Raw genomic sequence first — 54,135 nt, 5'->3', positions numbered from 1 at the left:
ACGAAGGCTTTTCCGAGCGACGCGGGCGTGTTGATCAACGTCGTGCGTCGATTATGAGAAATGATGATGAGAACCACAATAGTCGCGGCATAGGGCAGCATTGAAAGGAACTGCGCGGGAATGCCGAGGCCGAAGGCCTGGGCGTGCAACTGCAGGATGGTGACTGCGCCGAAGAGATAACCGCCGGCAAAGACCCGCCACGGCCGCCAGGAGGCGAAAACGACGAGCGCCAGCGTGATCCAGCCACGGCCGGCCGACATGTTCTCCGCCCATTGCGGCGTGTAGACGAGCGAAAGCTGCGCCCCGGCAAGACCGGCGCAGGCGCCGCCGAACATCACCGCCAGGTAGCGCGTGCGGATGACGTGAATGCCGAGCGCGTGCGCCGAGCCGTGATTGTCGCCGATCGCTCTCAGCTTCAGTCCGCTCCGGCTGCGGAACAGGAACCAGCTGACGCCTACGACAAGCGCAATCGACAGGTAGAAGATCAGATCCTGCCTGAAGAGCACGTGGCCGATCACGGGAATGTCCGACAGCAAGGGAATGACGATCTCTTCCAGCCGGATGCCGGGAACGCTGACATAGGCTTCGCCGAGCATGCCCGACACACCGAGGCCGAGAAGGGTGAGCGCCAGCCCGGTCGCCACCTGGTTCGCCACCAGCGTCAACGTCAGGAAGGCAAACAGCAGCGAGAAAAGCGCGCCTGAGGCAATGCCGCAGACGATGCCGACATAGGGCGAACCCGACATCTGCGCGCCGGCAAAGGCGGCAACCGCGCCCATGATCATCATGCCTTCGACACCCAGGTTGAGAACACCCGAGCGCTCGGTCACGAGTTCGCCCAGGGCGGCGATGACGAGCGGCGTCGAAGCGGTGATGACAGTCAGCAGAATGGCTTCGAAGATGCTCATGCGGCCCCACCTCTCAGCCGCGACCAGACAATGCGGATTTTGTAATAGATCAGCGTGTCGCAGGAGAGCACGAAAAAGAGCAGCAGGCCCTGGAAAACGCGGGTGACCTTGTCGGAAACGCCGAGCGACAGCTGTGCCGCCTCACCGCCGAGATAGGTGAGCGCCAGCACCAGGCCCGATGCAATGATGCCGAGCGGATTGAGGCGGCCGAGAAAGGCGACGATGATGGCGGTGAAGCCATAGCCCGGCGAGATCGCCGGCTGCAGGTGGCCGATCGAGCCGGAAACCTCCGATATCCCGGCAAGGCCGGCAAGCGCGCCCGAAAACAGAAAGCTGAACCAGATCATCTTCTTCGACGAGAAGCCGGCAAAGCGCCCTGCCCGCTCCGACTGGCCGAGCACGACGATCTCGAAGCCCTTCAGCGTATAGCGCAGCATGAACCAGACGCCGATCGCCGCGACAATGGCGAAGATGAAGGCCCAATGGGCGCGGCCCGACTCTTCCCAGATCGCCGGCAGCACCGCTTCCGGCGCGAAATCACGCGAAACCGGAAAGTTGAAGCCTTTCGGGTCACGCCAGGCGCCGCGAATCAGCCAGTCGAGGAAGAGCTGGGCGATATAGACCAGCATCAGCGATGTCAGGATTTCGTTGGTGTTGAAATGTGCCTTCAACAGCGCCGGAATGGCCGCGAACAGCGCACCGCCGAGCGCCCCGAGGAGCAGCATCAGCGGCAGCACCAGCGGCGAATGCCAGTCGTAAAAGACGATCGGGATATAGGAGCCGGTGATGGCGCCGATTGTGAACTGGCCTTCAGCGCCGATATTCCAGTTGTTCGAGCGATAACAAACGGCCAGACCGACGGCGATCAGGATCAGGGGCGCCGCCTTGATCGCCAGCTCATGCAGTGACCAGACCTCGAGCAGCGGCTCGACAAAGAAGGCATCGAGCGCCTCTACCGGGTCCTTGCCGAGCATGGCGAACATGATGGCGCCGAAGGCGAGCGTCAGGACGAGGGCCAGGAGCGGCGAGACGAAAGCGTAGAGCTTCGAGACGTCGGGGCGTTTTTCGAGTTCAATGCGCATGGGGCGCCTCTTCAATGCGCATGGGGCGCCTCTTCAATGCGCATGGGGCGCCTCCGGGGCAGAGCCCTCATGGAGGCCGCCCATCAGCAGGCCGATCTTCTCCCGTGTCAGTTCGCCTGATGGGAACGGGCGGGAAAGGCGGCCTTCGGAGATCACGGCAATATCGGTCGCCACTTCGAAGATCTCATCGAGATCCTGGCTAATGACGACGACGGCCGAACCGTTTCTGGCAAGATCGACGAGAGCCTGGCGGATGCGGCTTGCAGCCCCGGCATCGACACCCCAGGTCGGCTGGTTGACGACGAGCACCGCCGGCTGGCGATCCAGCTCGCGGCCGACGATGAATTTCTGCAGGTTACCGCCTGACAGGGAGCCGGCGGCCGGATCCTCGCCGCTCTTGCGCACATCCATCGCCTCGGAGATACGCCGCGCGGCCGATCTCACCGCGCCATGGCGGATAATGCCGAGCAGGCCGAGAAAGGCCTTGCGGTCGGACTGGCTGCGGGCCAGCACCAGATTGTCGGACAGTTTCATGGCGGAGACGGCGGCATGGCCGTGCCGTTCCTCCGGCACGAAACCGGCGCCGAGCAGACGGCGGGCGGTGATGCCTTCGGTGCCCACGGGCTTCTTGCGGATGACGATCGCCTCGGCCGAAGCAACGGGATATTCGCCGGACAGAGCATCGAAAAGTTCGCTCTGGCCGTTGCCGGCAACGCCGGCGATGGCGAGGATCTCGCCGGAGCGCACGGTCATCGAGACATCGCGCAGCGGCATGGCGAAGGGAGTGCGGGCGGCGACGGAAAGATTGGCGACGGCAAGCTGCACGTCGCCCTTGTCACTGCGCTCGGGATGGGTGACGGCCGCCACCTCGCTGCCGACCATCATGCGGGCGAGCGAAGCCGGCGTTTCCCGTTTCGGATCGCAGGCGCCGGTGACGCGGCCATGGCGCAGCACCGTGGCGCGATCGCAGATGCGCTGCACCTCCTCCAGGCGGTGACTGATATAGAGAACCGAACGCCCTTCGGCGCGCAGCTTGAACAGCGTGTCGAACAACCTGTCGGCCTCCTGCGGCGTCAGCACCGAGGTCGGCTCGTCGAGAATGATCAGCTTCGGGTTCTGCAGCAGGGCGCGGACGATTTCGATGCGCTGGCGCTCGCCGACTGAGAGATCGGCAACATGGGCATGCGGATCGAGCGGCAGGCCGTAGGCTTGCGACAGCGCCCTCGCCTCTTCGGCGATCCTGTCGATCGGGATGGCGTCATCGAGCGACAATGCGATGTTTTCGGCAACCGTCAGCGCCTCGAACAGCGAAAAATGCTGGAAGACCATGCCGATGCCGTGCTTGCGCGCTTCCCCCGGCGAGGTAATCGCAACCGGCTGGCCCTGCCAGAGGATATGTCCGTTGGTCGGCTCCAGAACGCCGAACAGCATCTTCACCAGTGTGGATTTGCCTGCGCCGTTTTCGCCGAGAAGCGCATGAATTTCGCCCGGCGCAATATCGAGATCGATTTCATTGCAGGCGGCAAAGCCACCGAAAAACTTCGTCAGCTTCTGGACGGATAATAACGCACCGGAATCCGGCACATTCAATGGCGACACGTTCCCCTCATTTCTTCTGCCAACCGGTCCATTCGGATCTCATGGAATCAGCAGCGTCGTTCCTGTTGTTTTTCTTGTTTCCAGATCCGCGTGAGCCTGCCCAACCTCACGTAACGGATAGGTTTGATTGATATTGATACGCACTTTGTTGCTTTGCACAATATCAAATAGCGCTTTGGCGCTGTCGATCAGTTCCTGACGCGCGGCGATATAGGTGAAGAGCGTCGGCCGTGTCGCAAACAGCGACCCCTTCTGGGCCAGCGCCGCAAGGGTGAAGTTCTCGATCGGCCCGGAAGATTGACCGAAGGAGGCAAAAAGGCCGCGCGGCTTCAGGCAGTCGAGCGACTGTGGAAAAGTATCGCGGCCGATCGAATCATAGACGACATCGACGCCCTTGCCGGCGGTTATCTCGCGGACACGCTGAACAAAATCATCGCTCTTGTAATTGATCACATGGTCATAGCCATGGGCGAGCGCCAGTTCGACCTTATCCTCAGAGCCCGCCGTGCCGATGACGGTGGCGCCGAGTGCCTTTGCCCATTGGCCGGCAATCAACCCGACACCGCCGGCAGCCGCATGGAACAGCAGAACCGTCTCAGGGCCGACCGTGAAAGTGCGGTTGAGCAGATATTCGGCGGTCATGCCTTTCAGCATCATCGCCGCTGCCGTTTCGAGCGCGATGCCATCGGGCACATGCACGAGATGCCGGACCTCGATATTGCGCTCAGCGCTATAGGCGCCGTCGGCGCTGGCATAGGCCACGCGATCGCCGAGCTTAAAATCCGTAACGCCGGGACCGACTGCCGTGACGGTGCCGGCCCCCTCCTTGCCGGTGACGAAGGGCAGATGCGGCACCTTGTAAGAGCCGTTGCGGAAATAGACGTCGATGAAATTCAGGCCCACCGCCGCCTGGCGGATCTGCACTTCACCGTTCGAGGGCTCGGGGAGATCGACGTCGACACAGTCGAAAACCTCAGGCCCGCCCGTCCTCGAAAATGAAACCGCCTGCGTCTTCGTCATCTCAACCGTCCTTTGTTTCGCGTCCGAGAGCGGGGAAGAATTGCAGCACCGCGCCGATGACGTAAAGATAGAGCCCGGTCACGATAAAGAGAATGAGCGCCCATTCCGGCGTGTCGAAATGCATCAGCAGCGAAAGAATGCCGAGCGCCGACCACAGCAGGAAGACGCCGAGATTGAGCGGGCGCAGCCTCTTGACCCGGACCGGGTGCAGGAAATTGATCGGCAGGAAGGTCAGCACCACCGAGACGATGACGACGGCAAGCGCCGTCGTGGCGCTGGCATCGATGACGAACAGGGTGAAGACGATCATGTTCCAGACGACCGGGAAGCCGGAGAAGAAATACTCGTCGGTCTTCATGCCCATATCGGCATAATAGATGGCGCTGGAAACGACGATCAAGCCGGCGGCGACGAAGGACCAGGGCTCGCCGATCATGCCGCTCTGATACAGCGCGAAAGCCGGCAGCAGCACATAGGTGACGTAATCGATGATGTTGTCGAGCGTATCGCCCGACCAGTTCGGCAGCACTTCCTTGACGCGCACCTTGCGGGCGATCGGCCCGTCTATTCCGTCGACGAGAAGGGCAAGGCCAAGCCACCAGAACATGTCGATGAAGCGTTGCTCGGCGGCGGCAACGACGCCGAGAAAGGCAAGGAAGGAGCCGGAGGCCGTCAGGACATGGACTGAGAAAGCGCGCATCTCCGCGTAAGGAACGCGCTTGTAGTTGAAAATCTTCATATTCCCCCGACCGCCCTATCGCGCTCGCCCCGGCAAGCATCATTATTCGCCACATATCGCCGGACACTGATCCTGAATCGGGTCCCGACGCCGTAGGTCTTTGTTGTCGCACCGTTTTTGCCGAAAACCGGTCTCCAGGTCAGGCGCGCCGCTCTAATATGCATCCTTTGCCGGGCTTCGCCAGCGGGAAATACGACATTCCACGCCTGCCCCCTGCTCCCCATTGAATCCTGACAATGGCATGCATATTTCCCTTCTGAACCGTCGCGTGGAATGGAATGCCTTTAATTCCGGCCGGATTTGTAATATCTCGCTCACAATCCGACAGTTCATCCGACGAATACGGGATCCGCTACCGAAATGAACGCGCCTGCAAAGACCGAAGACTTCGCCTCGTCCATCCCCGCCGGCGTCTACGCCGAGACGGTGCTTGCCGTGACGCATTATACAGATCGGCTCTTCCGCTTCACGATGACCCGGCCGCAGGGCTTCCGTTTCCGTTCCGGCGAATTCGCGATGATCGGCCTGATGGTCGAAGGCAAGCCGGTCTTCCGCGCCTATTCTATCGCCAGCCCCGCCTGGGCCGAAGAGCTCGAATTCTTCTCGATCAAGGTGCCGGACGGCCCGCTGACCTCGCATCTGCAGGCGATCAAGCCGGGCGACCAGGTGCTGATGCGCAAGAAGCCGACGGGCACGCTGGTGCTCGACGCACTGACGCCGGGCCGTCGTCTCTACATGTTCTCGACGGGGACGGGCGTTGCACCTTTCGCCAGCCTGATCCGCGATCCCGAGACCTATGAGAAGTTCGAGGAAGTCATCCTCACCCATACGACCCGCGATGTCGCCGAACTGCAATACGGCTTCGACCTCGTCAACGAGATCCAGAACGACGAGCTGCTGAAGGAAGTGGTCGGCGACAAGCTGCGCCATTATGCGACCGTCACGCGCGAGGATTTCGAATATCGCGGCCGCATCACCGACCTGATCTCGTCGGGCAAGCTGTTTACCGATCTCGGCGTACCGCCGCTCGACCCGGCGATCGACCGCGGCATGATCTGCGGCTCCTCGGCCATGCTGAAGGACACCAAGGAACTGCTCGAAAAGGCCGGCCTCAATGAAGGCGCCAACAGCAAACCCGCCGAATTCGTCATCGAGCGCGCTTTCGTCGGCTGAGGTTTTTCCGCCAATCAGACCTGACAACGGCTCCGGAAACGGGGCCGTTTTTATGTCTGGGCGAGATAGTCGATCAGCATCGCCATCGCGGCGCGCGCCGCATCCGGCTTGCCTCGGTGGATGGCCTGGATGACAGCGACATGCAATGCAATGGCGCGATCCAGTCGCTCGGGGTTTGCGGTGGAGTACCAGAGGCGACGCGAATGTGTCTGCACCGGGCCGAGCGCCGCGGTGATAAAACCATTCGGGCAAGCCTCTTCGAGGATTTCGTCGAAGGCCTTGTCGGCGGCAAAGAAGCCGGCGAGATCGCCCGCAGCGGCGCATTCGTCCATGGCCTGGGCGCAGTCGCCGAGGCGCCCGCGCTGTTCGTCGGTAGCATGTTCGGCAACGAGGCTTGCCGCGATCGGCTCCAACTCACGGCGCACCTGCATGACATTGCCATGATCCTCCGGCGCGATCTCGGCAATCTGCAGCCCGACGCGCGGTTTCACCAGGATCAGCCCCTGCCAGGCGAGCTTCTGAATCGCCTCCCGCACCGGCGTCCGCCCATGACCAGCCATATCGATCAGCTGCTTTTCGGTAACGAGCGCCCCGGGCTTCAGCGCCAGCGTGACGATCAGGTGCTCCAGCGCGAGATAGGCAAGATGGCTCTGTGAGGTCTGCATGCTGAAAATCCGCGGCCGATCTGATATATCACCTTGTGGCACGCTCGAAAACTGAACGCAACTGATGCGGGGCGTTCTGATTGGGCATTTCGGCGAACCTTTATTTTTGCTAGCATCAAGCTCCGTTGCGATTGATACTGAAAAATGATACTACATGTTTGTTAGTGGAAAACACCGTACGACCCTTGAAGCCATATTCACCGATCCCGTTCGTGCCAGTATCGCCTGGCGTGACATCGAGGCGCTTTTTATCGCTTGCGGCGGAGAGATCAGCGAAGGCAACGGCTCACGCGTCCGCGTGGCGCTAAACGGCATTCGCGCGGTTTTCCATCGGCCGCATCCGCAAAAGGAAACGGATAAGGGCGCGGTGCGGTCGGTGAGGCGCTTTCTGCTCGAAGCGGAGATAAGACCATGAATATCATGCATCATAGGGGCTACGAGGCCGTCATAGAATTCGATGAAGAGGCCGAGATTTTCCACGGCGAAGTCGTCAACATGCGAGATGTCATTACCTTTCAGGGAGCGTCTGCCGCCGAGCTCAAACAGGCTTTTGCGGAGTCTCTGGATGACTATCTGGTTTTCTGTGCGGAGCGCGGCGAACAGCCGGAAAGGCCGTTTTCCGGGCAGTTCGTCGTCCGTGCCGACCCGAAACTTCACAAAGCGCTATCAAGCGCGGCGCAACGCGACGGTGTCAGTCTCAACAAATGGGTGACATCAGCGCTCGAACGAGCGGTCGGCTGAGAATCGCATTCCCTCACTCATGCCGCAGTGCCTCGATCGGGTTGAGCTGGGCTGCCCGTCTTGCCGGGAAATAACCGAAGATCATGCCGATTGCGGCGGAGAAGAGGAAGGCGACGGCGACCATCAGGGGGCTGAAGACGAAGGGGACCTTCATCAGGGTCACCGCGCCGAAGCCGAGGCTGAGGCCGAGGATGATGCCGGTTATGCCGCCGAAGAGCGACAGGGCCACCGCCTCGACCAAGAACTGGGTGAGCACCTGGTTCTCAAGCGCGCCGATCGCCAGGCGGATGCCGATTTCGCGGGTGCGCTCGGTGACGGAGACCAGCATGATATTCATGATGCCGATGCCGCCGACGAGCAGGCTGATGGCGGCCACCGCGCCGAGCAGGCCGGTCAGGAGGGTCGTCGTGCCGGTCATCGCTTCGGCGATCTGCGTCATGTCGTTGACGTTGAAATCGTCCTGGCGGCCGGGGATGATCTTGCGGCGCTCGCGCAGCAGGTTTTCGACATCGGACTGGATCTTGGCGGTGGAGACACCGTCGCGGGCGGAAATGATGATCTGCGGCACGTTGCTGCTGCCGCTGATGCGGCGCTGAAACACCTTGACCGGCATGATGACGACATCGTCCTGATCGGTGCCCATGCCGGACTGGCCGCGCTTGGCAAGCACGCCGATCACAGGGCATGAGACCTTGCCGACGCGGATCTGCTGGCCTGTGGGGTCGGCGGCGCCGAAGAGCTGCGAACGCACCGTCTCGCCAATGATGCAGCGGGACTGGCCGCGTTCCTCGGCGGGTGTGAAAATGCGGCCGAGCGCCAGGTTCCAGTCCTGGGCGATGAAATAGTCGTTGGTGGTGCCGGAGACGCTGGTCGAGTGGTTCTGGCCACCCGATATCACGGTTGCCGTGGACTGGTTGAGCGGGGCAACGGCCCTCAAGCCGCCGATCTGGTCGCGGATGGCGGCGACATCCTTGATGCTGAAGCGTTTGGCCTCGGAGCTCGCCCGGCCGGGGCCGAACTGGCCGGGGCGGACGAACAGCATGTTGGTGCCGAGCCGCGACAGCTCGGTCGAGACCTGGGCGGTGGTGCCGTTGCCAATCGTTACCAGGGCGATGACGGCGGCAACGCCGATGACGACGCCGAGCACGGTGAGGAAGGAGCGCAGCATGTTGCGGCTGATGGCGCGCAAGGCGAGCTTCAGCGTCTCAAAGAACATGATCCGCCCTCCTGCGATGCTCGACCTCGGTCTCCAGCTTGCCATCGACGAAACGCAGCAGCCGCTGGGCATAGGCGGCGATATCGGGTTCATGCGTCACCATGACGATGGTGATGCCCTGCTCGCGGTTCAGCCGCGTCATCAGATCCATGATCTCGACGCTGGTCTTGGTGTCGAGATTGCCGGTGGGCTCGTCTGCCAAAAGCAAGGCCGGCTCGGTGACGATGGCGCGGGCGATGGCGACGCGCTGCTGCTGGCCGCCGGACAGTTCCTGCGTCTTGTGGTGTTCGCGGCCGGAGAGGCCGACCAGCGCCAGAGCTTCGCGCGCCCGTTCGCGCCGCTCGCGCACCGCCATGCCGCGATAGATCAGCGGTAGTTCGACATTTTCGACCGCCGAGGTGCGTGACAAAAGGTTGAAACCCTGGAAGACGAAGCCGAGCATGTGGCGGCGCAACAGCGTCAGCTGGCTGCGGTCGAAGCCGCTGGTCGGGATGCCCTGGAAGATGTAGTCGCCTGCCGTCGGCACATCGAGGCAGCCGAGGATGTTCATCGCCGTCGACTTGCCGGAGCCGGACGGACCCATGATGGCGACGAATTCATGGGCGTTGATCGCCAGATCGACGCGGTCGAGCGCGCGGATCGCCGCCTCGCCCTCGCCGTAGATTTTCGAGACCTGCCTGAATTCGATGAGCGGCGGGCTTGCCATCCGTCTCTCCGCCTAGTTTGCGCGCGTCGTGGCGTCGGTCACCAGTGCGTCGTTTTCCCTAATGTCGCCGGAGACGACCTGGGTAAACTGGCCGTCGGACGAACCGACCTGGATGACGACAGGCGCCGGGCGGCCATTGCGCAGCACCCAGACGCGGCGCTCAGTGCCCGTCAACGTCGAGCCGGCATTACCGCCGCGCTGGCGTGGCGGGCCGAAGATGCCGAAAATACCGCGGCCGCGCCTTTCGCCCTGTGCCGGCGCGTAACGCAGCGCGGCATTCGGCACCATCAGCGTATCCTTGACGGCCTCGACAGTGACGTCGGCCGTTGCCGTCATGCCGGGGCGCAGCAGAAGGTCGGCATTGTCGACCGAGAGCACCGCCTTATAGGTCACGACATTGTTGACCACTTCGGAAGCGAAGCGGATCTGCTCGATCTCGGCCGGAAAGGCCCGGTCGGGATAGGCGTCGACCGTGAATTTCGCCTTCTGGCCGACGGCGATCTGGCCGACATCGGCTTCGTCGACATCGACCTGCAGCTCCATTTTTTTCAGGTCACCGGCGATGGTAAAAAGGATCGGCGCCGACAGCGAGGCGGCGACCGTCGCACCCGGATTGACCGAGCGGGTGAGGATGACACCGTCGATCGGCGAGACGATCTTCGCCTTGGCGAGATTGACTTCGGCCAGTTGCAGGTCGGCCTCCGAGGCCAGCACCTCTGCCTCGTTGATCTGTTTGGCGGCGACGGCCGAATCATATTTGTAGGTGGCGTCGTCGAGGCTCTGCTGCGTGGAGACGTTGCTCTTGACCAGGCTCTTCAGCCGCTCGAGCGAGGTGCCCGCCGATTGCATATCGGCATCAGCCTTGACGACGTTCGCCTTGGCCGAATTGAGCTTGGCGCGCGAACTCTTCACATCCGCCTCGAGCTTGTTGGTGTCGAGAAGAGCCAGCACCTCGCCTGCCTTGACCGTGCTGTTGTAATCGACATTGACGTCGCGGACCGTGCCGGAAAGTTCGCTCGATATATCCACCTGTTCGGTCGGCTGCACCGAGCCGGTGGCGGTGACGAGCACCGTCAGGCCGCCGCGCTTGACCGGCTGGGTGGCGTAGCTCACTTCGCTTTGCCCGCGCCCCATATAGACATAGGCGGCGCCGGCCGCGGCGGCGATGAGGATCAGCAGGATGAGCAGACGTCCGCGCCAGCGGCTGCGCTTGCCCTGCCTGCCCGAAGCGGCAAGGACGGCTGCGAGGTCGGACGCGCCGTTTGTCTGCGCCCCGGTCTTCTTGCCGGTTCCGGTATCGTTCATGTCATCCTCGATCAGTCAGCGGCCGTCTCGGCCGCAGCGAAATAAGCACAGCGCAGATGAACCGGGCATTAGCGTTGCTGCCGAACTGGCACGGAATTGCGGATGGGGGAAATGAAAAATTGGTAATGAAAGTCAAGTTTTGGTGCGCTTGGGCATGGCGCGCACAAGTGGTCTCGATCGCGACACGCCTAGCGTCCTCAATGCGCATCCTCGGCATATTGGCCGGCGTCGGGCAGCGGATGCAGCCAGGTTTCACGCCGCTTGATCCACACTTCATAGTTCGGCGCAAGATCGGTCGGCGCATTGTCGAGCGAGCCGACACGGATTTCCGCCTCATCGTCCCTGAGGCAGAAAAGCCTGCCGCCGCAGGCGGGGCAGAAGCTGCGGCCGGCGAAGGTCGTAATCTCGCCGCTGTGGGAAAAAGCCGGCCGCGGCCAGACCGCGAAGAAAACGAAGGCGGAGCCGCTCGATTTGCGGCAATCGGCACAGTGGCAAAGGCCGACGCGAAGCGGCTCGCCCTCCACGCGATAGGCGACCGCCCCGCAAAGGCAGCGTCCCGTTCGAATTTTCATGGCGGGCCGTCAGGCATCGAGATTGGTGGGCAGCCCCGGCGGGCGCCGCTTTGCCGCCATCAACAGGTCGAGTTCGGTGGCAGACGGGCCGAACTTCTCGTAGAGGCGCTTCGCCTCCTTGTCATCAAGCCGGTATTTCCTGGCGAATTCGCCGATGCTGTAGGGGCGGCCCCGCAACACTCTTCGCGCCGGGGTCGCCGTATTCGGTGCGTTGGTCATGGTTTTCTCCTTTCTTTCCATACCTTTTAAGCTAGAGCGATGGCTTGAATAGGAAAGAGCCGATGGGGCTGCACCGGCTCTTCCCGCGTGGCGGGGCGGATTATTGCGGGAACATTCCAACCACCAGACGCATTGTCGAATCGAGGTTGCGGGCCGCGCCAAGCGGACGCGGCGGTGCCGGAGAACATCGGGATTTTTCCGCTTTCTCCCGATGGCCAACGAAACGGCAGGCGAGCTCCCTACCCGCCCGGTCCGCTTCCTCATCCCTTCCTCTTCGAGCCGTGATCACGAAATATTAAAATGGGGAACGCATGCGCCGGGGCGAGGTTCTCCCAATCGAGGTCGACGTGGCCTCGTTCAAACCCAAGGAGAACCGAATGGCAAACCAAGGTGGAACCCATGAACAGCACGTCAAGGCCGGTCAGCAGAGTCACAAGAACGACTCCAAGGACCGCAGCGCCTCTTCAGGCGGTCGCGACGCGCAGTCCAGCGGAACCCGCGGCGGCAGCCATGAACAGCATGTAAAGGCTGGTCAACAAAGCCACAAGAACAGCCACTAAGGCTGTCTATGTAAGAGATTTCGGCTCGCGCTTCGGCGCGGGCTTTCTTTTTGCGCCTCAGGTCAAGCGCCGGCCATCCTTGCCGAAGAGGTGCAGCACCGCGGGGTCGAGACGGAGCGGCAGGCTGTCGTCCGGTTTCATCCGTTGCTGGCCGGCAAAGACAGCAATCAGCTTCTTTCCGCCCGCGTCGGCGTGGACGACCGTCTCCGAGCCCAGTTCCTCGACGAGAGTGATCCGCGTGTCCAGCCGAGTGGCAGCGCTCGCATCGGCAAGGGTGATGTGTTGCGGGCGGATGCCGATGCTGATCCTTTCGCCGATCGGACAGGCCTCCCGGGCAATGACGGAAAGACGGTGGCCGCCCACGGTTTCGACCTCAGTGAAACCGCCGTCGTGGCCGACGATCGATCCTTCCAGAAAATTCATGTGCGGCGCGCCGATGAAGCCAGCGACGAAGCGGTTGGCCGGCTTGTTGTAGAGTTCCAGCGGTGTTCCCATCTGTTCGATCCTGCCGCCCCTCAGCACGACGATGCGGTTCGCCAGCGTCATCGCCTCGACCTGATCGTGGGTGACGTAGATCATCGTCGCTTTCAGGCGGCCGTGGAGGGCGGCGAGCTCGGCACGCATGGTAACCCTGAGTTCGGCGTCAAGATTGGAGAGCGGCTCGTCAAGCAGGAAGGCATCCGGCCGACGGACGATGGCGCGGCCGATTGCGACGCGCTGGCGCTGGCCGCCGGAGAGCTGGCCCGGGCGACGCTTCAGGAAAGGCTCGATCTCCAGCATGCGGGCGGCGTCGGCGATGCGCGCTTCGATTTCGGCCTTCGCCACCTTGGTATTCTCCAAGCCGAAGGCCAAATTCTCGCGCACGCTCATATGCGGGTAGAGCGCATAGGACTGGAAGACCATGGCGAGGCCGCGGTCGGCGGCGCCGATTGCGGTGACATCCTTGCCGTCGATGGCGATACTGCCGCCTGTCGGCTTGTCGAGGCCGGCGATCAGGCGCAGCAGCGTCGATTTCCCGCAACCGGACGGGCCGACGAAAGCGACGAACTCGCCGTCATTGACCTCAAGCGAGACGTCGCGGATGACCTCGACGGCGCCGAAATTCTTGACGATGTTCCTGAGCTCGAGCCCGCTCATGCATTCTCCTGTTCCATATTATTTCAGCCCCGAGCCGGCGATACCCGTCGTGATGAAGCGCTGCAGGAAGACGAAAATCAGCACGACCGGGATCATCGAGACGACGGTCATGGCAAGGATGTAGTGCCATTGCACGTTGAGCTCGCCGGCATAAACGTTGAGGCCGACCTGCAGCGTGTAGAGTTCCTTGCGCGACAGCACGATCAGCGGCCAGAGGAAGTCGTTCCAGCGCCAGACGACCGAAAAGATCGCCAGCACCGCGAGCGCCGGCGCCGACAGCGGCAGGATGATGCGCCAGTAGATCTGCCATTCGCTGGCCTTGTCCATGCGCGCGGCATCGATCAGCTCGTCGGGAATGGTCAGCATATATTGGCGCAGCAGGAACACGCCTGTCGGCGTGGCGACCGTCGGCAGGATGACGCCCCAGAGGCTGTCTAAGAGGTTCAGCGTGCCGATGACGGAATAGAGTGGCACGACGATGACCGAGAGCGGCACCATCAGCGTCGCCAGGATCATCAGCATCACGGCGGTGCGGCCGGGGAACTGGTATTTCGACAGCGCGAAGGCCGCCATGGAATTGACGAGGAGGGTAATGACCGTCGCCATCACCGTCACGAAAACCGAGTTGCGCAGGAACAGGAAGAAATCGAAGCGCTGGAACGGTTCGGTGTAGTTGTTTCCGGCGAATTCGACCTGGCGCACCGGCGTGCGGTCCTTGATGTTGACCTTGACGATATCGCCCGGCTGCTTCGGATCGACCATCTGCCCCATGATGCCGATGCGGCGGACTTCGGCGAGCACATGGGTACGGCCATCCGGCATCGTCACATTATAGAGCGGCAATGGCTTGTCGTAGCCCGGCACCACAGCCTGTTTGGTGACATAAGGCAGGAAGGACGGCGGGAACTCGGCGAGCGCCGCCGGCGTCTTGAAGGAGGAGAAGACCAGCCAGACGGCCGGGCCGAACATCAGGAAGACGCCCGAGATCAGCCACATCCAGGTGACGACATCGGTCCAGTGCCAGCCGCGGCCGCGGCGGCGCAAGAGGAAGGCGCCGACAGCGCTCATCGGCGTGTTCCCTTCTTCTCGTTACGGCTGCTGACGCCAAGCTGAACCAGCGTCAGGATGACGAGCACGATGCCCATCAGGATCGAGGCGGCCGAGGCAAGCCCGGGGTTGCGCAGCGAACTCGCAAAGCCGGTCTCGTAAATATACTGGGTGATGTACATGGTGCTGGTGCCTGGCCCGCCGCCGGTGAGCACGAAGACCTCGTCGAAGATCTGTACAGCGCGGATCAGCGCCAGCACCAGGACGACGATGAGGTTCGGCATCAGGAGCGGCAGGGTGATGCGCCGGAAGATGCGGGTGGGGCTCGCCTTGTCCATTGCCGCCGCCTCATAGAGATCCCTCGGGATCGCCTGCAGGCCGGCGAGCAGGATCAGCGCATAAAAGCCCATATGCGCCCAGACCGAGACGAAAACGGCGAAGAAAAAGGCCCAGAAGCGATCGCTGAGCCAGGAGAAGGGTTCGAAGCCGAAGGGGCTCAGCGCATAGTTCAACAGGCCCTGGCGCTGGAGGATCCATTTCCAGATCAGGCCGACGACGACGGGCGACAGCAGCACCGGAAAGAAGAAGACGGCGCGCCAGAAGCCGCGATTGGAAAGCTCGCGGTTGAGGATCAAAGCCGTCGCCAGTGCCGCGACCAGCATGGCCGAGACCTGGAAGACGACGAAGACGGCGGTGTTGCGCACGGCCGCCCAGAAAGTGTCGGCAGCACAGGTCGAGGGGTCGAGATAAGAACCGCAATCGAACAGGATGCGATATTGCTCGGCACCGACATAGGTCCGGTTCTGCAGGAAAATCGCGCCGCCGCTCGTCGTCGAATAGATGAAGTTGATGACCAGCGGCAGCAGCACGAAGACGGAAAAGATCAGCATGTTGGGCGCCAGGAAGACCCCCGCCATGCCGTTCAGCCCCGTCAGCTTCTGCCAGGCGCGCATGGGAATGTCGATCATCCCCATGAGGAGCCGGACAGGCGCATTGAGCGCCTGCCGCAGGCCGGCTCTCGCCGGCGGTTCGGAAGAAACCGTCCTGTCCGCCATCCGCTCTTCCGTCAGTTGCCGCCGACCTTGGCCTTGATGTCCTCGTCGATGCGGGCATAGGCGTCGTCGAGCTTCATTTCGCCGGCGATCACCTGGCTGATGCGGGCGACGATGGCGCTATAATAAGCGTCGGACCACTTCCAGCCCGGCAGCTTCATCGCCGGTGCTGCCGTCTGTCCGGCCGATTCGACGAAGGCCTTCAGCGCCGTCTGCACATGCGGATTATCCGTCTTGAAGTCCACCTGGCCGGCGGCCACACCCTTATGCGCCGGAATGAACAGGCTGCGCTCGGCAAATTCCTTCTGCACGTCGGCACTCGCCAGGTAATCCATCACCTTGGCGACGTCCTTCGGGTTCTTGGTGTATTTGACGGCGACGAGACCGGCGCCGCCCTGCATGCCGCTGCAGGCGACCGTGCCGCAGGGGCTTCCAGCCATGACCCAATCGAAATTATCGCCGATCTTCTGGGCGAAGCCGGAAACCTGCCAACTGCCCGAGTAATAATAGGCAAGACCGCCATTGATGAAGTCTTCGGCGGCAGAGCGATAGGTAGTGCCGGCGGCACTGACCCAGACGTCCTTGTTGACGGTGCCGTCCTCGTTCCATTTGACGAAGCGGCTGAGGAAATCCTTGGCGCCCTGATCGAGCGGCGCCGGCTTGCCGTCAGCGGCGATATAGTTGGCGCCGTAGGAAATGTTCGGGCCGGAGACGCGGTGGCCGGAGCGGTCGACCGCCATGGCGAAGACCTTCTGGCTGTCGGCGACCTTCCTGGTCGCTGCCGCCCAGTCGTCCCAGGTGGCCTTCGGGCCGGGAATTTCGACGCCGGCCTGCTCGAACAGCGTCTTGTTGACGAAGCCGCCGGTCAGCGTCAGCTGCGTCATGAAGCCGGTGATGGCGTTCGAGCCGTCCGGACGCATCCAATCGGCCTGGGCGCCGAAATTGTCGTCCCAGTATTTGGCATCGGTGAGGTAGGGACGAAGATCGAGCCAGTGTGGCGCCAGCGCCTTCAGATTGGTGAGCCGGGCAATATCCGGCCCCTTCCCGGCTTCGAGCTGCACCGGCAGCTGCTCCTTGACGACGTCGTAAGACACTTCGTCGAGGATGACATTGACATCGGGATTGGCCTTCGAGAAGCGCGCCAGCAGATCCTTGACGACAGCACCTTCGCCGCCGTCGGAATACCACATGATGCGCACGTCGCCGGCATGGGCGGCAACGGAACTCAAGAGAACCGCCGCCAAAGCCGCGCCGATCGATTTCATTCTGGTCATTTTCTTCTCCTCCTGACCGATGAATTCTTGCCCGGCCGGGTCCTCCACCTGCCGGACATGCCGTCTACGAGGCGGCGCGCCGAGGCTGCCTGCCCAATTTCTCCAGATGTACCGCTTCTCCCTGCACCGACCAGTCCGAAGGTCGGAGAATGCGGCCCTCGGCGCGCACGGTGCCGTCCTGCTCGAAGACGACCTGGCCATAATCCGGATCGATAGTGATCAATGCGCCCTGCCCGTCCCGGCGGGCTTCGAGCGCGGCGAAACGTGCCCGCATACCGTCGAGCCCGTCTTCGCGGCCGAGATCGGAGAGACGGACGATCCAGCGGCTCTTGCGGCCGGCAAGGCGCAGCTCGACATCCGTCGTCGGCCCCTGTTTCACCGGTTCGAGCGTGCCGTTGCCGATCAGCATCGCAAGGCCATCGCCGGAGCGGGCGAGCGCCAGTCTGCCGTCGATCAGCGTGTCGTCGAAGGCTTCGAGCGGGAACCAGGCATGGGTGAAATCCGGCTGGCCCTCATGGATGTCGAAATCGAGGATCGCCAGATCGCGATATTGATGCACGCGCGGCAGCGTTCCGCAGCCGCCCCAGAAGCTTGGCCGGCCGTAACCGAACTGGATGGTTTCGCCGGGATGGTTGATCCAGATCTGCGCTTCCGGCCGCTGACCCAGGCGCAGATGCAACACCGTCTCCTGATAACCCCAGGCGCCGGGGCGATAATGAGCGATGGTGCCGAGCGCGGTGTCGCGCGTCTTGTAGTGATAGAGGGCGGCAAAACGGTTCTCGCCCTGAGAAAAGGTCCATTCCTGCGCGTCGTCGGCGTCATGGGCGGCAATCGTCGCGAGCCTCTCGGGAAAACGCAGGCCGTGATCGCGGATGCAGACGGCCAGCTGCGGCAGAGCGTGGACGCGGCGGCCGTACCAGCCGCGGCCCCAGAGCAATCGGGCGATGGCGGAGAGTTCGACCGAGCGGCCGGGGCGCAGCGTATGTTCGTAGGAGCGGCCCTGGCTGCCGGTCAGCATGCCGTGATGGGCCGAACGGGCGACGATCTCCATCAGGCGAACGATGCTGGCATTTGCCCGGGCGCGGATCGTCTCATCCGGCGCACAGGCGGCGAGCGCAGTCAAGCCTTTGAGGTCGATCGGGAAATAGGGAACGGAATTCCACTCGGCCATTTCCCAGCGCTCGAAATGATCGAGCCAGGCGCGGACGCGCTCTTCGCCGACCCTCATCTGCTCGGCGCCGGTGCGGCCGGACCTGATGAAGACGGCATCGGGGAAAAGCCTGCCGCCGAGATAGGCAGCCGTGTGGAAGAGAAGCGCGTGGTTCTCCGAAAAATACCACTGAACGTCGTTGCCCGGCTCGTCCATCCAGTAGCGGTAATTGAGGACGGCGCGCTCGATCCTCTGCCGCAGCCCCTCCGATAGTAGATCGCTCCAGCGCGTATAGGCAAAGAGCAGCGGCACCAGCACGAAATCGGCGCAGTCGTGACAATCCTCGATAACAGGCAGCATCGCCGAGATCATCGCCTCGGCTTCCTCGCCACCCTGCCCCAAAGCCAGGCGCGCGAAGGCGCAGACCGTATCGGGCTCGGAATGGGCGGCGACCTCGGCAAGCGCCTCGGCGACGCGGTCATCGAGGGCGGCGGGCGCCTGGCCCTGGCGCTCGGGATGACAGATCTCGACGCCGAGCGTGCGGCCGAGCGAAAGCTCGCCTGTTTTGAAGGCGATGCGGAAATGACGAAAATCAGCGGGCATATCGGCCGAGGTGCCGAGTTCCAGCCTGGTTGCGCCTTTTTCCAGTGCAAAATCATAATCGAAGCGCTCGACCGACATGAAGTCGCCTTCGATCTCGACATGGCAGGTCAACGCCACCGGCAGCGGCGCGGGAAACAGGATCGTCACGTCTTCGCCAAGATAGGCGGCGCGGTCGAAGCGCATGCCTTCGAGGATCGCTTCCAGCGCATCCGCGTCACCGGCAGCGATCGGAACGGGAACCGATGTTTCGATCTCCGGCCCTTCGAGATAATCGAGCTGGAAGTAGAAGCGGGCGTCGCGCTCGGCGAGATCGTCGACATAGACGCGGATCTCGTTGAGGCCGGCGACAAGTGGGACCTCGAAGATCTGCTGGGCTTCCAGATTGCGCTCATAAGGCGCCATGAAGCCCTGCTCGGCGCCATTGACGAAGAGGATGGCGCCACCGCAGGTCGACAGGCGCAGTGTGGCGGACCCGGCCGTGCGGACGTCAAGGAAGGTGCGCGCCCAGCAGCCGATGTGCGTGGGCCGAAACCAGAAACCGGAGAGATCGACACGCGGCGACGCAAAAGGCAACCACCAGCGGATGGGCTCGAAGTCGCCTGATGGCTGTGGCCGACATCCGGAGAAGGATTTTTTGAATTCGGTGCGGCAGGGATATTCGTGCGGAATGAAATTCTTCGTCTTGGTGACGAAGAAAAACGGATCCATGCTGCCTTCCATCGGCCGGTCGGCGACATCGTAGCGTTCCTGCGAGAGATGGCCGAGCTGCCAATAGACGATCGGGCTCTGTTTGGCGGTCTGGCGGCGGAGATGGGATTGCTGCTCGGCGGCCATGCTTCAGCCCGCTTGAAGCTGAAGACAAAAGACAAAACACCGACGCGTGAACCGGCCGTCAAACCGCATCTTCAAAGCCTCCCTGCTCTGTCGTTTGTCGCGGACTCCCTAAGGCAATTGTGCATAGGCGTCCCATTTGCGCAATCTGAAAGATTTTTGCATACTGAGATGGAGTGAGGAGATGGCATGACCGCGGAACAGAAAAAAGGCAGGCGCACCCGCCTTGACGACATCGCCGCCCGCTGCGGCGTCTCGATCAGCACGGTCTCCCGGGCGCTCGCCGGCGAAAAGGGCGTCAGGCCCGAAATTCGCAAGCTGGTGCTGGAAACGGCAAGCGCGGTCAGCTACGCGCTGCCGGCAAGCGTCGCCGGCAAGAAGGTCATGCTTGTCGCTTCCGGTGCGGCCATGATCGACTACGTCCGCAACCAGTTCACCCTCTACGTGCTCGAAGGATTGAATGCGCGCGCGGCCGCCCTCGGCATCGAGGTGGCGATGCGTCCCGTCGCCGATAGCGGCGATGAAGCACGCGTCGTCGCCGAGATGCGGGACGATCCGAGTTTCGGCGGCATGCTGATCCTGACCGTCGACGAGGAGGATATGCTGGCGGCAGCCGCCAGCCTCGGAAAGCCCGTCGTGCTCGTCAACAGCGACGATCCCTATATGCGGCTTTCGAGTGTCACGCCTTGCAACCGCTCGGCCGCCTTCATCGCCGCCGAGCACCTGATCAAGGCCGGGCATGAACGCATCCTGTTCATGCTGCGGCCGGGGCGGCGAACGATCGAGCGGCGACTGGAGGGTTGGCGCGATGCCCTGCAGCATCATGGCCTGAAGGCCGATGCCGATCTGGTGCTGGAGGTCGACGACTGGCTGCCGGAACTCGGCGCCGAGACCATCACCCGGCTCGTCCGCGATAGAGGTCTGAGCTTCACCGCCGTGCTGACGGCGGGCGACAGTCTTGCCAATGGCGCCGTGCACGGATTGCAGGCGATGGGCTATGCCGTGCCGCGGGATATTTCCGTCATGGGCATAGACGACCTGCCGCAGTCCGCCTTTCTCAATCCGCCGCTGTCGACCGTGCATATCCCGATGCGCGAACTCGGCGCCACCGCGCTCGACCTGCTGCGCGACATGATGCTCGGCCTTGCAACGCCGCGCCGCCGCGTCGAGCTTTCCTGCCATCTCGTGGAAAGAGGCAGTGTGGCGGCTGTCCGGCGTATCGGCGCGGTGACGGAACAGCGCTGACGATCCCGCCATGGTCATGGATGCTCGGTTAAATGTAGATTTGGTGCATTGGACCGGCCCCTTCATCCGGCTGCCACCACCTTCTCCCCCTTTTGACGGGGAGAAGGGACCATGTCGCGACCTCTCCGTCCCTCTCGCACGTCTCGTCCCCTCGCCCCGTTTTACGGGGAGAGGGTTAGGGTGTGGGGCAAACACAACAGCCAAGTATCAAGCTTCCATGAAGCTCGCTTCGAACAACTCCCGCGCATAGGCATCATGGGTGGTGCCGGCCTGCAGATCCGCTTTGGTGAGTTCGTCGACGAAGCAACCGTTCTTCATGATCAGCACCCGGTCGCACATATGGGCGATAACGGCGAGGTCGTGGCTGACGAGCAGATAGGTCAGTCTCTTCTCCTCGCGCTGATCGGCCAGCAGGTTGAGGATTTCGGCCTGGACCGAGACGTCGAGCGCCGATGTCGGCTCGTCGAGCAGCAGGATCGGCGGCGATAGGATCAGGGCCCGGGCGATTGCCACACGCTGCCTTTGGCCGCCGGAAAGCTCATGGGGGAAACGATTGGCGAAGCTTGCCGGCAGTCCCACCTGGATCAAGGCTCTTTCGACCTTCGCCCAGATCTCGGAATGGCCCATGGCGCGCAGCGGCTCGGCGAGCGCGGTGCCGATGCGATGGCGCGGATGCAGCGATCCGTAAGGATCCTGAAACACCATCTGGGCAAATTTCAGCTCCTCGCGGGAGCGCTTCTTGCCGATCGGCTTGCCGCCAAGCGCGATCTGCCCGGTCCAACCCGCCTCCATGCCGGCGAGGCAGCGCAGCACCGTCGATTTGCCGCAGCCGGATTCGCCGACAATGCCGAGCGTCTCGCCCTGATTGACCTGAAAGCTGATGCCCCTGACGACATGGTTGCTTGATTTGCCGGAGGCAAAGACGACATCGAGGTCGCGGACATTGATCATTGCGCCGTCTCCAGATCGAGTTTTGCCCTATCGAGAACCGCAAGGCGGCGAACCGGCTTTTTCGGATCGGGCAGCGCTGCTATCAGCCCGCGGGTATAGGGATGGCGGGCCTCTTCGAGACTGGTCAGCGTTTCGACGATGCGGCCTGCATACATGACGATGATGCGCTCGCAGAAGGCCGCGACCATGCGAATGTCGTGACTAATCAACAGCAGGCCCGAATTGTTCTCGCGGACCAGCTCGTCGAGCAGCAGCAGCACGTCCTTGCGGACACTGACATCGAGCGCCGAGGTCGGCTCGTCGGCAATGACAAGCTTCGGCCGGGCGAGCAGCATCATGGCGATCATCACGCGCTGGCCCATGCCGCCCGATATCTGGTGAGGATAAAGCGCCATGACCCGGTCGGGATCGCTGATGCGCACGCGCTCCAGCATGGTCCGGGCAGCAGCCAGCGCCTGGCTCTTGCCGAGACCGAGGTGAAGGCGTGCGGCTTCGGCGATCTGCTTGCCGATCGAGAGCACCGGGTTCAGCGAATAACGCGGATCCTGCATGATCAGCGCGATATCCTTGCCGCGAAGCACGCCCATCTGCCGCTCGCTCTTCGACAGCAACGGATCGCCGCCGAGATCCAGACGTTCGGCGGTGACGACGGCGGCCGGCGGCAGCAGACGCATGATGGCGCGACCGGTCGTCGATTTGCCGGAACCGGATTCTCCGACGATGCCGACACGTTCGCGCCCGACGTCGAAACTGACATTGGAGACGGCCGGCACGGCCCCTCGCCCGAAACGGACGCTCAAGTCCTTGACGGAGAGAACGGGCTGGAGATCACGATCTTGCATGGCGGGGATCCAGAATGTCGCGCAGAGCATCTCCGGCGATGTTGAAGGCAAGGCTGGTCAGCAGGATGGCGATACCCGGCATGACGGCGACCCACCAATAATCGAGCATGAACTTGCGGCCGTTGGAAATCATCGCGCCCCATTCGGGTGCCGGCGGCTGGGCGCCGAGGCCGAGAAAGCCGAGCGAGGCCGCCGTCAGGATGATGCCGGCCATGTTGAGGGTCAGGCGAACGATCACCGACGGCACGCACATCGGCGCGATATAGAGAAGAAGAATGCGGATCGGCGAGGCGCCGTAAAGGCGGGCGGCGACCACATAGTCGGCATTTCTGACGACCAGCGCCTCGGCGCGCGCGAGTCTGGCAATCGGCGGCCATGCCGTCAGCGAGATGGCGATGATGGCCGTGGTCAGGCCGGCACCGAGTGCGGCGGCAAAGGCGAGCGCCAGGATCAGCGACGGGAAGGACAGGACGATATCGGTGGCGCGCATCAAGAGCGCATCGGTGCGCCCGCCGAAGAAGCCGGCAACCACACCGATCAAGAGGCCGATCGGCCCGACGATCAGCGAGATCGACAGCACGGTCTGAATGGTGATGCGCGTGCCGAAGATCAGGCGGCTCAGAATGTCACGGCCGAATTCGTCGGTGCCGGCCCAATGTGCGAGGCTCGGCGGCTGCAGGGCATCGCCGAGCGCCTGCACGACCGGATCGTAAGGCGCCAGAAGCGGCGCGAAGATCGCGACGATGCAGAGCAGGCCGAGGATGACGAAGCCGGCAAGGCCAAGCGGCTCGGCAGCCAGTTTGCGGCCGGCGCGCGCAAGCGACGCCGCCATGCGGCTCGGCACGCTCGGAGGACGGATCCGAAGCTCGCTGCGGACGACATCACTCATCGGGCCACCTCCCGCATCCGCGGATCGAAGATGGCGTAGGCGACGTCGGCCAGGAAGTTCAACAGCATGAAAATGAATCCCACAATGATGGTGCCGGCCACGATGGCGTTCATATCGCCGATCATCAGCGCATTCGTCATGTACTGGCCGATGCCCGGCCAGGAGAAGACGATCTCGGTGACGACGGCGCCTTCGAGAAGTCCGCCATAGGAAATGGCGAGGATGGTGATCAGCTGCACCGCGATGTTCGGCAGGACATGACGCAGGATCGTGCCGCTCGGGCTGACGCCCTTGGCCCGCGCCGCGATGACGTAATCCTGGCTCAGCTGCTCCAGGGTGAAACTGCGGGTCATGCGGGTGATGTAGGCCATCGCCGCATAGGCAAGGATGACGGCAGGAAGAATGATGTGGCCAAGCGCATTCCAGAAGATTTCGGTCTCGCCCTGCAGCAGGCTGTCGATCAGCAACAGGCCGGTCCGCGGCGTGACGAGGCCTTCGTAGAAGACATCGATCCGGCCCGGGCCGCCGACCCAGTTGAGGCCGGCATAGAAGATGACCAGCCCGACGATGCCGAACCAGAAGACCGGGATCGAATGGCCGACGAGCGCCACCACACGCGCGACCTTGTCGATCCAGCTGTCGCGAAACAGGGCGGCGGTGAGCCCGAGCGGGACGCCGACGAAGGTCGAAATGATCACCGCCAGCGTCGCCAGTTCGAATGTCGCCGGAAAGGCCTGGGCAAGATCGGAAGAGACGGGATTGCCGGTGAGCACGGCCGTGCCGAAATCACCATGGGCGAGCCCGTTCAGATAGAGAAAAAACTGCTGGTAGATCGGCAGATCGAGGCCAAGACGCGTCCGCATCGCCGCATAGGCGGCGGGATCGGCAAGCTCGCCGACGATCGCGCCGACCGGATCGTTGGGCAGGACGCGGCCGATCACGAAGGTGACGCAGAGGAGGATGAACAGGCTGACCAGCAAATGCGCCAGGCGTCGGCCAAATTCGGCTACAGAGAGTTCCTTCATGATCGGCTGCCTCGGGAGTATTACTGGGTTTCAGACTTGGTGACGCTTTCGAGACGCGTCAGCTGAGTCGGATGACCGATATATCCCTCGACCTTGCTCGAGAGCACGATCGGCTCAAAGCGCTCGAACATGGGAAGCACAGCCGGCTTCTGTTCGACGAACATCTTCTGCATCTGAACGTAGAGGTCGCCGCGCTTCTTGGCGTCCGGCTCCATGGAAGCCTTCGCCGTCAGCGCCGTGAGTTCGGGAATGTCCCAGGCCGAACGCCAGACGAAGTTGCCGGCATTGTTGGCTTCCTTCGAGTTGTCGGGGTTGGAGGAGAACTGCTCCATCGAACCGAGCACGTTCGGCATGTAGGCGCTGGTCTGCGGGATCAGCAGATCGAAATCCCTGGCGCGATGGGCGGCGATGATTTCCGAGCCATTGCCCTGCTGGATGTCGATCTTGATGCCGACCTGGGCAAGCGATGCCTGGATGGCGGTGGCAAGATCGATGCGCGGCGTCTGCGCGATGGTCTTCAGCGTCAGCGAAAAGCCATCCTTATAACCCGCCTCGGCCAACAGCTGCTTGGACTTTTCGACGTCGAGATGCCAATCGGGGTTCGGGATCGCATATTCGAAATTCTCCGGAACGGGAACGTTTCTCGCCCGCCCGTAAGGACCCATGATCGTCTTCTCGATGCCTTTGTAATCGATGCCGTAGGCAATGGCCTCACGGACCTTCGGGTTGGAGAGGTACTGGTTGCCGGCATTCATCGACAGCACGTAAAAGCCGCCTGTCGGGATCCGCTGAATGGTAAAACCCTGCTTGTCCTTGAAGGTCGCGAGATCGGCTGCCGTCAGCGCGCTGGCGATATCGATATCGCCGCGTTCGAGCATCAGCCGCTCGACCTGGCTTTCAGGCACATGACGGACGATGACGCGCTTCATCTTCGGAGCGCCGGTCATATAATCCTTGTTGGCGTCAAGAATGACGAGTTCGTTCGGAGACCAGCGATTGAGGGTGAACGGGCCGGAGCCGGCCGAATGCGTGCGCATCCAGGCATTTCCCCAGTCGTTGTCGGCAACATGCTTCTGCACTTCGACACTGTCGACCACACTGGTGGTCGAGGCCGCGAGCCGGTAGAGCAGCATCTCGGCTGTCACCTGACCGGAAAAATCGATGCGCACGGTCTTGTCGTCGACTGCCGTCACGAGCTTATCGACATTGGTCTTGTCATAGCCGACCCGCTTGAGGTTGGCGGCGGCGGCCTGGTCGAGCTTCAGAAGCCGCCCAATCGAATAGACGACGTCCTTCGATGTCACCGGATTGCCGGAGGCGAAATTGGCCTGGCGCAGCGTGAAGGTGACGCCCTTGTCGTCGATCTTCCAGCTTTCGGCCAGTTGCGGCACGATCTTGCCATCCGGCGTGCTGTTGACCAGCCGGTCGTAGAGGTTCGACATGATCTCGACCGCTTTTCCCTCCGTTGCCTGATGCGGATCGAGGGACAGAACCTGCGCCAGCGACGTCCCGATCACCAGCTGGTCCTTCGGCGTGGCGGCATGGAGCTGAGGCGCTGCGAGCGTCAGCGCGCCAATGACGGCGCCGACGAACAGGCCCTTGGAAAAATGCTTCATTGTAACTCCTCCCTGGATTACTATAAGAAAGACATATTATGTCGTCCGTATGTCGTATTATGATTTAACGAAATCGAATATGATTTGCAAGAGCCGAGCGGAAGACGTGATGCAGAAGGAATTGGGGAACGACATGACGACACTCAGCCGCGGCCGGCAAAGACTGGCACAGCAGGTCATCGATCAGCTGCGGGCGCAAATCGAGACCGGCAAGCTGCGGATCGGCGACCAGTTGCCGACCGAGCCGCAGCTGGAAGCCACCTTCGGCGTCAGCCGCACCGTGGTGCGCGAGGCGATTGCCGATCTGAGGGCAGCCGGCTTCGTCAAGCCGATCCAGGGCAAAGGCGTCTTCGTCGGGGATCCGAAGGCTCATTCCGTCCTGTCGCTGACGCCGGTGGAAATCAAAAGCATCCCGGAAACCCTGGAATTGCTGGAGTTTCGCATGGCGGCGGAAGGTGAAGCGGCGGCGATCGCCGCCTATCGCCGCACCGCCGAGCAGGAGGCGGCCATCCGCGAGGCCAATCGCAGAATGGCGCAGATGATCGAGGCCGGACAGCAGACGGTGGAGGCCGATTATGCCTTTCACATGGCGATTGCCGCCGCCACGAACAACCGATTCTATGTCGATGTTCTCCGTCATTTCGGCCCCAAGGCCATTCCCCGCGGCCAGTTTCCGACGCTGCCGGAGGCCAATGACCGCGACTATCTGCAGAAGGTCTATGCCGAGCATGTGGAAATCCTGTCGGCGATCGCCGACCAGGATCCGGAACGCGCCCGCCAGGCGATGCGGGCGCATATGATGGCCAGCCAACGTCGTTACCGGATGCTCGCCGAGCAGCAATAGGGCTCGACTCTCTCCAAAATTCATATTATGTCATATGACATTGTTGAATTTGGAAAGAGCCTCAAATGTATCTGGGAACACAGGTCGCAGCGCGGGATGACGACGATTATCGTATTTTTGCGCAACTGGGTGTGAAGCATATCAGCGCCGATCCGCCGGGCAAGCCGAGCAGTTGGACGCTTTCCGACATCGAGCGTCATCGCGACAAGGTCGAAAGCTTCGGTCTGATCCTCGATATGATCCAACTGCCCCTGCCCTCGCAGCCGATCGAGAAGGCTTCCTATCCCGATATCCTGCTCGCCGGTCCCGAGCGCGACAGGCAGATCGACGCCGTCTGCAAGATGATCGAGAATGTTGCGGACGCCGGCATTCCGGCCGTCAAATACAACCTCAACCTGATCGGCATTCCCCGCACGCCGGATGAACCGGGGCGCGGCGGCTCGCTGAACGCCAGCTTCCGCTGGGACAAGACGGACCAGCAGGCAGCACCCGGCCTTGCCGGCGTGCTCTCCGAAGACGAAAACTGGGAGCGGATCGACTATTTCCTCGAACGCGTCGTTCCCGTCGCCGAAAGCAACCGCGTCCGGCTCGCCTGCCATCCGCACGATCCCTATACGCCGCCCGGCTATCGCGGCGTCACGCGGGTGCTCGGCACCGTCGAAGGCCTGAAGAAGTTCGTGCTGATGCGCGAAAATCCCTATCACGGCCTCAATTTCTGCCAAGGCTCGATCGGCGAGATGCTCGAAAATCCCGGCAAGGAGATCGACGATATCATTCGCTGGTTCGGAGAGCGCAAAAAGATCTTCAATGTTCACTTCCGCAACATTCGCGGCGGCAAGCTGTCCTTCATGGAGACGTTCCCCGAAGAAGGCGACATGGACATGGTCCGCTCGGCCAGGATCTACAAGGAAGTGGGCTTCAAATACATGTTGATGCCCGACCACGTGCCGACCGTCAGCGGCAAGGATCCAACCGCCACCGCCTTTGCCTTTTGCTACGGCTATATCGCCGCACTTCTGCAGGTGCTCGAAAGCGCCTGACACGGTCTTCAACACATAAAAACAGGACTTCATGATGAACCCAATTGAACTGAAGAAGGCCGTCGGCAGTGGTCTCCTCTCGTTTCCGGTCACGCATTTCGACGATCAGCTGAAATTCGACGAGGCGAAGTACCGCCGCCATGTCGAGTGGCTTGCCGGTTACGACGCGGCAGCGCTGTTTGCCGCCGGCGGCACCGGTGAATTCTTCTCCCTCAATCCGAGCGAGATCCCTGCGGTCGTCAAAGCCGCCAAGGCCTCGGTCGGCAAGACACCGATCATTTCGGGAACCGGCTACGGCACGTCGCTTGCCATCGAGATCGCACAGGCGGCCGAAAAGGCCGGCGCCGACGGTCTATTGCTGTTGCCGCCCTATCTGATGTTTGCCGAGCAGGCCGGCCTGATCGCTCACGTCAAGGCGGTCTGCCAATCGGTCGGCATCGGCGTCATCGTCTATAACCGCGACAATGCCATCCTGACCGCCGACAGCATTACGCGGCTCGCGGAGGAATGCCCGAACCTGATCGGCTTCAAGGACGGCGTCGGCGACGTCGACAAGGTGATCGAGATCACCACGCGGCTTGGTGACCGCCTCGTCTATGTCGGCGGCATGCCGACCCACGAGGTCTACGCGCAGGCCTATTTCGCCGCCGGCGTAACGACCTATTCCTCTGCTGTTTTCAACTTCGTCCCGGCGCTCGCCCAGCGCTTTTACGGCGCCTTGCGCACCGGCGACCAGGCGACTGTCGACGAGATCCTGAAGGGTTTCTTCTTCCCCTTCGTCGCCCTGCGCAATCGCAAGAAGGGCTACGCCGTCTCGATCATCAAGGCTGGCCTCCAGGTCCTTGGCCAGAATCCTGGGCCGGTGCGGCCGCCTCTGACGGATCTTACGCCGGAGGAGCTCACGCTGCTGGAAAAGATCGTGCAGGCCAACGGCGTCGAACGGATCGCGGCGGAATAACAGGTTGATCATTGAGGACGCGCTTGGGCGCGTCCTTGGGACCCGCGGCTACGGGAGAAAGATCAGGCCGCAGCCCCGCCCGGGTTAGGTGGAGGGCAGCTGTCAACTAGAAACGCCGCCCTCCACCTACAGCGCCACGCCGGTGCCGCGGTCGAAGACGTGCACCTGGTCACTGGCGATGCTCGCTTCGAACACCGTACCGTAATGGGCGGGATATTCGCCGTCGACGATCGCCGTTACCTGCTGCCCGGCAAGATCGAAGACGACGTGGGTCTGTGCGCCGGTTGGCTCCACCAGCATGGTTCGGCCGGCAAGCGGCGTGCCATTACCGATACCGGGAACAAGATGTTCGGGGCGCAGGCCGATGGTGACGGCCTGGCCGGCCTTCACCCTGCGATCGGGCGCAATGCGGATCGCCGTGCCGTCTTCGAGGCGGGCAGCGGGCTCGCCGTTTTCGCCGTCTACCGTGCCCTCCAGCATGTTCATCGCCGGCGATCCGATGAAGGCGGCGACGAAGAGATTGGCGGGCTTCTTATAGAGTTCAAGCGGCGTGCCGGCCTGCTCCACCTTGCCGTGATTGAGCACGACGATGCGGTCGGCGAGCGTCATCGCCTCGATCTGGTCGTGGGTGACATAGATCGAGGTCGTCCTGACCTTCTGATGCAGCGTCTTGATCTCCGAGCGCATCTGCACGCGGAGTTTCGCATCGAGGTTGGAGAGCGGCTCATCGAACAGGAAGACGGCCGGGTTGCGGACGATGGCGCGGCCCATGGCGACGCGCTGGCGCTGACCGCCGGAAAGCTGGGCGGGCTTGCGGTCGAGCAGCTTGGCGAGATCGAGCATGCGGGCGGCCTCGGAGACGCGGGCCTCGATCTCGGTTTTGGCAACGCCGGCGAGCTTCAGGTTGAAACCCATGTTTTCAGCCACCGTCATGTGCGGATAAAGCGCATAGGACTGGAAGACCATGGCGATGTTGCGCTCGCGCGGCGTCATGGCGTTAACGACATTGCCGCCAATGGCGATTTCGCCATCGGTAATCTCTTCGAGGCCGGCGATCATCCGCAGCAGCGTCGATTTTCCGCAGCCGGACGGGCCGACGAGAGCGACGAATTCGCCATCCTCGATATGAAGCGAAATGCCGTGGATGACGTCGACGGCGCCATAGGCCTTGCGAATATTGTTCAAGTCAACGGATGCCATGATGCAGCTCCAATGGTTTGGGCAACGGTTCGGCTCAGGACTTCACGGCGCCGGCGGTCAATCCGGCGATGATGTGTCTCTGGGCGACGAAGAAGACGATGATGGTGGGAAGGATGGTCAGCGTGATGAAGGCCAGCACCAGTTGCCATTCCGTGCCGTATTCGCCGCGATAGACCATGATGCCGAGCGGCCAGGGATATTTGGATTCCGAGTTCAGCATGATCAGCGGCAGGATGTAGCTGTTCCAGCTGCCGACGAAGGAGATGATGCTGACGGTGGCGACGATCGGCCGGGAGAGCGGCAGCGAGATATGCCAGAAGAACCTCATATAACCGCAGCCGTCGACGAAGGCCGCCTGAAACAATTCTTCCGGAAGGTTGCGGAAATAGTTCCGGAACAGAAGGATGCTCATGCCGAGGCCGAAAGCCACCTGCGGCAGCACCACGCCCCAATAGGTGTTCAACAGCCCGAGATCGCGGATGCGGATGAAGAGCGGCAGGATCGCGGTTGCCGCCGGAAACATCAGGCCCAACAGGAAATAGTTGAGCAGGAAGGACGAGCCGAAGAAGCGGACATGGGCAAAGGCGAAGGCCGCCATCGACGAGACGATCAGCGTCAAGAGCACGGTGAGTGCCGCGATCACAAGCGAATTGCCGATCTGCAGCCAATAGCGCTCGCCGAAGAGAATGTCGGTGTAATTCGCCCATTGCCACTCTGTCGGCAGGCCGAAGGGGTTGGTGCGGAGATCCCCCAGGGTCTTGAAGCCGCCGAGCGCCGTCGTCAGCAGCGGCACCAGCACGATCGCCGCGATCAGGCTCAGCGACACATAGAGATAGATCCGGGTGGATGTTCTCATGCGGATGGAAGAGCTCATATCAGTCATGGCGCATGAAGATCCTTTTGTAACCGAAGGCGAGCGTCACGCAGATGATGAACAGCACGACGCCGACGGCGCTGCCCAGGCCCACCTGCATGCGCATGACGCCGTAGGTGTAGAGGAAGGTGACCATGGTCTGCGTCGAGTTGGACGGCCCGCCACCGGTCAGCGGCATGATCATGTCGAAGAGCTGCAGCGAGCCGACGACGGCAAAGAAGATCGAAAGGCGCAGGGTGGAACCGAGCAGCGGCAGCGTGACGTAGCGGAATTTCTGCCAGCCGGTGGCGCCGTCGATTTCGGCCGCCTCCAGCACGCTCTTGTCGACCGATTGCAGGCCGGCGATGAACAGCATCATGTGAAAGCCGAAATATTTCCAGACGATGACGCCGAGCACGGCATAGATCGCCACGTCCTTGTCGGCGAGCACATAAGGGTTGGCGAAACCGAAGAAATTGGAAACAGCGGCAAACAGGCCGTAATCGCCATCATAGACGAAGCGCCAGATGAGGCCGGCGGCGACATCCGCCAGCACATAGGGCAGGAAGAAGATCAGGCGGTAACCGACGACACCGGGAATGCGGTGGGCCAGCATCGTCGCCAGCCAGATGGCGAGCGGCACCTGGATGCAGATCGAGATGACGATGATCAGGCCGTTATTGACCAGCGCCTGGGTGAAAGCCGCATTGCGGAACAGGACCTGGAAATTGCGCAGCGCGATGAACTCTGTCGGCGTGCCGTAGCCGTTCCACTTATAGAGGCTGTACCAAGCCGCCTCGCCCATCGGCATGATGACAAAAAGCGTGAAGAGCAGCAGCGCCGGCGGCAGAAAGAGCAGCAGCACCGTCAAGCGGTCGTGGGCGACTGAACTCCTGCTGTTTGCGGCTCGCCTTGCCGGCCTTACGGCGCTCGGTGTCGATAAGACTGATATATTGGCCATGGTTCCTGCTTTCGCATCTCGTCGGCAGCGGTGTTCCGGCGCCCCGCTTTAGCAGGAGCGCCGGGAAGGCTCTGCGGGCGCTGGTTATTGTTCCAGTTCGAAAGCGTCCTGGATCATCTGGGCGCCGTCCTTGGACTTCATCTGTCCGGAGACGATTTCCACCGAGACGTCGTTGACGACACGGCCAACGGCCGCACCGAGATCCTGGTCGAAGAAGTTCTGGTGCCAGGTCGAGCCGGCAAGCTGCTTGGCCGATTCGGCCAGCAGCGGGTTGACGACGCCGTCATCGGCGCCGACGGCAACGGGCAAGAGCATCCCGGCCTTGGCCATCGCCCGCTCATTGTCCGCATTCGTCAGGAAGGCGAGGAAATCGATCGCTTCCTTGGAGGCCTTCTTGGTAACGGCCCAGCCGTTCAGACCGCCGAGTGTATCGGTCGGCTTGCCGGCGCCGCCTTCGACCGTCGGGAAGACGAAACGGCCGATATTGTCGGGCGAAAGCCCCTTGCCGTCGCCGGCATTCTTGCGCTGGTTGGCCTCGGTCGCTTCAAAGCCGAGGATCATCGCCGCCTTGCCGTCACCGAAGACGCCGAGCGTCTGCGGCCAGGTGGCGCCGAGATAGCCGGGCTGGAAAGGTTCGAGCTTGCCGAGCTCGGCAAGATCATCGCCGGCCTTGATGATTGCCGGATCGAGGAAACCTTCGCCCTCGCCCTTCTTGGCGGCTTCGAAGACCTTCTGGCCGCCCTCGCGCATGACGAGATAGCTCCAGTAGAAGTGGATCGGCCATTTCTCGCCGCCACCGCCGGCAATCGGCACGATGCCGGCAGCCTTGAGCTTCTTCACCGCTTCGAGAAAATCGGTCCAGCTCTTGATGTCCTCGGCCTTGACGCCGGCCTTGGCAAACAGCGCCTTGTTGTAGAAGAAGCTGACCAGACCGACCTTATAGGGGATCGCCCAGGTCTTGCCGTCGAAGGTCAGGCCGTCGACCGAGGCCGGGGTATAGGCCTTGCGCAACTTGCCGCCATCGGCATCGAGGGCCGCCGTCACATCCTGCAGCGCGCCGGTCTCCGACTGCTGTTTCAGAACGCCGCCGCCCCAGCTGAAAAAGAAATCGGGGACGTCATCGGACTGCAGCAAGGTCGGCAACTTGGCCTTGAAGGCCTCGTTTTCGAGGAACTGCATCTGGATGTCGACGTCGGGATGCTGAGCCTCGTATTTCTTGACGATGTCTTCCCAGGCCGCGACGTTTTTCGGATCGAGTTCGAGATGCAGCCACTTGACCACCGTCGTCGCGGAAGCCGCCCCTGCGCCGGCCAGCAACATGCCGGCGGCCGCGGCCATGGATACGATGCGCCTGCCGCCGAAAGCGGCGTTCTTCAGCATAAAATTCATGATTTCCTCCCAGGGGACCTATCCTCACAATTTTTCCCCAATGCGGAATAATTCAACGGAGCTTGCGCCGGATGTCAACCCGACTGCTGCTATTTTTAGCAAATGCGCTTGACATGCCCACGGAATTGCCTGCTATTTATTTCGTAACCCGTTAAAAATATTGGCTTCCGCCCAACGAACAATGCCGGCTAGTTTTTCATGAAGACCGCAGATCCAGAATTGATGCGCGCGATCAACCGCTTGAACGTGCTCGACACCATCCGGCGCCATGGTCCGATCTCGCGCATCGAGATCAGCGAACGGACCGAGCTTTCCACCACGACCGTCTCGGCCATTACCGCCTCGCTGCTCGACGACGGGTTGATCCTGCCGCGCCATGAAGGCGATATCCGCAATGAGGCGGTGCGTGGGCGGCCGCGTGTGGCGCTGGAGCTCAATCCCGATGCCGCCCGCGTCGTCGGCGGCAAGATCGCCGCCAACCGGATGGTTTTCGTCGTCACCAATTTCCGCGGCGACGTGCTGTCGAAGCTCGCTTTGCCGATCCGCATCGACCGGCAGCCGATCGGCGTCATCGCCGATCTCGTCGAGGACGGCGTCAGGCGCTGCGTCGTCGATGCCGGGCTGTCGCTGGAGGATGTCGACAGTATCTGCCTCGGCTTTCCCGGCGTCGTCGAGCATCGCACCGGCTACATCAGAAGCAGCCCGATCTTTCGCGACACCAATGTCGATTTCGCCGCCGAAATGTCGACGCGGCTGTCGACGCCGACCATCGTCGAGAGCGACGCCCATGCCATCACGCTCGGCCATCACTGGTTCGGAAGAGCCAGGGATCTCGAGGATATGGTGTTGATTTCGCTGGAACAGACGCTGGGGCTCGGCGTGCTGCACGGCAACCGCCTGTTCCGCGGCGCCGGCGGCCTCAGCCACAATCTCGGCGATCTCGTGCTCGGCATGGGACCGAACGGCATCGTGCGGCTTTTCAGCCAGGCCGGCGAAAGCGCGATCCTCGGCGAACAGCAGGCCGACGGGCGTTTTGCCGAAGCCATCCGCCTCGGGCGCGGCATGACCCATGCCCAGGCGCTGATCAAGGCAGATGACGACCGACTGATCGGCGCCGCCATCCGCGCCGGCGAAGCAGTCGGCTTGACCATCGCCAACATCGTCACGCTGTTTGCGCCGCCCCGCGTCATCCTTGTGGGGTCCAGCCTGGCGCTCGGCGAACCCTTTTTGAACAGCCTGCGCGATGCCTATGCGCTCGCCATCCCGCCGTCGCTGAAAGGCGTCAGCGAACTCGTCTTCGACGATTCGAGCGATGATTTCTGGGCGCAGGGTGCGGCTGCGGTGGCGCTCTACGAACTCTACGAATCGCCCTGGAGCACCACAGGGCCGGCGCTCTGAGGAGCGCACACTCAAGATCAATGGAGGAATTCATGGACAAGGTCGGTATCGGCATCATCGGATGCGGCAATATTTCGGGCGCCTATCTCACGGCGATGGCATCCTTCCCCATTCTCGACATTCGCGGCGTCGCCGATCTCAACCGGGAACTGGCAGAGGCAAAAGCTGCCGAATTCAACGTGCCCGTCAAATCCGTCGAGGAGCTTTTCGCCGATCCCAAGGTCGAGATCATCGTCAATCTGACCATCCCGAAGGCCCATGTGGCTGTGGCGATGCAGGCGCTGGAGGCCGGCAAACATACCTATTCGGAAAAGCCGCTCGGGATTAATTTCGTGGAAGGGAAAAAATTGGCGGAGGCGGCCAGAGCGCGGAATCTGCGCATTGGTGCGGCCCCCGACACCTTCCTCGGCGGCGGTCACCAGACGGCCCGCGCCTTGATCGACCAGGGCGTCATCGGCCAGCCGGTCGGCGGCTCGGCAAGCTTCATGTGCCCGGGCCATGAGCGCTGGCACCCAAATCCGGCGTTTTACTACGAAGTCGGCGGCGGGCCGATGCTCGACATGGGTCCCTATTACATCACCGATCTCGTCAATCTTCTCGGGCCCGTTGCGCAGGTTGCAGGTTTTGCGACGACGCCGCGGGCCGAACGGCTCATTACCAGCGAGCCGCGCAACGGTGAGCGCATCCCCGTGCACGTGCCGACCCATGTCGCCGGCATGATGGCTTTTGCCAACGGCGCCGTCGTCCAGATCGCCATGAGCTTCGACGTCGCCGGCCACAAACATGTGCCGCTGGAGGTCTACGGAACCGAGGGCACGCTCCTCGTCCCCGATCCCAACAAATTCGCCGGCCCGGTCGAATATCTGAAGAAGGGCGGCGCCTTCGAGGACCAGCCGGTCACAGCGCCCTACGCCGACGGCAACTACCGCTCGCTCGGCGTCGCCGACATGGCGCATGCAATCCGCTCGAACCGGCCGCATCGCGCCAACGGCGATCTGGCGCTGCATGTGCTCGAAGTCATGGAAGCCTTCCATACCGCGTCCGAGACCGGCCGGACGGTCACGATCACCACCGCAACGGAGCGCCCTGCCCCCTTGTCCCAATCCATCGTCGACGGACGGCTGGCGAAATAATTTCAGGAGGAAAGAGAATGCGTGAAGCACTGATCGTCTGGGGTGGCTGGAGCGGGCACGAGCCGCAGGAATGTGCCGAAATCATCAAGACCATGCTCGAGGAAGACGGCTTCAAGGTCTATCTCGAACATGGCACCGAGGCGCTCGCCGACCCCTCCGTCCACGATCTCAGCCTCGTCGTGCCGATCATGACGATGTCGAAGATCGAAAAGGAGGAGGTCAAGAACCTCGCCGCCGCGATCGAAAGCGGTGTCGGCATCGCGGGCTATCATGGCGGTGCGGGCGATGCCTTTCGCGACTCCGTCGACTACCAGTTCATCGTCGGCGGCCAGTGGGTGGCCCACCCCGGCAATATCATCGACTACACCGTCAACATCACCCGGCCCGACGATCCGCTGATGGAGGGGATTGCCGACTTCCCCTATACATCAGAGCAATATTACATGCATGTCGATCCCTCGAACGAGGTGCTGGCGACGACGAAATTCACCGGCGATCACGCCTACTGGATCGACGGCGTCGTCATGCCCGTGGTCTGGAAGCGCAAATACGGCAAGGGCCGCGTCTTCTATTCTTCCCTCGGCCATCAGGCCAAGGAGTTCGACGTGCCGGAGATGAAGACGATCTTCCGCCGCGGGGCCAATTGGGCGGCGCGGTAAGGCGAAGTTCAGAGGGTAGCTGAAAACCCCTCCCCAACCCCTCCCCACAAGGGGGAGGGGCTAACATGCCGCACCGCCTCACACAGCCTCTACCGTACCAATCGGTAGAACGGGTCCAGCCAGAAAAACCTGTGCTTTTGGTCACCGCCGGGAACGACAGCTTAGCCCCTCCCCCTTGTGGGGAGGGGTTGGGGAGGGGTCTTTACGATCTCAGCGCAGAATCAACGCCGTACCGTAAAGCCCCAGCGCAAACACCGTATGCGCGAGCAGATTGAAACACCGGACCTTGTTCGGTGTCGGATGCTTGGAAGCGGCCCAGCCGATGCCGAGGCCCGGCTGCAGCAGGAACCACCCTGCCCCGACGGTGACGATGCCGAAGATCCAGGTGGGAAGAAATGTCGGGCCTGCCAACCAGGCCGAGCCCATGATGAGCGCAAAGATCACGCCGTAGAGAATGCCGACGGCGTAATGGCTGATCCAGCCGAGCGCGAGTTCATTTGCATAGGGTTCGGCATCGGCAATGTTGTCATGAAAGACCTTGCCGCGGCCGAGGTGCCAGAACCAGCGGCCGACCGGAGCCCAATTGGGCGCCGACTGGCCGAAGACCTTGGTGAGCAGGATCGCCCAAAGGTCCATGAGGATGGTTGCGCCGGCGCCGATCGCCAGGCCGCGCCACAGAATATCGAACATCGGGAATCACCGGAGAGCGTTGAATTGCAGGGATGCTAGAAAACCATTGCGGGGGCGCCGGCGCAATGGCCTGCACACACCCGCCGTCCCTCAGGTTTCCGACGCGCTGCCGATATCGCCACCGATATCGTTGGCAAACTTGCGCATGAGCCGAACGAGCTCATTGAAGTCATGGTCGTCCCAGTGTTCGAAGATGGCGCGGCCGATCTTTTCGCGGGCGGCGTCGATGCGATCGGTCATCGCCTTGCCCTTCGGGCTGATGATCGCCTCGCGCACACGGCGATCGGCAGCGCTTCCGCGGCGCTCGACCAGGTCGAGGCTTTCGAGCTTGGCGACCTGCCGGCTGACGGTGGTATAGTCACGCCCGGCGCGGTCGGCGAGTTCCACCACCCCGATCGGACCGAGGCGCTCCACCGCGACCAGCAGCGGAAACAGCGCACGATCGAGCGAAATTCCGGCCTCGCGGACCATCTGTTCGTCGCGCTGGGGCCGGTTCATGACGCTGACGATCTCGATCAAAGCCCCATGCAGTTCACGCAGTTTTTCCGACATATGTGTATTTTGCACATTTTCCGTTGACGCCGTCATATCGATTCTCCTATTATGTGCATAATACACATATGGAGAATGATATGACACAGAATTCTACAGTCGACGTGTTGATATCGGGCGCCGGTGCGGCCGGCCTGACGCTGGCGATCGAGCTTGCCCGTCGCGGCGTCAGCTTCCGCCTGATCGAGAAATTGGACGATCCGTTCCGCGGCTCGCGCGGCAAGGGGATCCAGCCGCGAACGCAGGAGGTTTTCGAGGATCTCGGTATTCTCGACCGGATCGTCGCACTCGGTGGCACCTATCCCCGGCAGCGGGAATATCGCGCCGACGGAAGCTTTAGCGAATCCGACGTCGTGCTGCATGAGGCGCCGCCCCCTGCAGAACCCTATCATCTCGCCCTGATGGCGCCGCAGTTCCTGACCGAAGGCGTGATGCGCGAGCGCCTGCTCGAACTCGGGCATCGCCCCGCATTCGGATGCGAACTGATCGGCTTCGAACAGGGCGAGACTGGGGTAACCGCCCGGCTCAAAGACCCGTCCGGCGAAGAGACGATCGGCGTGCGCTGGCTGGTCGGCACCGATGGCGGCCGCAGCTTCGTGCGCCATGCGCTCGATATCGGTTTTCCCGGAAAGACGCTCGGGGTCCGCGCCATCGTCGCCGATGTCACGCTGACCGGCCTCGACCGCAATGCCTGGCATCGCTTCGCCGAGGGCGACATGGAGAGGCAGATTTCCTTCTGCCCGCTTGCCGGCACGGAGATGTTCCAGATCCAGGGACCGATCCCACTCGAAGGCGATATCGATCTTTCCGCGGCAGGTTTGACCGCCCTGGTGAAGGAGCGCACCGGCCGTCCAGACGTCACCATTCAGTCGGTTTCCTGGGCATCGGCCTTCACAATGAATGCCAGGCTTGCCGATCGCTACCGGCAAGGCCGGATATTCCTCGCCGGCGATGCCGCCCATACGCATCCGCCGACCGGTGGACAGGGTCTGAATACCAGCGTTCAGGATGCCTATAATCTGGGGTGGAAACTGGCGGCCGTCGCCGGCGGCGCCCCGGACACGCTGCTCGACAGCTATGAGGAAGAGCGCCGCCCGATCGCCGCCGCCATGCTCGGCCTTGCCACGACGCTGCTCGACGCTATGAAGCGCGGTGAGATGCGGCGCGGCCGCGAGGTTCATCAGCTCGATATCGGCTACCCCGAAGCCTCGCTTGCGCTGGAAAAGCCGGAGCGGCGGAGCGGCCTGCTGGCCGGCGACCGCGCGCCGGATGCGCTGCTCAAAGGTGCGGCCGGCCAGCCCAGGCGCCTGTTCGACCTGTTCAAGGGCACGCACTGGACGCTGCTCGGCTATGAGGCGGAGCAAGCTGCCGTCCAGCCGCAAAGGGGATTGCACATCCACAGGATCGGCCGGCGCGGCGATCTCATCGACGAAGGCGGGCATTTCCGCGACGCCTACGCCCTGACGCCCGGCGACTTCGTGCTGGTGCGCCCGGACGGTTATATCGGCGCCATCGTCGCCTCCGGCGAAGCTTCGGTACTGAAGGCCTACTTCGCCAATGTCGGCCTTGGCAGCTGAGCTCTTTTGCCGCCCCGAAAGCTCCGATCAGCATCCCAAGATGCTTGATTTCAAGGATGTCCGGTTCAAAGGGCGTCGCGCTCATAACGCGGCGTCCAACCCCGTGTCATCCCCCGGCTCATCGCGCATTCGGCCAGCGCCAGCTGTTGGCGCAGATGTTTGCAATCATCGAGCAGCGCGCGGATCGTCGCCTTGGCATTGTCGTCATGCCAGGCCAGCACGGCTTCGACTTCCCAGGCTTCGTCGCGCCATGCTTCGTCGGGACACGTTTGATCGGGCAACACGCCATCGGGCCGGGCCGGATCGGGTGAGGTCTTTGCCGGCTGCATCAGTTCAGCGCCAATGGCAATTGAACCGGACGCGGCAAGGGCGGCAGCGGCCGGCTGAGTTCGACCTTTCTCTGCCAGGCGGCACGCCGCAGCTGATCCCGCTCGCGCGCGGCACGAGACGCTTCGACAAGGGCTAGGGCGTTGGCGATCACTTGTTCCGTATGCGTCATGACCATCTCCAATGTTCCTGCTTTGTTCTAATTTAGACTGTCAGCCGGAAATGTCAAGACGGGGGTGATCGGCTTGGGATGGATGGTTCGGACTTGATCGACAGGCCGAAGGTTCTCGTCGAAAAGGCGGCGGGCGCTCAATCCGCGGCTTCGATGACGGCGATGCCGGCTTCCTGTGCGGCCCGGATGAAGGATGCCCGCACCTCATCCGGCTGGAGATCGCCGATAATCGCATCCAGGCATGACTTTACGGCTTCGAAATATTCTTCGCCGTCATCGACCGGCCAGTCGTGCAGCAGCGTGCGCGCGGCATCCCAAACAGAGTTAACGACGGCATAATGGCCGAGCCCCATGGAGGCCAATCCGACCGGTCGAAAGTTTGCCGTCTGTTTCACTTTGCTACAGCTTTTCCAGTTTTGGTGGGCTTATGGGGTGCGATGCAATATTCGTGCCGTCGGCGGGCCGCCTCACCTGCCGGCCTGCGGCTTTGATGCTGCTGAGATGGACCATGACAGACGCAGCTCTTCATCCCTCCAGGTTCCGACAGGCGCTTGAGACGGTGGAACGCCTGAAGCTTCCCGAATAGCCACGACAACCCATGGCTAGTCTTTAAACGGCCGATTATGGTAAATATCGGGCTTCCATGCAAATCACACTGATTAAAACACAACCATTCCTTTCGTATTCTATGGGATTTACAGCAACTCATAGGATTTTCTCAATGTAACAGCCTTAACGATCGCCTCTTGATTGTCTCAAAGGTGGACGAAGGCGCATCCAGATCGTAGAATGCCGCCTCTTGCACCGGCGGATCTGGGGGCGCGCGATGCCTATCTTCATGGACCGGCACTTTCTCGAGGGAACGTCGGCGGCCGATGTTGCCCGGGCGCATCGCATGGATCTCGACATTCAGGATCGCTACGGCGTCAAGTTTCTCACCTATTGGTTCGACCAGCGGCGCGGGACCGCCTTCTGTCTCGTGGATGCGCCCGACATGGAAACCGCCCAATGCGTGCATCGCGAGGCGCACGGCTTCGTTGCCGGCGAGATCGTCGAGGTCGCCCTGTCTGCGGTCGAAGCTTTTCTCGGACGAATTCATGACCCGGAGCCGGCGCCCGGCCAATCCTTGGCCGACGTGGATCCCGGTCACCGGGCAATCCTCTTTACCGACATCGTCGGATCGACGGAGATGACGGCGCGGCTCGGCGACCGCATCGGAACCGAAATGGTGCGGGCCCATGATGCGATCGTGCGTCGATGCCTCGGGCAAACGTCAGGCCGGGAAGTGAAGCATACCGGCGACGGCATCATGGCCGCCTTTTCCGCCACAACGGCCGCAGTCGAATGCGCCATGACGATCCAGCAGGAATTCAAGCGTTACAACGGCGGAAACACCGAGCCGATCCATATCCGCATCGGGCTGGATTGCGGCGAGCCGGTCGAGGACAGCAACGACCTTTTCGGCTCGACCGTACAGCTTGCGGCGCGCCTCTGCGCGGCCGCCGCCAGCGACCAGATCCTCGTTTCGGAGAATATCTTTCGGGAATATGGCGCCGCCGATCTCTTCGGTCACGCCTCACGCCGGCGCCTCAAGGGCTTTGCGAAGCCGGTGCTGGTGTTCCGATGCGACTGGAATGGCGGCCTTGCCTGAAATGCGCCGAGCGGATCGCCATCCGCCTCCGGCAGAAGGTTTGCCGCGCAGGCTGCGGCGAAGAAATAGGCGTCCAGCGGGCAAGCGGCATAAAAACCAGAACGCGCCGCACAGGATGTGACGGCGCGTTCTTGCCTATTTCCATCTCACGCGCGTCGCGATCTTTCAGGCTCGCCCCTCGCGCTTGAGGTCGTTCTTGTCCAGCATGTCGTTACCGCAAAAAACGCGGCACAATTTTGCGGTAACGACATTCGTTGATCAAGCATTGCCGATATTTCGATCGCCCATCAGTTGCTCGAATTTGGGGGCACCCTCGACCTTGGCAAGCACCCCCGACATTTTCAGGAAACGTCGGAAATTCTCGCGCGCAGCGCTCAGCGGGAAACGGCCGCTGGCCGTATCTCGGCATGCCTTCAACAGCGTGTCATACGCCAGACCCCGTTTGTCCTGTGGCCATTCATCCAGAAAATCGAAGATTTCATCGAGGCATGTGATCTCAGCGATGAAATGTTGACGATGAAGCAAAACCGGATCAAACCGAGTTTCCGTCATAGTATCCTCCCATTTATATTACTTTTTTATGGGGTAATATTACTAAAAAACTTCAATTCATTCAAGACAAAATCGGCCAAATATGACCGAATGCCTGCGACACTACTTCCATAATGACAGAATAACTCGATCAGATTATCTTGAGTGAATCGATCAGCGATCGAGGCTCACGCTCTACAGCTGAGATTGGCCGGTCAATTGCACACGTGTTCGGATCAGCCGATGCATGTCGCCCGGAAGGCTGCCGTTTTAGCGTGATCAAGCGCGCCGGAAGTTTTCCTGTAGGCTGGTGACGGCATGGTAGATTACGGTCCAGATAACCTCACAAGGGAGAGCCCAGATGAACCGATTTCTGACATTTATCGCTGCCGGGGCGCTGATCGGTGTGTCTGCGATCACGTCTTCCTGCACCACGCCCGGCAAGTCCAATCGCGAAGATTTTCAATATCAGCGGGATACATCGATAAACCCGGCATGTGCTGGTGGATTCAGGCCGGGCAACGCTCGCTCCTGCAGTTACTGATGGGCGCAGGCGCCCGATATTCGTTCAGCATTGGCTGAGAAGGCCGGGCCGCAGGGAACTGCAAGCCCGCGCCGCCGTTGAATAAACGGGTCACAGTTGGCTCGATTCAAATAGGAGAACGGTTCCCAATGAACAATTTGATCTGGCTTGTCGGCGCTGTCGTTATCGTGCTCGCGATTTTGAGTTTCTTCGGCTTTCGCTGAGTAAAGACGCTGCTGATGTAAATCGTGGCGGCTCGACCGATCCTTGCTCCCTGCCGCAAGCAAATGGACGAGACTCTCAACACCGGCGGATCGATTAAGATGCGGAGCGGCATGGCCCGGCCATAGGCTGCCGCAGCTGACCGAGAAGAACCACGTGTGGGGGTCATGAACGCCCTGCACAAGCGAAGCATTTGCGGCACTCAGTCCGTCGTCGCGGACAAGCATCTCCGCCCGCTCTCTGATCTATGGAGATAGCGTCAGTCTCCAGCTGATATCCGTTTCGTCGATAATCCACAAAATGACGTGCGGATGGCCTACATCACCCCCCTCGACGTCCTTTATGGTCACGCGTTTCGGCTTCTCCCTGGGCCGATTGCGAGGAAAATCGATGGACCGTCTTGGCGCAAATGAAGCCACTCAAACCAGGAATGAAGCTGCAAAAGCAGATCGGCCGGAGGGGTTTTCCCGGGATGTGACGGCAATCAAGCTCGGCGACTGTCTGCTGGGTTACAAGGCCGTTCAGCGCCGCGTGCGGGGTGGCCGCTGGAGCCATTTCCACGGCCGGATGCGCGAGATCGAAAGATTGATCAGGCATCGCCACGGGGCGATCGTGCCCGAGGCCGATGACGCATTGATCTATGTCGAAGTGATCGCCGGCCTCGCGCTTGTCGAGTTCCGGCAAGAGTTTGCCGAGGTGGTTCTCGGCTGGTCGGCGCGATGGCTCCCATGGGCCGGCAAAGCCTGCATAGAAGAAATCATCTACGAGCGGACGAAGGTGCGTTTTTCTCCCTTGTCGGCCGACGCGCTCGGTCACGCTCTGCATGTGAGCTACGCTGAACGATGCGCCCTCGATATCCGCACGATCGGCGCCTTCGACGTGCCGAAGCGGAAAAGAGCGCAACTGCAAAAGGAAAAGCGGCGGCAGCGGGACCGGAGCCGGAAGGAGGAGCAACGCCGCGCCGCAGGCGCGGCCCCCAGGGCCGACTATATCGCCAATTCCTTCAGCACGGCGTGCCCATGGGAGGCATTCGGCATCAGCCGCCGGACGTGGGAACGCCGCGGCAAACCGATGCCGGAGGCCGAGACGGTTTTGGAATGCGGTTCGATTTCGCTTGCCGCCTAGAATCGACTTTTCCAGCTTTTAGCCGGGCGGTCCGAACCAGGTCTTCATCGCCTCGCGCAGACCATCCTGCGAGCCGTCGCCCACCCACGCGACATAGCCGTCTGGCCGGATCAGGACGGCGGTGGGCGCCGAAACAGCACCGATCGCCGGCAGCTCCCATGGCCCGTCATAGCTGGCGTCAACCGACCGGATGCGGCCTGACCACGGGGTGATGTCGAGGCTGCCGGGCGCGCCGAGATTGAGGAGCATCGGCTGCGCATTTTTCAGCAGCGTATAGACACGCAGGCAACCATCCGATGTGACCAGCTCAAGGTCGGGCATGCGGCGGCCGAGCAGCGGATGCCCCTCGCCGAGGTCGTAGTGGATCGCCAGCCCGGACATTTCCGCGGCAATCTTTTTGCGCGGCTCTTCCATGCCGAGCAGCTCCAACATGATGTCTCGCAGGGCTTCGGTGCGATCGTCGGTGCGCTGCAAGGCAACCTGCGCCATCGTCGTGCGCAACACACGGGCGGCCACGGGATGGCGCTCGGCGTGATAGGTGTCGAGCAAGCTTTCCGGCGATATTCCTTTCACCACCTGAGCCAGCTTCCAGCCGAGATTCGCCGCATCCTGCACGCCGGTATTGAGGCCCTGCCCGCCGACTGGAGAATGCACGTGGGCGGCATCGCCGGCGAGAAGCACCCTGCCCTTGCGATAGGCTGCCGCCTGGCGCGACATGTCGGTGAACCTCGAAATCCACTTGAGGCTATGGATGCCATAATCCGTTCCGCATGCAGCAATCAGCGCTTGCCTGAGATCGCCGAGCGTCGGCTCGCCCGTGCCGCCGGCGGTCTTTTCCGTCACCATGACGTTGATCGGGCCTTCACTGGCAAAGATCACCTTGCCGTCGCGGATTTCGTATTCCTCCCGGCCGAAGGCATGCATGCCGAGTGCCGTGCGATGGACACCGAGCGGCGGCTCCTCTTCCATCTCGGCCTCGGCGAGAATGTTGCTGATCGTCGCGTCCCACCCCGGAAACTCGATGCCGGCAATCTTGCGAACCAGGCTGCGGCCGCCATCGCAGCCGACGAGATAGCCTGCCCTGAGCGAGGCGCCGTCGGAGAGTTCGATGGTGACACCTGTCTCGTCCTGCACAAAACCCGCCAATTCAAGTCCGCGATAGATCGGCACCGGCAGTTCGTCGATCCAGCCGGCGAGAATGCGCTCGATATGTTTTTGCCTCAACGCCAGCCCGTAATTGTGCCGCGTCGGGAAATCGCTGATATCCAGCCGCGTCACCGCAAATCCCGTGACCTGGGCGATCTGCCCTGCCTTGAGAAACCGGTCGACGATACCGCGCTGGTCGAGAACCTCGAGCGTGCGAGCGCTCAAGCCGCCGGCCCGGGAACCGACAATCTCCTGGTCCGGCCGGCGTTCGACGATCGCGACGCCGATGCCCGCCAAGGCCAGCTCGCCCGCCAGCATCAGGCCCGTCGGACCTCCTCCTGAAATCACGACCGCATGTTCTTTCATCCCTAACTCCTTTGCTCCGACTGCCTTGCGCAATATTCCAGAGTTACCCCGGCACCGATTTCGGTGTCGCAGGTTGTTCCCCCTATAATTAGAGCTCTCTACTGGTTGGAAGGACTTGCGACAGGATTTCCGCCTTGCTTTCCAAAGCCATATTCGTTGCCGCTTGCTGATCTTTTGCGATCAACGCAGGCTCTTCAACACGACCTGACCGGGTGTGCGCCGGGTCTAGCACACGCCTTTCCCGATCATCACTTGTTCTCGAAGGGCGACCGGTCAATTGACTGAGCCGAACTGTTACTGCGGAGCCACGGCCTTATCCGGAATCGTTTCAGCCGCGGGCCGCTCCGACGGAGCGCCGGGATGGCCGTAGATTGTGTACACAGCGCCCGCCAGAATGCCCAGGACGAGAAGAGCCAGCACGTACAACGTCATTCCGCGGATTGCCGTCTTCGGTGTCTTGTCCATCAGGATCTCCGAGATGACTCAGCAGTCAAATTCAATGCGAAGGCTTTTGGTTCCGAAACGGAAATCTGGGAAAGGCAGTCGTCCGTCCGAAATTGTGCAGTCGACCACAAAGACGCTGGAGATCTGAAGCGCGTCCGAGGTGCAACGGAAGACGTCACGCAATCACAGACGGAACGATCGGATCCGGAATTGGTTTAGCCCTTATCCCAGTCGCTCGCGGAGGCTACCATGTGGGTCATCCTGATCGGAGCAGCGCTCATTATCGGCGGACTTCTCCTTCTCTTTTCGTCAGTGCTTGGACGGAAACCGAGCAATCCGCATCCACTGCCGCAAGGCGGCACCACGCTGGAACCGCGGCGCCAAGGCCTCAGATTCCTTGGCCTATCCAGGAACTGGCCGGCCCTCGCCCTGATCGCAATCGGCGCGCTTCTCTTGGCTTTTGGTGGATATTCATGACATCCGACAGCATTTGATCTTCGGGAGTGTAAGCGGAAGAAAATCGCGGCGGCAACAAAAACCCGGCTTTCACCGGGATTTTGCTCAGGGCATTACCAAGTCTGGCGACCGTACCAGTCATCGACGTCGCGTCGAATACGATCCCTTTCGATGCCATAGCGCTCCTGGATCTTGCCTTCCAGCTGGTCGCGCTTGCCGGCGATCTGGTCGAGATCATCGTCCGTGAGTTTGCCCCACTGCTCTTTGATCTTGCCCTTCGCCTGCTTCCAGTTTCCTTCGACGCGATTCCAATCCATGATCGATTTCTCCTGTTTGTTTGTGAGGAGAGAACGGGGCGTAGGGGAAATTGGTTCCGGAGTCTCGGCGGATTTCCGCGTATGGGTAGTCGCCAAGGACTTGGATGCGAGCTATAGCACCTGATCAAAGAAACATGACCGCATCCTCTGTGTCGAGACCATTGCCTATATTCCGCATAATCCTGCTCTGCGGCTGGTGCTCTTTGATGGCAGGAATTTTTCTATGGTCAATCCACCCGATCGCCTACTACAGTTGGGACCTCACCACTGTCCTTATGTGTTTGTTGTGGTTTTCGGGTCCGCTTATGGCTTTTGCCATTTCGGCCGGTGCACTTATTCTGGATCAACCGGCTTCTCGCTTAATGAAGCGAGCCGTCGCTGTGCACTTCGGGGTGAGTCTGGTTGTTGGTCTAGTGGTATTGGTGACTCATCAGTTTGATCTCGCCATCGGACTGTTTACATTGCTGGCTGCGCTGATCGATCTGCCGATCCTTGCGCTCGCGCCAGGCCGCATCGATAGCCCGAGGACGGTCAAACTACTACACATGGCGGTGGTGTCGTCGGTTGCTGGACCTATCGCCGGCCTATTTCTTTGGTCCGCCCTCAATGTCAGGATTGTGGAGTGGCGTGCACTCGCGGTCGCCGGTTCACATCCCTATTGCGTGCAGGTGCCCAAAGATTATCTCGGGCGATACAAGACAGTCACCCAACGGGCTGAATTGGCGGGTTTGAGGATGCAGACACCGTTTACGAATGGCGGTGGTTCGACCGACTACCAGTTCGCGTTTCACGCGGTGCTCGTGGTCAGAAAGGGTGGTGGGGACCAGTTCTACAACTGGTCCTACTTCGCCCAGAGCTTCGTCCCCGTTTCCGACCGTTCGCAAAACGGACTCACTCTTCGCGCTGATTGTGAGCCAATCCTCGCTTTTTTCGACGAGCTTAATCGTTAACAGTCGACGTTCTGTCCGTTGCTCTCGGGAGCGACGCACCCGCTACACGGGAAATAATTAGTCAATCGCTGCTCAATCTCAGAGTGAACCGAAAAGGGTCACTGCGTCACACGAGCCCAGAACAAAAGCTCGCGTTGCGCCAACATAGTGATCAAAAAATTTTTATGGTGAGAGCGTCGGGGTTCGAACCCGAGACCTACTGATTAAAAGTCAGTTGCTCTACCGGCTGAGCTACGCTCTCCCTCTCCGTGGGTGTGACCACCCCGGCCGGAAGTGGGCGGAACATAGGCAGGCGACCCATTGCGGTCAACCGAAAAATTCGGCTTTTTCAAACGTTCGGCACATTTCTTGCCGAGAGCGAGGCATATTACCTGCGAGCGCAAAAAGGTGATTGGCAATCAGGGGCCTGCAAAGCTAGGAACAGGGCGCAGATTGCAGCCGGAGAGAATGCGTGTCGATTGCCGATATTTCCCTGTGGAGCGCGCTCATAGCTGGGGCGCTTTCCTTTCTTTCGCCCTGCGTGCTTCCCCTCGTCCCGCCCTATCTCTGTTATATGGCCGGCATCTCGGTCGAGCAGTTCCGCGGCGGCTCCGCGGTTGTGGTGGCGCCCGATGTCAGGCGCGGCGTGCTGTTCTCGGCGCTGCTTTTCACGCTCGGCTTTGCCACCGTCTTCGTGGCGCTTGGCGCCGGCGCCTCCGGCATCGGCATGGCGCTTCGCCAGCATCTCGATCTTCTTTCCAAGCTCGGCGGGCTGATCATCATCGTCATGGGGCTGAATTTCCTCGGCCTCTTCCGGATAGGCCTGCTGGCTCGCGAGGCGCGTTTCCAGGGCGGCGGCAAGCCGGCGACGCTGACGGGGGCCTATGTCATGGGCCTTGCCTTCGCCTTCGGCTGGACACCCTGCATCGGCCCGGTGCTCGGCGCCATCCTCGGCGTTGCGGCCTCGCGTGAGACGGTCGGCTCCGGCGCCGGGCTGCTCGCCGTCTATTCGCTGGGTCTCGCCATTCCCTTCTGGATCGCCGCCGGCTTTTCCGGCGCCTTCATGCGTTTCCTGTCGCGCTTCCGCCGCCATCTCGGCACTGTGGAAAAGGTGATGGGCGTCTTCCTCATCCTCACCGGCCTCGCCTTCCTGTTCGGCTGGGTCAGTGACGTGGCAATCTGGTTCCAGCAGACCTTTCCGATTCTGATGCAAATCGGCTAAACCAGCTCTTACCCCGCCGACCATACCCCGCGCATTGGAAGACCCTTGGCCGATATCGTCAGCCTGCTCCTGCCGTTCTTCGGCCTGATTCTGATCGGTTTTGTCGCCGCCAAGGCGACGAAGCAGCCGGCCGAAGCGCTCGGCTGGCTGAACACCTTCATCATCTATGCCGCCCTGCCCGCTTTGTTCTTCAAGCTCGTCTCGCGTACGCCGATCGAAGAGCTGACGCGCATTGACTTCATCGTCACCGATATCGCGGCGACCTATGCGGTCTTCATCCTGCTGTTCGTCATCGGCCGCGTGCTGCGCGGCAATTCGCTTGCCGACTGCACCATCCAGTCCTTTGCCGGCGCCTATGGCAATATCGGTTATATGGGACCAGGGCTGGCGCTGCTTGCGCTCGGCGAAGGTGCGGCCGTGCCGGTGGCGCTGGTCATCTGCTTCGAGAATGCCCTGCATTTCATCGTCGCGCCGGCGCTGATGGCGGCGGCCGGTGACGACAAACGCTCGGCCGGGCGGCTGGCCGCCGATATCGCCCGCAAGGTGGCGCTGCATCCCTTCATTCTATCGACGGCGGCTGGCTTTGCGGTCGCCGCCCTCGATATCGATCAGCCGCTGGCGTTTCAGCGCCTCGTCGATTATCTCGCCCAGGCCGCCGCTCCCTGCGCCCTTTTTGCCATGGGCGTGACGCTGGCGCTCCGGCCGCTGAAACGGGTGCCGGCCGAGATCGGCTACATCGTGCCGGCGAAGCTCATTCTGCATCCGATCGCGGTTTTCCTGGCGCTGACTGCGGTCGGCGGTTTCGAGCCGGTGTGGATCCAGGCGGCCGTGCTGCTCGCCTCACTGCCGACGGCGACCAATGTCTTCGTCATCGGTCAGCAATATGGCGTGTGGCAGGAGCGCGCCTCGGCGACGATCCTGATCACGACGGTGCTTTCGGTGGCGAGCGTTTCGCTCTGGCTGATCGCGATCCGCTCAGGCCTTCTTCCGCTTCAGCTTTTCCCGTAGGGCATCGGGGATATCGCGGAAGCCGCGGCCGGGCTCGATGCCTTCGCGCATGACGATGCTGCGCAGCGGCGGAATGGCCGAGAGGATATGCAGGCCGGCAGCGCGCAGCATCTGCACGGGGAGGAAATCCGAGAGCAGCGAGCGGTTGAGAAGATCGACGCTCGCCGTGCGCGTCATGATGTCGGCGCGGCGCCGGCGCTCGAAACTGTCGCCGGCATCGGCCGGCACCGGCAGTTCCGCCCGGTCGCAGAGGATATCGGCAAGCGCCATGATATCGCGCAGGCTCAGATTCAGCCCCTGTGCCCCGATCGGCGGGAAGACATGGGCGGCCTCGCCGATCAGCGCGATTCGTCCCTTGCCGAAACGATGCGCCATCATGCCGGAGAGTGGCCAGACCTGAACGCCCTCCTCGATATCGACCTTACCGAGCATGGACTGCATCTGCGCTTCGACACGAAGCCCAAGTTCGGCAAGCGGCAGTTCCACACGGCTCGCAGCCTCAGCGGGATCCTGCACCCAGACGAGACTGGAGCGGTTCCCCGGCAGCGGCACCTGAGTGAAGGGGCCATGTTTGGTGTGGAATTCCGTCGAGATATTCTGATGCGGCAGGGAATGGGCGAAGTTCAGCACCATGGCCGATTGCGGATAGGACCATTTGCGGGTGTCGATGCCAGCCGTCTCGCGCAGCTTCGAGCCGCGGCCGTCGGCGCCGACGGCAAAATCGGCCGAGAGCGTTTCACCGCCGGCAAGGGTGATCGAAACCGCTTCGGCCGATATCTCGATCGATTCGGCCATATCGGTGAAGCGGGTGATATTGCCCTCGCCGGCCGCCGCTGCTTCGAGGATCTCGGTCAGCACCTTGTTGGGAAAATTGTAGCCGAAGGCATCGAGGCCGACTTCGGCCGCGCGGAAGGTCGTGGTGGGCGCGCGCAGCAGCCGGTCGGTGCCGTCGATGATGCGCATGCTGGTCAGGGGTGCTGCCGCCGGGCGCAGCTTTTCCCAGAGCGTCAGGCGATCGAGGAAGCGGATAGATTGATCCATCAGCGCCGTGGTGCGCCGGTCTTCCCTTGCGGCAACGGGCGCCACCAGCGCCACGTTGCGGCCGCCGCGCGCCAGCGCGATTGCAGCGATCATGCCGGCGAGACCACCACCGATCACCGCCACTTCGAATGTCTTCATGCTATCCATTCCGCCATCGTAAAAGGGCGGACCGGCCGCTTATGCGGCCGGCTTCGCCTGACGGCGCCAACTATAGCCCTTGCCGGCTTCGGCGTCACGCACCGCCGGCTGATAATGATGGGGAATGGCGGGAAGACGGTTTTCGGAAAGCCGCTTCAGCGCCGTGGCGTTGGTCACGGAAAAGCTGTCGATGCCGACACGCAGCATCAGCGGCACCTGATCGATCAGCACGTCGCCGACGGCGCGCAGCTCGTTGGTGTAGCCAAGGCGCTGACGCAGCAGCGAGGCATGGCTGAAGGCGCGGCCGTCGTTGAAGGCCGGAAAGGCGACAGCAACGATTTCAAGGCGATCGAGATAGGGTTCCAGCCGGCGCACGTCGTCGGCCGGCTTGATCAGCACGCCGAGGCCGACATCGTTGCTTCCATCGGCCCTGGCGATCAGCTCGTCGAGGCTGAGCAGCGGCTTCTGTGCGTCGGTCGCCTTCACCTCGTCGGTTTCAACAACCCAGGGATCGTTTTCGACGAAACCGGTTTCTCTCCAGATCTTGGTCATCATCGCCTCCTTATGCCGCTTCCGCAGCCGAGCCGTAGAGCGCGGTCTTGAAAGGCTGCGGTCCGACACGGCGATAGGCGGCAAGGAAGGTTTCGGATTGATCGAGGCGCAGGCCAAGATAGGTGTCGACGATCGTCTCGATCGCATCCGTCACCCGGTCCGGCTCGAAGCCGCGGCCGATGATCTCGCCGATCGAGGTATGTTCGTCGCCGGAACCGCCGAGCGTGATCTGGTAGAGTTCGGCACCCTTCTTCTCCACACCCAGCAGGCCGATATGGCCGACATGGTGGTGACCGCAGGCATTGATGCAGCCGGAGATCTTGATCTTCAGCTCGCCGATCTCGGCCTGGCGTTCGGCAGCGCCGAAGCGGCGGGAGATTTCCTGCGCCAGGGGAATGGAGCGCGCATTGGCGAGCGCGCAATAGTCCAGCCCCGGACAGGCAATGATATCGGTGATCAGGCCGGCATTGGCTTCGGCCAGATTGATGGCGACGAGCCCGCGATAGACCGCTTCGAGATCGGCCAGCGCCACATGCGGCAGGATCAGATTCTGCTCATGGCTGACGCGGATTTCGTCAAAGGCATATTCCTCGGCGAGATCGGCGATCGCATCCATCTGCGCATCGGTGGCGTCGCCCGGAATGCCGCCGATCGGCTTCAGCGAGATCGTCACCATGCCGTAATCGGGGTTCTTGTGCGGCTGCACGTTCTGCTGCACCCAGCGGGCGAAGCCGTCATCGGCCTTCTTCCAGCGGGCGAGGTTTTCCCAGCCCTCGGCGCGCTGAGGCAGAGCCGGCAGCGCAAAATAGGCGGAGATCGCCTCGACATCGGCAGCCGGCAGCTTCAGCTCGGTATTCTTCAGCGCAGCAAATTCGGCCTCCACCTGGCGCGTCAGTTCCTCGGCGCCGGTTTCGTGCACGAGGATCTTGATGCGCGCCTTGTACTTGTTGTCGCGGCGGCCGTGCAGATTGTACACGCGCACGATCGCGGTGGTGTAGGAGAGCAGGTCTTCCTCGGGCAGGAAGTCACGGATCAGCTTGGCGATCATCGGCGTACGGCCCTGGCCGCCGCCGACATAGACGGCAAAACCGATCTCGCCCTTGTCGTTCGTCTTCAGGTGCAGGCCGATATCATGGACCTGGATCGCGGCGCGGTCGCGCTCGGCGCCGGTGACGGCGATCTTGAACTTGCGCGGCAGGAAGGAGAATTCGGGGTGGACCGACGACCACTGGCGCAGGATTTCGGCATAGGGTCTGGGATCGGCGACCTCGTCGGCGGCAGCGCCGGCAAAGTGATCGGCCGTCACGTTTCTGATGCAGTTGCCCGAGGTCTGCAGCGCATGCATCTCGACGCTTGCCAGATCGGCGAGCGCATCGGGAATGTCCGACAGTTTCGGCCAGTTGAACTGCAGGTTCTGGCGCGTGGTGAAGTGGCCGTAACCGCGATCATAGGTGCGGGCGATATGGGCGAGCATGCGCATCTGGCGCGCGCTCAGCGTGCCATAGGGAATGGCGATGCGCAGCATATAGGCATGCAGCTGCAGGTAGACGCCGTTCATCAGGCGCAGCGGCTTGAATGCATCCTCGGCCAGCTCGCCGGCAAGGCGGCGCTGAACCTGATCGCGAAACTGCTCGACGCGCTCGGTGACAAAGGCATGGTCAAATTCGTCGTAACGGTACATCGTCTTCCTCAGACTGCAATGAATTCGGGATCGGCGGGAGCGTAGCCCGGTGCATATTCCATGGTCGGGCCCTGGGCACGAATGCGCTCGCGAAGGCGCAACGGCCAGAGAATGCCGTTGGTTTCCTGAACGTCGACGACGGCGACGTCAACGACCTCGTTGTCGGCATAGGATTTTTTGCCGATCGCCTCCAGCGCTTCGACGGCTTCGTTGTGGCGGGCGACAAGCGCCTCCTGCAGCGAGGTGGACCACTTCCCGTTCGCATCCAGCCAGACGGCAATGCCATCCGTCAGCCGGTTGGCCGTCAGAACCTTGTCACCCATATTCAGCTCCTTGCAAGTTCCTCGAGCCGGGCGTTCGCACGCACCAGCGGCTCGGACAGTTCAAAATTGGCGCCGGCGACCGCATCGCCGATAATGACCATGACAGGCCCGGTCAGCTCGTCGCGGTGCTGCAGATCGGGCAGATCGGCAAGCGTGCCATGCAACAGGCGGCGCTCGGCGCGGCTGGCATTCTCGATGACGGCGACGGTGGTTTCGGCGGGAATGCCAGCCTGCATCAGCCGCTCGGCGACGGAGGCGGCAACCGTGCGGCCCATATAGACAGCGATCGTCGCGCCGGAAACGGCAAGGCTTGCCCAATCGGGCAGCACGTCGCCGGTGAGATCATGGCCTGTCGTGAAGACCAGCGAGGAGGCAACGCCGCGCAACGTCAGCGGCAGCTCGAAATCGGCAGCGGCGGCGAAAGCCGAGGTGATGCCGGGCACGACCTCATAGGTGATGCCGGCCGCGCGCAAGGCCGCCATTTCTTCCCCTGCCCGGCCATAGACCAGCGGATCGCCTGACTTGAGCCGCACGACGCGT

The 54,135-nt window shown here is 62.0% G+C and carries 59 protein-coding genes and 1 tRNA gene (2 of these 60 running past the window's edge); 19 read left to right on the top strand and 41 right to left on the bottom strand.

Annotated elements, in window-relative coordinates; translation table 11 throughout:
- The 5 genes in view from GGD57_RS00880 to pcsA are tightly spaced (at most 39 nt apart) and all read right to left on the bottom strand, a layout consistent with a single transcriptional unit that may run on beyond the window.
- Positions 1 to 908: the 5' portion of an ABC transporter permease gene (locus GGD57_RS00880; RefSeq protein ID WP_184465979.1), read on the bottom strand. It extends 13 nt beyond the left edge of the window; the window shows 908 of its 921 coding nt (coding positions 1–908); its start codon is at positions 906 to 908; its stop codon lies off the left edge, out of view.
- Positions 905 to 1,990, bottom strand: coding sequence for an ABC transporter permease (locus tag GGD57_RS00875; protein WP_184465977.1), 1,086 nt, complete (start codon positions 1,988 to 1,990; stop codon positions 905 to 907). Before GGD57_RS00875 ends, GGD57_RS00880 begins: the two co-directional genes overlap by 4 nt.
- A 33-nt stretch (positions 1,991 to 2,023) precedes the next feature.
- Positions 2,024 to 3,589: an ATP-binding cassette domain-containing protein gene (locus tag GGD57_RS00870; RefSeq protein WP_184465975.1), complete on the bottom strand. Its 1,566-nt coding sequence runs from the start codon at positions 3,587 to 3,589 to the stop codon at positions 2,024 to 2,026.
- A 39-nt stretch (positions 3,590 to 3,628) separates the two neighbouring features.
- Positions 3,629 to 4,609, bottom strand: a complete 981-nt coding sequence (locus GGD57_RS00865) for a quinone oxidoreductase family protein (protein ID WP_184465973.1) — start codon at positions 4,607 to 4,609, stop codon at positions 3,629 to 3,631.
- Between the two features lies 1 nt (position 4,610).
- Positions 4,611 to 5,348, bottom strand: coding sequence for a phosphatidylcholine synthase (gene pcsA, locus GGD57_RS00860; protein WP_184465971.1), 738 nt, complete (start codon positions 5,346 to 5,348; stop codon positions 4,611 to 4,613).
- Between the two features lie 360 nt (positions 5,349 to 5,708).
- On the opposite strand from pcsA, the gene GGD57_RS00855 reads away from it, so the two are divergent.
- Positions 5,709 to 6,521, top strand: a complete 813-nt coding sequence (locus tag GGD57_RS00855) for a ferredoxin--NADP reductase (RefSeq protein ID WP_184465969.1) — start codon at positions 5,709 to 5,711, stop codon at positions 6,519 to 6,521.
- Between the two features lie 50 nt (positions 6,522 to 6,571).
- On the opposite strand, the gene GGD57_RS00850 is transcribed toward GGD57_RS00855, so the two are convergent.
- Entirely contained in the window at positions 6,572 to 7,186 is a 615-nt protein-coding gene (locus GGD57_RS00850; RefSeq protein ID WP_184465967.1) for a GntR family transcriptional regulator, read from the bottom strand.
- A gap of 154 nt (positions 7,187 to 7,340) precedes the next feature.
- Between GGD57_RS00850 and GGD57_RS00845 the strand changes: the two genes are divergently transcribed.
- The gene (locus tag GGD57_RS00845; protein WP_184465965.1) at positions 7,341 to 7,601 is read left to right on the top strand and encodes a type II toxin-antitoxin system HicA family toxin; all 261 of its coding nucleotides are present in this window, start codon (positions 7,341 to 7,343) and stop codon (positions 7,599 to 7,601) included.
- The gene (locus GGD57_RS00840; protein WP_184465963.1) at positions 7,598 to 7,927 is read left to right on the top strand and encodes a type II toxin-antitoxin system HicB family antitoxin; all 330 of its coding nucleotides are present in this window, start codon (positions 7,598 to 7,600) and stop codon (positions 7,925 to 7,927) included. The genes GGD57_RS00845 and GGD57_RS00840 overlap by 4 nt, the downstream gene beginning before the upstream one ends.
- 13 nt (positions 7,928 to 7,940) lie before the next feature.
- On the opposite strand, the gene GGD57_RS00835 is transcribed toward GGD57_RS00840, so the two are convergent.
- The 5 genes from GGD57_RS00835 to GGD57_RS00815 form a co-directional block, all read right to left on the bottom strand.
- Entirely contained in the window at positions 7,941 to 9,143 is a 1,203-nt protein-coding gene (locus GGD57_RS00835) for an ABC transporter permease (protein WP_184465961.1), read from the bottom strand.
- Positions 9,133 to 9,849 carry an ABC transporter ATP-binding protein gene (locus GGD57_RS00830; RefSeq protein ID WP_184465959.1) on the bottom strand — a complete coding sequence of 239 codons (717 nt, stop codon included), beginning with the start codon at positions 9,847 to 9,849 and terminating at the stop codon, positions 9,133 to 9,135. Before GGD57_RS00830 ends, GGD57_RS00835 begins: the two co-directional genes overlap by 11 nt.
- Before the next feature lie 12 nt (positions 9,850 to 9,861).
- Positions 9,862 to 11,154: an efflux RND transporter periplasmic adaptor subunit gene (locus GGD57_RS00825; protein ID WP_184465957.1), complete on the bottom strand. Its 1,293-nt coding sequence runs from the start codon at positions 11,152 to 11,154 to the stop codon at positions 9,862 to 9,864.
- A 197-nt stretch (positions 11,155 to 11,351) separates the two neighbouring features.
- Complete coding sequence (locus tag GGD57_RS00820; RefSeq protein ID WP_184465955.1) at positions 11,352 to 11,726, bottom strand: GFA family protein; 375 nt, start codon at positions 11,724 to 11,726, stop codon at positions 11,352 to 11,354.
- Between the two features lie 9 nt (positions 11,727 to 11,735).
- Entirely contained in the window at positions 11,736 to 11,945 is a 210-nt protein-coding gene (locus GGD57_RS00815) for a hypothetical protein (RefSeq protein WP_184465952.1), read from the bottom strand.
- A 377-nt stretch (positions 11,946 to 12,322) separates the two neighbouring features.
- Between GGD57_RS00815 and GGD57_RS00810 the strand changes: the two genes are divergently transcribed.
- Positions 12,323 to 12,505, top strand: coding sequence for a hypothetical protein (locus tag GGD57_RS00810; protein ID WP_085737216.1), 183 nt, complete (start codon positions 12,323 to 12,325; stop codon positions 12,503 to 12,505).
- A gap of 57 nt (positions 12,506 to 12,562) precedes the next feature.
- Here GGD57_RS00810 and GGD57_RS00805 read toward each other — a convergent pair whose 3' ends face one another.
- The 5 genes from GGD57_RS00805 to GGD57_RS00785 all read right to left on the bottom strand — a co-directional run bounded on the left by GGD57_RS00805 (position 12,563) and on the right by GGD57_RS00785 (position 19,602).
- Positions 12,563 to 13,642, bottom strand: coding sequence for an ABC transporter ATP-binding protein (locus GGD57_RS00805; RefSeq protein WP_184465950.1), 1,080 nt, complete (start codon positions 13,640 to 13,642; stop codon positions 12,563 to 12,565).
- A gap of 18 nt (positions 13,643 to 13,660) precedes the next feature.
- A complete protein-coding gene (locus GGD57_RS00800; RefSeq protein WP_184465948.1) occupies positions 13,661 to 14,710 on the bottom strand; it encodes a carbohydrate ABC transporter permease in 1,050 nt (349 codons plus the stop codon).
- Positions 14,707 to 15,744, bottom strand: coding sequence for a carbohydrate ABC transporter permease (locus tag GGD57_RS00795; protein ID WP_184465946.1), 1,038 nt, complete (start codon positions 15,742 to 15,744; stop codon positions 14,707 to 14,709). The genes GGD57_RS00800 and GGD57_RS00795 overlap by 4 nt, the downstream gene beginning before the upstream one ends.
- An 11-nt stretch (positions 15,745 to 15,755) precedes the next feature.
- Positions 15,756 to 17,015 carry an ABC transporter substrate-binding protein gene (locus tag GGD57_RS00790; RefSeq protein WP_184465944.1) on the bottom strand — a complete coding sequence of 420 codons (1,260 nt, stop codon included), beginning with the start codon at positions 17,013 to 17,015 and terminating at the stop codon, positions 15,756 to 15,758.
- A gap of 64 nt (positions 17,016 to 17,079) precedes the next feature.
- Positions 17,080 to 19,602, bottom strand: coding sequence for a hypothetical protein (locus GGD57_RS00785; protein ID WP_184465942.1), 2,523 nt, complete (start codon positions 19,600 to 19,602; stop codon positions 17,080 to 17,082).
- A 186-nt stretch (positions 19,603 to 19,788) separates the two neighbouring features.
- On the opposite strand from GGD57_RS00785, the gene GGD57_RS00780 reads away from it, so the two are divergent.
- Complete coding sequence (locus GGD57_RS00780; protein ID WP_184465940.1) at positions 19,789 to 20,844, top strand: LacI family DNA-binding transcriptional regulator; 1,056 nt, start codon at positions 19,789 to 19,791, stop codon at positions 20,842 to 20,844.
- A gap of 207 nt (positions 20,845 to 21,051) precedes the next feature.
- Here GGD57_RS00780 and GGD57_RS00775 read toward each other — a convergent pair whose 3' ends face one another.
- Genes GGD57_RS00775 through GGD57_RS00755 form a run of 5 tightly spaced genes read right to left on the bottom strand, consistent with a single transcriptional unit; the run spans position 21,052 to position 26,167 of the window.
- Positions 21,052 to 21,795 (bottom strand): ABC transporter ATP-binding protein, encoded by a 744-nt coding sequence (locus tag GGD57_RS00775; RefSeq protein ID WP_184465939.1) that lies wholly within the window; start codon positions 21,793 to 21,795, stop codon positions 21,052 to 21,054.
- Positions 21,792 to 22,637 carry an ABC transporter ATP-binding protein gene (locus GGD57_RS00770; protein ID WP_184465937.1) on the bottom strand — a complete coding sequence of 282 codons (846 nt, stop codon included), beginning with the start codon at positions 22,635 to 22,637 and terminating at the stop codon, positions 21,792 to 21,794. The genes GGD57_RS00775 and GGD57_RS00770 overlap by 4 nt, the downstream gene beginning before the upstream one ends.
- On the bottom strand, positions 22,624 to 23,526 hold the full coding sequence (locus tag GGD57_RS00765) for an ABC transporter permease (protein ID WP_085737215.1): 903 nt from the start codon (positions 23,524 to 23,526) through the stop codon (positions 22,624 to 22,626). Before GGD57_RS00765 ends, GGD57_RS00770 begins: the two co-directional genes overlap by 14 nt.
- Positions 23,523 to 24,551 (bottom strand): ABC transporter permease, encoded by a 1,029-nt coding sequence (locus tag GGD57_RS00760; protein ID WP_085737214.1) that lies wholly within the window; start codon positions 24,549 to 24,551, stop codon positions 23,523 to 23,525. Before GGD57_RS00760 ends, GGD57_RS00765 begins: the two co-directional genes overlap by 4 nt.
- 20 nt (positions 24,552 to 24,571) lie before the next feature.
- The gene (locus tag GGD57_RS00755; protein WP_184465935.1) at positions 24,572 to 26,167 is read right to left on the bottom strand and encodes an ABC transporter substrate-binding protein; all 1,596 of its coding nucleotides are present in this window, start codon (positions 26,165 to 26,167) and stop codon (positions 24,572 to 24,574) included.
- Between the two features lie 133 nt (positions 26,168 to 26,300).
- Here GGD57_RS00755 and GGD57_RS00750 point away from each other — a divergent pair, with 133 nt between their 5' ends.
- The 3 genes from GGD57_RS00750 (at position 26,301) to kdgD (ending at position 29,009) form a co-directional block, all read left to right on the top strand.
- The gene (locus tag GGD57_RS00750; protein WP_184465932.1) at positions 26,301 to 27,011 is read left to right on the top strand and encodes a FadR/GntR family transcriptional regulator; all 711 of its coding nucleotides are present in this window, start codon (positions 26,301 to 26,303) and stop codon (positions 27,009 to 27,011) included.
- Between the two features lie 65 nt (positions 27,012 to 27,076).
- A complete protein-coding gene (locus tag GGD57_RS00745; RefSeq protein WP_184465931.1) occupies positions 27,077 to 28,051 on the top strand; it encodes a mannonate dehydratase in 975 nt (324 codons plus the stop codon).
- A 31-nt stretch (positions 28,052 to 28,082) separates the two neighbouring features.
- Positions 28,083 to 29,009 carry a 5-dehydro-4-deoxyglucarate dehydratase gene (gene kdgD / locus GGD57_RS00740; RefSeq protein WP_184465929.1) on the top strand — a complete coding sequence of 309 codons (927 nt, stop codon included), beginning with the start codon at positions 28,083 to 28,085 and terminating at the stop codon, positions 29,007 to 29,009.
- A gap of 126 nt (positions 29,010 to 29,135) precedes the next feature.
- Here the strand turns inward: kdgD and GGD57_RS00735 are convergent, their stop codons facing one another.
- From GGD57_RS00735 to GGD57_RS00720, 4 genes are all read right to left on the bottom strand, one after another.
- Positions 29,136 to 30,209: an ABC transporter ATP-binding protein gene (locus GGD57_RS00735; RefSeq protein WP_184465927.1), complete on the bottom strand. Its 1,074-nt coding sequence runs from the start codon at positions 30,207 to 30,209 to the stop codon at positions 29,136 to 29,138.
- 34 nt (positions 30,210 to 30,243) lie between these two features.
- Positions 30,244 to 31,092 (bottom strand): carbohydrate ABC transporter permease, encoded by an 849-nt coding sequence (locus tag GGD57_RS00730; RefSeq protein WP_088685100.1) that lies wholly within the window; start codon positions 31,090 to 31,092, stop codon positions 30,244 to 30,246.
- A complete protein-coding gene (locus GGD57_RS00725) occupies positions 31,085 to 32,023 on the bottom strand; it encodes a carbohydrate ABC transporter permease (RefSeq protein ID WP_184465925.1) in 939 nt (312 codons plus the stop codon). The genes GGD57_RS00730 and GGD57_RS00725 overlap by 8 nt, the downstream gene beginning before the upstream one ends.
- Positions 32,024 to 32,107: 84 nt before the next feature.
- Positions 32,108 to 33,412, bottom strand: a complete 1,305-nt coding sequence (locus tag GGD57_RS00720; RefSeq protein WP_184465923.1) for an ABC transporter substrate-binding protein — start codon at positions 33,410 to 33,412, stop codon at positions 32,108 to 32,110.
- A 198-nt stretch (positions 33,413 to 33,610) separates the two neighbouring features.
- On the opposite strand from GGD57_RS00720, the gene GGD57_RS00715 reads away from it, so the two are divergent.
- From GGD57_RS00715 to GGD57_RS00705, 3 genes are read left to right on the top strand one after another with little or no spacing between them, the layout of a single operon-like run.
- Positions 33,611 to 34,810: an ROK family transcriptional regulator gene (locus GGD57_RS00715; protein WP_184465921.1), complete on the top strand. Its 1,200-nt coding sequence runs from the start codon at positions 33,611 to 33,613 to the stop codon at positions 34,808 to 34,810.
- A 32-nt stretch (positions 34,811 to 34,842) separates the two neighbouring features.
- Positions 34,843 to 35,943 (top strand): Gfo/Idh/MocA family protein, encoded by a 1,101-nt coding sequence (locus GGD57_RS00710; protein WP_184465919.1) that lies wholly within the window; start codon positions 34,843 to 34,845, stop codon positions 35,941 to 35,943.
- A 17-nt stretch (positions 35,944 to 35,960) separates the two neighbouring features.
- Entirely contained in the window at positions 35,961 to 36,602 is a 642-nt protein-coding gene (locus GGD57_RS00705; RefSeq protein WP_184465917.1) for a ThuA domain-containing protein, read from the top strand.
- 210 nt (positions 36,603 to 36,812) lie between these two features.
- On the opposite strand, the gene GGD57_RS00700 is transcribed toward GGD57_RS00705, so the two are convergent.
- On the bottom strand, positions 36,813 to 37,292 hold the full coding sequence (locus tag GGD57_RS00700) for a DUF2938 domain-containing protein (protein ID WP_184465915.1): 480 nt from the start codon (positions 37,290 to 37,292) through the stop codon (positions 36,813 to 36,815).
- 90 nt (positions 37,293 to 37,382) lie between these two features.
- A complete protein-coding gene (locus GGD57_RS00695) occupies positions 37,383 to 37,880 on the bottom strand; it encodes a MarR family winged helix-turn-helix transcriptional regulator (RefSeq protein WP_184465913.1) in 498 nt (165 codons plus the stop codon).
- A 44-nt stretch (positions 37,881 to 37,924) separates the two neighbouring features.
- On the opposite strand from GGD57_RS00695, the gene GGD57_RS00690 reads away from it, so the two are divergent.
- Positions 37,925 to 39,421, top strand: a complete 1,497-nt coding sequence (locus GGD57_RS00690) for an FAD-dependent oxidoreductase (protein ID WP_184465911.1) — start codon at positions 37,925 to 37,927, stop codon at positions 39,419 to 39,421.
- A 65-nt stretch (positions 39,422 to 39,486) separates the two neighbouring features.
- Here GGD57_RS00690 and GGD57_RS00685 read toward each other — a convergent pair whose 3' ends face one another.
- The 3 genes from GGD57_RS00685 to GGD57_RS00675 all read right to left on the bottom strand — a co-directional run bounded on the left by GGD57_RS00685 (position 39,487) and on the right by GGD57_RS00675 (position 40,315).
- Positions 39,487 to 39,750 carry a hypothetical protein gene (locus tag GGD57_RS00685; RefSeq protein WP_184465909.1) on the bottom strand — a complete coding sequence of 88 codons (264 nt, stop codon included), beginning with the start codon at positions 39,748 to 39,750 and terminating at the stop codon, positions 39,487 to 39,489.
- The gene (locus GGD57_RS00680) at positions 39,750 to 39,920 is read right to left on the bottom strand and encodes a hypothetical protein (RefSeq protein ID WP_010069037.1); all 171 of its coding nucleotides are present in this window, start codon (positions 39,918 to 39,920) and stop codon (positions 39,750 to 39,752) included. The genes GGD57_RS00685 and GGD57_RS00680 overlap by 1 nt, the downstream gene beginning before the upstream one ends.
- Positions 39,921 to 40,057: 137 nt before the next feature.
- Entirely contained in the window at positions 40,058 to 40,315 is a 258-nt protein-coding gene (locus tag GGD57_RS00675; protein ID WP_184465907.1) for a DUF982 domain-containing protein, read from the bottom strand.
- Positions 40,316 to 40,746: 431 nt separating this feature from the next.
- Between GGD57_RS00675 and GGD57_RS00670 the strand changes: the two genes are divergently transcribed.
- The gene (locus GGD57_RS00670; protein ID WP_184465905.1) at positions 40,747 to 41,571 is read left to right on the top strand and encodes a nickel-binding protein; all 825 of its coding nucleotides are present in this window, start codon (positions 40,747 to 40,749) and stop codon (positions 41,569 to 41,571) included.
- A gap of 258 nt (positions 41,572 to 41,829) precedes the next feature.
- Here the strand turns inward: GGD57_RS00670 and GGD57_RS00665 are convergent, their stop codons facing one another.
- Positions 41,830 to 42,123 carry a DUF982 domain-containing protein gene (locus tag GGD57_RS00665; protein ID WP_126910612.1) on the bottom strand — a complete coding sequence of 98 codons (294 nt, stop codon included), beginning with the start codon at positions 42,121 to 42,123 and terminating at the stop codon, positions 41,830 to 41,832.
- 340 nt (positions 42,124 to 42,463) lie between these two features.
- On the opposite strand from GGD57_RS00665, the gene GGD57_RS00660 reads away from it, so the two are divergent.
- The gene (locus GGD57_RS00660; protein ID WP_184465903.1) at positions 42,464 to 42,646 is read left to right on the top strand and encodes a hypothetical protein; all 183 of its coding nucleotides are present in this window, start codon (positions 42,464 to 42,466) and stop codon (positions 42,644 to 42,646) included.
- Here the strand turns inward: GGD57_RS00660 and GGD57_RS00655 are convergent.
- Entirely contained in the window at positions 42,640 to 43,074 is a 435-nt protein-coding gene (locus GGD57_RS00655) for a hypothetical protein (RefSeq protein ID WP_184465901.1), read from the bottom strand. The genes GGD57_RS00660 and GGD57_RS00655 overlap by 7 nt on opposite strands.
- Positions 43,075 to 43,237: 163 nt before the next feature.
- Here GGD57_RS00655 and GGD57_RS00650 point away from each other — a divergent pair, with 163 nt between their 5' ends.
- The gene (locus tag GGD57_RS00650; protein ID WP_184465899.1) at positions 43,238 to 43,972 is read left to right on the top strand and encodes a hypothetical protein; all 735 of its coding nucleotides are present in this window, start codon (positions 43,238 to 43,240) and stop codon (positions 43,970 to 43,972) included.
- Between the two features lie 18 nt (positions 43,973 to 43,990).
- On the opposite strand, the gene GGD57_RS00645 is transcribed toward GGD57_RS00650, so the two are convergent.
- The gene (locus GGD57_RS00645; RefSeq protein WP_184465897.1) at positions 43,991 to 45,484 is read right to left on the bottom strand and encodes an FAD-dependent monooxygenase; all 1,494 of its coding nucleotides are present in this window, start codon (positions 45,482 to 45,484) and stop codon (positions 43,991 to 43,993) included.
- 294 nt (positions 45,485 to 45,778) lie between these two features.
- Positions 45,779 to 45,949 carry a hypothetical protein gene (locus tag GGD57_RS00640; RefSeq protein WP_184465895.1) on the bottom strand — a complete coding sequence of 57 codons (171 nt, stop codon included), beginning with the start codon at positions 45,947 to 45,949 and terminating at the stop codon, positions 45,779 to 45,781.
- Positions 45,950 to 46,177: 228 nt separating this feature from the next.
- Between GGD57_RS00640 and GGD57_RS00635 the strand changes: the two genes are divergently transcribed.
- Entirely contained in the window at positions 46,178 to 46,405 is a 228-nt protein-coding gene (locus tag GGD57_RS00635; RefSeq protein ID WP_184465893.1) for a hypothetical protein, read from the top strand.
- Between the two features lie 92 nt (positions 46,406 to 46,497).
- Here GGD57_RS00635 and GGD57_RS00630 read toward each other — a convergent pair whose 3' ends face one another.
- Positions 46,498 to 46,701 carry a CsbD family protein gene (locus tag GGD57_RS00630; RefSeq protein ID WP_184465891.1) on the bottom strand — a complete coding sequence of 68 codons (204 nt, stop codon included), beginning with the start codon at positions 46,699 to 46,701 and terminating at the stop codon, positions 46,498 to 46,500.
- 206 nt (positions 46,702 to 46,907) lie between these two features.
- Between GGD57_RS00630 and GGD57_RS00625 the strand changes: the two genes are divergently transcribed.
- Positions 46,908 to 47,651 (top strand): hypothetical protein, encoded by a 744-nt coding sequence (locus GGD57_RS00625; RefSeq protein WP_184465889.1) that lies wholly within the window; start codon positions 46,908 to 46,910, stop codon positions 47,649 to 47,651.
- Positions 47,652 to 47,816: 165 nt separating this feature from the next.
- Here GGD57_RS00625 and GGD57_RS00620 read toward each other — a convergent pair.
- A tRNA-Lys gene (locus tag GGD57_RS00620) sits at positions 47,817 to 47,892 on the bottom strand.
- 210 nt (positions 47,893 to 48,102) lie between these two features.
- Here GGD57_RS00620 and GGD57_RS00615 point away from each other — a divergent pair.
- Both GGD57_RS00615 and GGD57_RS00610 read left to right on the top strand, forming a co-directional pair.
- Positions 48,103 to 48,852 (top strand): cytochrome c biogenesis protein CcdA, encoded by a 750-nt coding sequence (locus GGD57_RS00615; protein WP_184465887.1) that lies wholly within the window; start codon positions 48,103 to 48,105, stop codon positions 48,850 to 48,852.
- Positions 48,853 to 48,897: 45 nt separating this feature from the next.
- Positions 48,898 to 49,860 carry an AEC family transporter gene (locus tag GGD57_RS00610; protein WP_184465885.1) on the top strand — a complete coding sequence of 321 codons (963 nt, stop codon included), beginning with the start codon at positions 48,898 to 48,900 and terminating at the stop codon, positions 49,858 to 49,860.
- Here GGD57_RS00610 and GGD57_RS00605 read toward each other — a convergent pair.
- The 5 genes in view from GGD57_RS00605 to cysG are tightly spaced (at most 39 nt apart) and all read right to left on the bottom strand, a layout consistent with a single transcriptional unit that may run on beyond the window.
- Complete coding sequence (locus tag GGD57_RS00605) at positions 49,828 to 51,039, bottom strand: UbiH/UbiF family hydroxylase (RefSeq protein WP_184465883.1); 1,212 nt, start codon at positions 51,037 to 51,039, stop codon at positions 49,828 to 49,830. The two genes, GGD57_RS00610 and GGD57_RS00605, sit on opposite strands and share 33 nt — an antisense overlap.
- 39 nt (positions 51,040 to 51,078) lie before the next feature.
- Positions 51,079 to 51,591, bottom strand: a complete 513-nt coding sequence (locus GGD57_RS00600) for a DUF934 domain-containing protein (RefSeq protein ID WP_184466492.1) — start codon at positions 51,589 to 51,591, stop codon at positions 51,079 to 51,081.
- 10 nt (positions 51,592 to 51,601) lie between these two features.
- Positions 51,602 to 53,272 (bottom strand): nitrite/sulfite reductase, encoded by a 1,671-nt coding sequence (locus GGD57_RS00595; RefSeq protein ID WP_184465881.1) that lies wholly within the window; start codon positions 53,270 to 53,272, stop codon positions 51,602 to 51,604.
- An 8-nt stretch (positions 53,273 to 53,280) separates the two neighbouring features.
- Complete coding sequence (locus tag GGD57_RS00590) at positions 53,281 to 53,595, bottom strand: DUF2849 domain-containing protein (protein WP_010014500.1); 315 nt, start codon at positions 53,593 to 53,595, stop codon at positions 53,281 to 53,283.
- 2 nt (positions 53,596 to 53,597) lie between these two features.
- Positions 53,598 to 54,135: the 3' portion of a siroheme synthase CysG gene (cysG, locus tag GGD57_RS00585; protein ID WP_184466490.1), read on the bottom strand. The gene runs 899 nt beyond the window's last position; only the last 538 of its 1,437 coding nucleotides appear in the window; its start codon lies off the right edge, out of view — the gene reads right to left on this strand; the stop codon is at positions 53,598 to 53,600.

It is taken from the genome of Rhizobium esperanzae (genome assembly GCF_014197615.1).
Lineage (GTDB): Bacteria > Pseudomonadota > Alphaproteobacteria > Rhizobiales > Rhizobiaceae > Rhizobium > Rhizobium esperanzae_A.
The sequence above is the reverse complement of the archived record's forward strand: the minus strand, read 5'-3'. Positions and strand labels throughout refer to the sequence as shown.

Bases quoted from the DNA above. Each gene is read 5' to 3' on its own strand.
- GGD57_RS00755 (WP_184465935.1), bottom strand. From the start codon at position 26,167: ATGAAGCATTTTTCCAAGGGCCTGTTCGTCGGCGCCGTCATTGGCGCG.
- GGD57_RS00650 (WP_184465899.1), top strand. From the start codon at position 43,238: ATGGACCGTCTTGGCGCAAATGAAGCCACTCAAACCAGGAATGAAGCT.
- GGD57_RS00690 (WP_184465911.1), top strand. From the start codon at position 37,925: ATGACACAGAATTCTACAGTCGACGTGTTGATATCGGGCGCCGGTGCG.
- GGD57_RS00815 (WP_184465952.1), bottom strand. From the start codon at position 11,945: ATGACCAACGCACCGAATACGGCGACCCCGGCGCGAAGAGTGTTGCGG.
- GGD57_RS00680 (WP_010069037.1), bottom strand. From the start codon at position 39,920: ATGACGCATACGGAACAAGTGATCGCCAACGCCCTAGCCCTTGTCGAA.
- GGD57_RS00810 (WP_085737216.1), top strand. From the start codon at position 12,323: ATGGCAAACCAAGGTGGAACCCATGAACAGCACGTCAAGGCCGGTCAG.
- GGD57_RS00685 (WP_184465909.1), bottom strand. From the start codon at position 39,750: ATGCAGCCGGCAAAGACCTCACCCGATCCGGCCCGGCCCGATGGCGTG.
- GGD57_RS00745 (WP_184465931.1), top strand. From the start codon at position 27,077: ATGTATCTGGGAACACAGGTCGCAGCGCGGGATGACGACGATTATCGT.
- GGD57_RS00830 (WP_184465959.1), bottom strand. From the start codon at position 9,849: ATGGCAAGCCCGCCGCTCATCGAATTCAGGCAGGTCTCGAAAATCTAC.
- GGD57_RS00845 (WP_184465965.1), top strand. From the start codon at position 7,341: ATGTTTGTTAGTGGAAAACACCGTACGACCCTTGAAGCCATATTCACC.
- GGD57_RS00665 (WP_126910612.1), bottom strand. From the start codon at position 42,123: ATGACGGAAACTCGGTTTGATCCGGTTTTGCTTCATCGTCAACATTTC.
- GGD57_RS00710 (WP_184465919.1), top strand. From the start codon at position 34,843: ATGGACAAGGTCGGTATCGGCATCATCGGATGCGGCAATATTTCGGGC.
- GGD57_RS00720 (WP_184465923.1), bottom strand. From the start codon at position 33,412: ATGAATTTTATGCTGAAGAACGCCGCTTTCGGCGGCAGGCGCATCGTA.
- GGD57_RS00840 (WP_184465963.1), top strand. From the start codon at position 7,598: ATGAATATCATGCATCATAGGGGCTACGAGGCCGTCATAGAATTCGAT.
- GGD57_RS00790 (WP_184465944.1), bottom strand. From the start codon at position 17,015: ATGACCAGAATGAAATCGATCGGCGCGGCTTTGGCGGCGGTTCTCTTG.
- GGD57_RS00750 (WP_184465932.1), top strand. From the start codon at position 26,301: ATGACGACACTCAGCCGCGGCCGGCAAAGACTGGCACAGCAGGTCATC.
- GGD57_RS00670 (WP_184465905.1), top strand. From the start codon at position 40,747: ATGCCTATCTTCATGGACCGGCACTTTCTCGAGGGAACGTCGGCGGCC.
- GGD57_RS00820 (WP_184465955.1), bottom strand. From the start codon at position 11,726: ATGAAAATTCGAACGGGACGCTGCCTTTGCGGGGCGGTCGCCTATCGC.
- GGD57_RS00605 (WP_184465883.1), bottom strand. From the start codon at position 51,039: ATGAAGACATTCGAAGTGGCGGTGATCGGTGGTGGTCTCGCCGGCATG.
- GGD57_RS00630 (WP_184465891.1), bottom strand. From the start codon at position 46,701: ATGGATTGGAATCGCGTCGAAGGAAACTGGAAGCAGGCGAAGGGCAAG.
- GGD57_RS00595 (WP_184465881.1), bottom strand. From the start codon at position 53,272: ATGTACCGTTACGACGAATTTGACCATGCCTTTGTCACCGAGCGCGTC.
- GGD57_RS00700 (WP_184465915.1), bottom strand. From the start codon at position 37,292: ATGTTCGATATTCTGTGGCGCGGCCTGGCGATCGGCGCCGGCGCAACC.
- GGD57_RS00785 (WP_184465942.1), bottom strand. From the start codon at position 19,602: ATGGCCGCCGAGCAGCAATCCCATCTCCGCCGCCAGACCGCCAAACAG.
- GGD57_RS00655 (WP_184465901.1), bottom strand. From the start codon at position 43,074: ATGCTTGTCCGCGACGACGGACTGAGTGCCGCAAATGCTTCGCTTGTG.
- GGD57_RS00780 (WP_184465940.1), top strand. From the start codon at position 19,789: ATGACCGCGGAACAGAAAAAAGGCAGGCGCACCCGCCTTGACGACATC.
- GGD57_RS00835 (WP_184465961.1), bottom strand. From the start codon at position 9,143: ATGTTCTTTGAGACGCTGAAGCTCGCCTTGCGCGCCATCAGCCGCAAC.
- pcsA (WP_184465971.1), bottom strand. From the start codon at position 5,348: ATGAAGATTTTCAACTACAAGCGCGTTCCTTACGCGGAGATGCGCGCT.
- GGD57_RS00865 (WP_184465973.1), bottom strand. From the start codon at position 4,609: ATGACGAAGACGCAGGCGGTTTCATTTTCGAGGACGGGCGGGCCTGAG.
- GGD57_RS00695 (WP_184465913.1), bottom strand. From the start codon at position 37,880: ATGACGGCGTCAACGGAAAATGTGCAAAATACACATATGTCGGAAAAA.
- GGD57_RS00660 (WP_184465903.1), top strand. From the start codon at position 42,464: ATGAACCGATTTCTGACATTTATCGCTGCCGGGGCGCTGATCGGTGTG.
- GGD57_RS00725 (WP_184465925.1), bottom strand. From the start codon at position 32,023: ATGGCCAATATATCAGTCTTATCGACACCGAGCGCCGTAAGGCCGGCA.
- GGD57_RS00715 (WP_184465921.1), top strand. From the start codon at position 33,611: ATGAAGACCGCAGATCCAGAATTGATGCGCGCGATCAACCGCTTGAAC.
- GGD57_RS00795 (WP_184465946.1), bottom strand. From the start codon at position 15,744: ATGGCGGACAGGACGGTTTCTTCCGAACCGCCGGCGAGAGCCGGCCTG.
- GGD57_RS00805 (WP_184465950.1), bottom strand. From the start codon at position 13,642: ATGAGCGGGCTCGAGCTCAGGAACATCGTCAAGAATTTCGGCGCCGTC.
- GGD57_RS00850 (WP_184465967.1), bottom strand. From the start codon at position 7,186: ATGCAGACCTCACAGAGCCATCTTGCCTATCTCGCGCTGGAGCACCTG.
- GGD57_RS00590 (WP_010014500.1), bottom strand. From the start codon at position 53,595: ATGGGTGACAAGGTTCTGACGGCCAACCGGCTGACGGATGGCATTGCC.
- GGD57_RS00730 (WP_088685100.1), bottom strand. From the start codon at position 31,092: ATGACTGATATGAGCTCTTCCATCCGCATGAGAACATCCACCCGGATC.
- GGD57_RS00705 (WP_184465917.1), top strand. From the start codon at position 35,961: ATGCGTGAAGCACTGATCGTCTGGGGTGGCTGGAGCGGGCACGAGCCG.
- GGD57_RS00855 (WP_184465969.1), top strand. From the start codon at position 5,709: ATGAACGCGCCTGCAAAGACCGAAGACTTCGCCTCGTCCATCCCCGCC.
- GGD57_RS00825 (WP_184465957.1), bottom strand. From the start codon at position 11,154: ATGAACGATACCGGAACCGGCAAGAAGACCGGGGCGCAGACAAACGGC.
- kdgD (WP_184465929.1), top strand. From the start codon at position 28,083: ATGATGAACCCAATTGAACTGAAGAAGGCCGTCGGCAGTGGTCTCCTC.
- GGD57_RS00600 (WP_184466492.1), bottom strand. From the start codon at position 51,591: ATGACCAAGATCTGGAGAGAAACCGGTTTCGTCGAAAACGATCCCTGG.
- GGD57_RS00640 (WP_184465895.1), bottom strand. From the start codon at position 45,949: ATGGACAAGACACCGAAGACGGCAATCCGCGGAATGACGTTGTACGTG.
- GGD57_RS00635 (WP_184465893.1), top strand. From the start codon at position 46,178: ATGTGGGTCATCCTGATCGGAGCAGCGCTCATTATCGGCGGACTTCTC.
- GGD57_RS00645 (WP_184465897.1), bottom strand. From the start codon at position 45,484: ATGAAAGAACATGCGGTCGTGATTTCAGGAGGAGGTCCGACGGGCCTG.
- GGD57_RS00760 (WP_085737214.1), bottom strand. From the start codon at position 24,551: ATGAAGGAACTCTCTGTAGCCGAATTTGGCCGACGCCTGGCGCATTTG.
- GGD57_RS00775 (WP_184465939.1), bottom strand. From the start codon at position 21,795: ATGATCAATGTCCGCGACCTCGATGTCGTCTTTGCCTCCGGCAAATCA.
- GGD57_RS00735 (WP_184465927.1), bottom strand. From the start codon at position 30,209: ATGGCATCCGTTGACTTGAACAATATTCGCAAGGCCTATGGCGCCGTC.
- GGD57_RS00625 (WP_184465889.1), top strand. From the start codon at position 46,908: ATGGCAGGAATTTTTCTATGGTCAATCCACCCGATCGCCTACTACAGT.
- GGD57_RS00875 (WP_184465977.1), bottom strand. From the start codon at position 1,990: ATGCGCATTGAACTCGAAAAACGCCCCGACGTCTCGAAGCTCTACGCT.
- GGD57_RS00765 (WP_085737215.1), bottom strand. From the start codon at position 23,526: ATGAGTGATGTCGTCCGCAGCGAGCTTCGGATCCGTCCTCCGAGCGTG.
- GGD57_RS00770 (WP_184465937.1), bottom strand. From the start codon at position 22,637: ATGCAAGATCGTGATCTCCAGCCCGTTCTCTCCGTCAAGGACTTGAGC.
- GGD57_RS00800 (WP_184465948.1), bottom strand. From the start codon at position 14,710: ATGAGCGCTGTCGGCGCCTTCCTCTTGCGCCGCCGCGGCCGCGGCTGG.